Below are 57,671 nucleotides of genomic sequence, written 5' to 3' on the forward strand. Positions count from 1 at the left end.
CCGGGGATCGCCGCCTGCGCCTGGATCAGCCCCAGCGCCGCCAGCCACGGCACCAGCGCCACCACCGCGCTCCAGGCCGGCCCCAGCGCCAGCAGCACGAACGGCTCGCGCAGCGCGTACAGCCCGGCCATCAGCGGTGCCGTCAGCAGCGCCATCATGCCGCTGGCGCGCAAATACAAGCCGGCCAGCCGCTGTGGCTGATCCTGACAGCGGCTCATGGCCGGCACCAGCGCGCGCGCGGCGGCGGCGCTGATGTGCTGTAACGGAAACAGGATCACCTTGAACGCCATCGCGTACCAGCCCAGTAGCACCGGCCCCAGCAGCCGGCCGATCAGCACGCTGTCGGCATTGCGCTGCACATAGTTCAGCCCCTGGAACAGCAGGAAATGGCCGCTGAAATCCAGCACCTGGCGCAGCGCCCGCCAGCTGAAGCGGCGGCGCGGCCGCCAGCGCACCGCGCGCAGCAGTTGCAGTGCGCTCAGCGCGGTGGCGGCCAGCATTTGCAGCACCAGGCTCCACAGCCCGGCGCCCAGCGCCGCCGCCGTCAGCGCGATCGTCACCCCGCCCAGCGCGCTCAGCGCCTCGATCCGCGCCAGCAGCCGGAAGCGCGAGCGCCGCTCCAGCAGCGCCTGCTGCACCGCCGCCAGTCCGGACAGTGGAAACACCAGCGTCAGCGCCAGCAGCACCGGCGCCAGCAGCGGCGCCTGGTAGGCCGCCGCCAGCGGTCCGGCCAGCGCCGCCAGCAGCAACGCCAGCAGCCATGCCAGCGCCAGGTTCAGCCAGTACAGCGAACTGATCAAGAGTGCCGGCAGCCGCCGTCGCTGGATGATGGCCACCATGGTGCCGAGGTCGCGGAACAGAAAGGCCAGATTGGTGACCGTCATCGCCATCGCCATCAGGCCGTAGGCGGCGGCCGGCAGCAGGCGCGCCAGCACGACCAGGCTCAACATCTGGGACAGCAGCCGGACCGCCTGGGCCACGGCAATCCAGCTAACGCTGGCGGAAACATTCATGGCGCGCTCCGGTGATCGACGATGCGGCCATGGTAGACCGGCCGCCACGCGCGCCGTTTGATGCAGCGCAGAGCGGCGCGACGGAACTTTTTTCGATCGGAGAAAACGGTATAAACAGTTTGAATTGGTTCCGTGCGCCGCATTGGCGTGGCTCAAACGGTTGGCGTGCCGCTGACCTAACGTGAGCATATCACCCGACCGACAGGAGGCGCCATGGAACCCGACATCGTTGAATTGTTCCGCATGCCGCTGGCGCGCGTCGACGAGCGCGCCTGCATCGAGCGCGTGATGCAGGCGCTGGCGGCGCGCCGCGGCGGCTGGATCGTCACCGCCAACCTGGACATCCTGCGCCGTTACGTGTTCGACGCCGCGTTCCGCGCACTGGTGCGGCCGGCCAGCATGTTCGTGGCCGACGGCATGCCGCTGGTGTGGGCCAGCGCGCTGCAAGGCGTGCCGCTGCCACAGCGCGTCACCGGCGCCGACCTGATCCACAATCTGAGCGCGCGCGCCGCCCATCACGGCTATTCGGTGTTCCTGCTCGGCGGCGACGACGGCACCGCCGAGCAGGCGGCATCCCGGTTGCGCGCGCAGTGCCCGCAACTGAAGGTGGCCGGCACCTGGTATCCGCCACCCGGCTTCGAGCGCGACCCGGCCCACCTGACGGCGCTGCGCCAGGTACTGCAGGGTGCCCAGCCCGACATCGTCTACGTCGCGCTGGGCTGCCCGCGCCAGGACCGCCTGATCGCCGGCTTGCGCACCGACTTCCCGCGCACCTGGTGGATCGGCGTTGGCATCAGCTTCAGCCTGCTGGCCGGACGGTTGCGTCGGGCGCCACGCTGGGCCCAGCGCGCCGGGCTGGAGTGGGCCTGCCGGCTGTGGCAGGAACCGCGCCGGCTGGCCGTGCGCTACCTGGTGCACGGCCTGCCGTTCGCGCTGCTGCTATTGCTGGCCGCGATGCTGGCGCGGCTGTTGCCGCGCAAGCCTCAGGGCTTGCCGTAGTCCTTGGGCAGGAACTGCAGCTTATCCCACGGGAAGCCGTTCAGCAGCGCGTAGTTGGGCGTGCCGTTGAACAGCGCCGTGTACGGATCGGCCTGGCCCAGCGCGGTGTACGACTTGGGATTCTGCACCCGCAGCGAAATCGCCCCGGCCTTGTCCCACACCACGAAGCCATACTTCTGCGCCGCCCTGGCGATGATGCGCGCCACCGGATGCATCGCGATCGCCTCCACGTTCAGGTTCGGATCGAGGCGGAAGCGGCTGCCCTCCGGAATGCGGTTGGCGGCGTTGCCGGGGTTGTAGCCATCCGAACGGTTGGCCGGCCATGAATAAATCCCGGCCTTTTCCAGGTCCACCAGCGCGATCCCGATCACATGGCGGATTTCGCCGCGCTTCAGCTCCTCGGCCGTGATCTGACCGCCGATGAAGGGCAGACCGGTGGCGGTGGTGCCATAGCCGGGCGGCCAGATGCCGCTGCTGGCCGCGACATTCGTCATCCGTCCGCCCCAGCACGCCTGCCACTGGCCCGACACCTTGCGCGCCTGCCAGAACTCCCACAGCGTATTGCTGGACGGCTGATAGATTGTCATCTCGCCATCGCTGCCGTCGGACGGCGTGGCGGCGGACGGCACCGGCACGCTGGCCCACTGCTGCGCCAGACTGCTGTCCAGATAGCCCTTGTGCTGGCAATCCCACTGCGTGACCTTGACGCTGGCGATGCCGGCCGGCGGCTGGAACACCGGGCTGGCATAGGCCGTGGTGTTGATGGTGACGTTGCCATAATAAGTGCGGATCTGGCGCAGGAAGTCCGCCACATAGCCGGCCGAGTTGGCGTGCAGCGTCACGTTGGCGGGAATCGGCTGATACCAGAAGCTGCCGGGCGCGAAGATCGCATCGGTGGGCAGCGGATTGCTGCCGCCGCCGGCGTCGTTGTACACCTTGAGCTCATACAGCGAATAGCCCCACGGGGTGGCGCGCTGGTAGCCCAGCATGCGCACCCAGCGCGCGCTGGTGGCGCTGAAGCGCGCCTCCTCGGTGCCGCCGCCGCCGTTGCCGTTGCTGTACACGGTGCGCCAGTTGACGTTGTCGGTCGAGGTCTGCAGCGCATATGACTTGCCGTACGCTGTTTCCCATTGCAGCGTGACGTGATTGATGGCGGTGGCGGCGCCGAGGTCGACCGCGATCCACTGGCTGTCGCTGAACTGCGAACTCCAGCGCGTGCTGCCCTGACCGTCGACCGCGTAGCCGCCGCCGGTGGCGCTGCTTTCGGCCGACGAGACGCTGACCGGCTGGTACAAGGCCAGATTCGGCGTGGCCACCGCGCTGGCCAGCGTGGTGACGGGGGTGGTGGCGAGCTCCATGGCCTGGTTGTCCTGAGCGCTGATGGTGGAAGCCGCCAATTGATCCGTTGCTCCAGCCTGTGGCGACGACGAATTGCCGCCGCCACAAGCCGCCAACGCGGAACTCAGCAGCACTGCCTGGAATTGAAACCGTTTAAACATGAAAAGTTCCTTCCTGTTCGGGATGAATGGACAAGTTTTGACTTGGATCAATTGTGTTTGTTCCGGCTGGCAAGGAATTATTTATACGTAGGAAAGATGTCACTACCTGTGTCCGCTAGGCACCAGGAGTTCCCGCCGCGCGCTTGACGCAGCGCAGGCGCGTCGCCGGCGGCCGGACTAGCCTAGGGTTGGGCATCAACGGGAGGGGAAATGAGGCTCTGGATATTCAGCGGACTGGTGTTGGCCGGCTGTGCGGGCAGCCAGGGCTATATGGCGGAAGAAAATGCCGGGCTCGGCCCCGGCGTGCCGGCGGTCGCGGTACAGCCCATCGACCCGCCCTGGCTGCAGGCCGAGCAGCAACGCCGCGCCGCGCGCGGCCGCCAGGACGTCAGCGCCTTGCTGGTGGATCAGCCTGCGCCTTACCAGATCGGCCAGGGCGACATCCTCACCATCGTGGTGTGGGACCATCCGGAACTGGGCGCCGGCGCGCCGGCCGCGCAGGCACAATCGGCGCCGCCCTCGGCCGCCGGCGCTGGCGTGCCGTCCGCCGGCTTCGTGGTCGACCACGACGGCCTGGTGCAGTTTCCCTACGCCGGCACACTGCGGCTGGCCGGCCTGACCGAGGAACAGGCGCGTGCGCTGCTGGCCGAGCGGCTGGCGCGCTATCTCAGTCAGCCGGTGCTCACGCTGCGGGTGCAGGCCTACCGCAGCCAGCGCATCTACATCGACGGCGAAGTCAAGGAGCCCGGCCTGCAAGCCATCAACGACTTGCCGATGACGCTGGTGGAAGCGCTGAACCGCGCCGGCGGCGCGCTACCCTCGGCCGACCAGAGCCGGCTGCTGCTGGAGCGCGGCGCGCAGCGCTATCCACTCAATTTGCCGCTGTTGATGCAGCAGGGCGTCAACCCGGCCCGCATCCTGCTGCGCCATGGCGACGTGCTGCATGTGCCGTCGCGCGACGAGAGCAAGGTGTTCATCTCCGGCGAAGTGGTGGCGCCGCGCGCGCTGACCATGCACAACGGCCGCCTGACCCTGAACGAAGCGATGGGCGAGGCCGGCGGCCTGACGCCGCAGGGCGACGGCCGCCAGGTGTTCGTGGTGCGCCGCGTCGGTGGCGAACCGCGGGTGTTCCAGCTGGACGCGCGCGCCCCCGGTGCGCTGGCCATGGCCGAAGCGTTCGAGCTGGAGCCGCGCGACGTGGTGTACGTGGCCGCCACCCGGCTGGCCAACTGGCACCGCAACATCAGCCAGATCTTCCCCGGCGCATTGTCGTCGGCGGTCGGCGCGGCGCGCTGAGCGGAGGACGCCGCCATGCCGCTACCCGCCATGTTCCGCCCGCCGCGCGCCACACTGCGCATCGGCGGCACCGCCATCCCCGAACGCGGCGCGCGCGACGAAGCGCTCGATCTGCGTCACCATCTGGACGCGCTGCGCGCCCACCGCTGGCTGGCGCTGCTGGTGGCGCTGGCCTGCCTGCTGGGCGCCGGCGCCTACGCGCTGCTGGCGCGCCCGGTGTACGAGGCGAATATGCTGTTCCACGTCGAAGAAGGCAATCCGAACGCCGCCCGCAACATCCTCAACGACGTCTCCTCGCTGTTCGACACCAAGAAGGAGGCGGTGGCCGAGATGGAGCTGCTGCGCTCGCGCGCGGTGATCGAGCCGGCGGTGCTGCGGCTGCGGCTGGACCTGGACGCCGCGCCGCGCTACCTGCCGTTGCTGGACCGTTGGCTCGCCGACTGGCCCGGTCCGGCGCTGCTGCCGCCCGGCGTGTTCGGCTACGGCGGCTACGGCTGGGGCGGCGAACGGATCGACATCGCCGCCTTCCATCCGCCGCCGGCGTTGCTGGGCCATGGTTTCGTGCTGACCGCGCGCGCCGGCGACGGCTACCAGCTGGCCGCCGAGGAAGAGGGCATCGCCGCCACCGGCCGGGTCGGCGCGCCGCTGACGCTGGCCACCGCCTGGGGGCCGCTGACGCTGACCGTGCGCCGTTTGCAGGCGCTGCCCGGCACCCGCTTCCGGCTGATGCGCATCACGCCGCAGGCGGCGGTGGAACGGGTGCAGCAAGCCATGACGGTCAGCGAGCAGGGCCGCCAGTCCGGCGTGATTTCGGTGCGGCTGCGCTCCGCCCAGCCGGCGCTGGCGCGCGACACGCTGAGCGAAATCGGCCAGGAGTACCTGCGCCAGAACCGCGCCCGCAAGCTGGAGCAGGCCGAGCGCTCGCTGGCCTTCCTCAACGCCCAGCTGCCCGAGCTGAAGCGGCAACTGGAGCGCTCCGAGGACGACTATAGCCGCTTCCGCCAGCAGCACGGCACGGTCGACCTGGCGGAGGAAGCCCGCATCAGCCTGCAGCGTGTGGCCAGCGCGCGCCAGCGCCACGCCGAGCTGGAACAGAAGCGCATCGAACTGCTGGCGCGCTACACCCCCGAACATCCGATCATGCAGGGGGTGGCGGCGCAGATCCGTGGCGTCGAACGCGAAATCGGCGCGGCGCTGCAGCGCATCGAAGGCATGCCGGCGCTGGAACAGAGCGCCACCCGGCTGGCGCGCGACATCAAGGTCAACACCGAGCTGTACACCGCGCTGGCCAACACCGCCCAGCAATTGCGGCTGGTGTCGGCCGGGCAGGTCAGCAATGTGCGGCTGGTCGACGCGCCGGTGGCGCCGGACCGGCCGCTGCGGCCCAACCGCGCGCTGATCGTCGCCCTCGGCGCCCTCGGCGGTCTGCTGCTGGGCGGCCTGGCGGCGCTGGCACGTGACTACTGGCAGGGTGGCATCCGCGATCCGCAGCGGCTGGAACAACTGCTGGGCGCCGGCGTGGTGCACGCGGTGGTGCCGCACAGCAGCGCGCAGGCGCAGCTGAACCGCCAGCACCGCAAGCCGTCGGCGCCACGCTTGCCGCTGCTGACGCAGGATCAGCCGGAGGACGTGGCGGTGGAGGCGCTGCGGGTCTTCCGCACCGCCTTGCTGCACGCGCTGCCCGGCTATAAGAACAAGGCGGTGATGCTGGGCAGTCCGCTGCCGGGGCAGGGCAAGTCCTTCCTGAGCGCCAATCTGGCGGCGGTGATCGCGGCCGGCGGCCAGCGCGTGCTGCTGATCGACGCCGACTGGCGCAACGGCTGCCTGCACCGTTACTTCGGCTTGCCGCACGCGCCCGGCCTGAGCGAGGCGATGCTGGCGCCGGCGCCGCTGGATCAGATCGTGCACCGCAACGTGCTGCCGCGCTTGGACTTCATCGCCACCGGCAGCCTGCCGTCCAGCCGCGCCGAATTCCTGATGCAAGCCGGCTTTGGCGCGCTGCTGGCGCGCGCCGAGGCCGAGTACGACATCATCCTGCTCGATCCGCCGCCGGTGCTGGCGCTGGCCGACGCGCTGGTGATCGGCGCCCAGGCCGGCGCCGTGTTCCTGGTGGTGCGCGCCGGCGTCAATGGCCAGACCGACATTCTGGAAGCGGTGCGGCGCCTGAACCAGGCCGACGCCGCGCTGCAGGGCGTGATCTTCAATGACTTGCAACTGCGGCTCGGCAGCTATGGTTACCGCTATCGTGATAGCGATGTGCAACGTCTCGTAGGACCAGGCTGACAAACACCTATGTTCCCAGCCTACATAAGGCTGAACCGTGCTCCTATAATCCAGCGCACATAGCGCGGCTATAGTGTTATTCATCGAACATTGAAAAACACAGCGAGGTCCACCATGTACGCAGCTCAGCAAACTTCCGTTTCCGCCAACATCCCACGCGCCATGCAGAACAGCGCCGCGCCGGTCATCAGCCTGACCGGTGCCCAGCAAAACGAATTGCTGCGCGCCCTGTCGCGGGAAGAACTGGTCGACCTGTTCGTCCATCTCGATCTGGTGCCGCTGGAAGCCGGCAAACGCCTGTTCGACGCCGGCGCCACCATGGAATACGCCTGGTTCCCGACCAACGCCATCGTCTCGCTGCAGTATATGACCGAGGACGGCGGCGCGGCCGAAGTGGCGGTGGTCGGCCGCGAGGGCGTGGTCGGCGTCGCCATGTATGAAAACGAGCGCGCCAACTGCAGCGCCGTGGTGCAAAGCGCCGGCTACGGCTACCGCATCAAAACATCGGTGCTGCGCCAGGCATTCTTCAGCGGCGGCGCGCTGGCGCAGCAGCTGATGCGCCACACTTCGGCCTTGTTCGCGCAACTGGCGCAGACCGTGGCCGGCGTCCGTCACGGCAGCATCGAGCAGCGGCTGTGCCGCTGGCTGCTGGAACGGCTGGACCGTTCGCTGTCCAACGAATTGAAAGTCACCCAGGAGATGATCGCCAACATGCTGGGCGTGCGGCGCGAATCCATCACCTGCTGCGCCGGCAAGCTGCAGGAAGAGGGCTTGATCGAATACCGCCGCGGCACCGTCATCGTGCTTGACCGCCATGCGATGGAACGTCGCGCCGGCGGCTGCTACTCCCCCGCCTAATGCAAGTAGCGCGGCGCTTGCTGGAGCTGGTCCAGCTTGCGCTGCACCAGCTGATACCACGCCTGCGCCCAGCGCGCCGCCCTTTGCGACTCCTCCACAGTGGCCGCCGACATGGCGCGCCGCACCGCCACCATCTGCCGATGCATCGCGTAGGCGGCGGGCGGGTATTTGCGCGGTTTGATGATGTTGGTTTGCGTATCCATGGAAGCGATTGTGCGCGCCGCACGCCGCCACGGCTGTACGCTGCTTCACCTAGGAACCACGCAAATTCCGCATAAACTAGCGCGCTTTCATTCGTTTCCAGATGAGTTGACCCTGCCTATACTCGGCCATTGGATCATGGTCGGAGTAGCGCAGGATGCAAGCATGGATAGACGCCGCACAGCAGGCCGAGGTAACGGCCGAACGTCAGCGCCCGGCGTGGCGCGGTGAATGGCCGACCTGGCTGCTGATCGTGGTGATTCATGGCGGCTGGCTGGCCACGCTGGCCGGCTGGCGGCTGCTGGGCAGCGGTATTGCCACTTTGTTGATGATCTGGTGGTGCGCCTGGTACATGTCGCTGCAGCACGAGCTGATACACGGCCATCCGACCCGTTGGCCCTGGTTCAACCGGCTGTTCGGCTACCTGCCGCTGGCAGTGTGGTATCCATACGAGATCTACCGCGAAAGCCATCTGCGCCACCACAACGATTTCGATTTGACCATGCCGGCGCTGGACGCCGAAAGCACCTATGTGTCGCCGGCCGAATGGGCCGCCATGAAGGCGCCGCTGCGCGCACTGCACTGGCTGAATAAAACCTTCTGGGGCCGCATGCTGGTCGGCCCGGCGCTGGCGATCGCCGTCACCTGGAGCGGGGCGGCACGCCGTCTGGCGCGCGGCGACCTGTGCGACGCCGGCGTGTGGCTGCGCCATCTGGCGCTGTTGGCCGGGTTGCTGTGGTGGGTGCAGGCGGAATTTGGCGTGGCCGCATGGTGGTATGTGCTGGCGATCTCGTATCCGGCGCAGTCGCTGGCGATGGTGCGTTCCTACTATGAACACCGTCCGGCTGAGGATCACAAGCAGCGTATTGTGCTGAACGATGCCGGCCTGCTGTTCCGCGTACTATTCCTGAATAATAATCTGCACCTGGTGCACCACGACCTGCCATCGCTGCCGTGGTATCTGCTGCCGCGCGTGTATGCGGCGCGGCGCGAGGCTTATAATGCCCGCAGCGGCGGCTTTCAGATCGATGGTTATGGCGAACTGGCGCGCCGCTACGGCTTCCGGCCGATCGATGCCCCCGTCCACCCGCATATGCCTGAATGAACTGGAAAGTAGCCCTGCCGATGTACAACGTCTCGCCGCGCCTGCAGCGCGGGTACGAGACATTGCTGGAGCGCCTGCTGGCCGATGCCGGCGTGCGCGCCGAGCTGGTGGCGCCATCCGACTTGCCGGCGTTCTGGCGTCGCGACGACGTGCTGCTGACGCAGACCTGCGGCTATCCCTACGTGACCATGCTGGCCGACACGGTGCGGCTGGTCGCCACGCCCTGTTTCGATTTCCCCGGCTGCGATGGCAGCGATTATTCGAGCCTGATCCTGGCCCGCACCGCCAGCGGCGTGCGTGAACTGGAACAGGCGCGCGGCCGTGTGGTGGCGGTCAACGAAGCGCATTCAAACAGCGGCATGAACGTGCTGCGTCACGCGGTGGCGCCGCTGGCGCGCGACGGTCGATTTTTCGGTGAAGTGAAATGGTCCGGCAGCCATGTCGGCAGCATGCGCATGCTGCGTGCCGGCGAAGCCGACCTGGCCGCCATCGATTGCGTCACCTATGGCTATCTGCGTGCCGAAACGCCGGGCTTTCTGTGCGGGACCAAGGTGGTGGGGCGGTCGGCGTCCTCGCCGGGCTTGCCGTTGGTGGCATCGCGCGCCGTGCCTGATGAATTGGTGGCGGCCTTGCGCGCAGCCTTGTTATCGCCCAGCGAGGCGCTGCTCACGCTGATGCAGGAAGTGCGCATCAACGCCTTTGAATATCGCACGGATGCGGACTATGAGCGCATCCGGCGCCTGGAAGCCGAGGCGGTGGCCGCCGGCTATCCGCAGATCGCCTAGCGCAGGCGCCATAGCGGCACGGCGGTGGCATCCAGCTTGCGTGGCAGCAGACCCTCGCCGTAGAAGGCATCGGCAATGCGCTGCTGCTCGGACAGCGCATCCTTCACTACCAGCCGCACCTCGTAGCTGCGGCGGCTGTTGGCCAGTTCCACCGTTTTCGCATCCAGCCCCCAGGCCGGCGCCAGCAGCTCGGCCGCTTCGCGCGGCGACTGCTTGACCCATTTTCCGGCCTTGCGCAGCGATTCGAACACCACCGCCAGCACCTCCGGATGCACTTCCGCATATTTGGTCGAGGCCAGATAGTAGCGTTGATAGTCCGCGACATTGCGGCCGTCGGCCAGAATCCGTACCTGCGACTGATTCTGCACGCCGGCCAGATACGGGTCCCAGGTCACCCAGGCAGCCACCGCGCCACGCTCAAAGGCCGCGCGGCCATCGGCTGGGGTCAGGTAGGCCGGTTCGATGTCCTTGAAGCGCAGGCCCGCCTTGTCCAGCGACGCAATCAGCAGATAGTGTGAGCCGGCGGCCTTGGTCACCGCCACCTTCTTGCCCTTCAAATCGGCCACGCTGTTGATGCCCGAATCGGCGCGCACCACAATCGCCTGGGCCGAAGGCGAGGGCGCCTCCTGCGCAAAATAGGTCAGCTGCGCGCCGGCCGCCTGCGCGAACACTGGCACCGTGTCCGCCACGTCCGCGCTCAGATCGACGCCGCCGACGTTGAGCGCTTCCAGCAGCGGCAGGCCGCTGGAGAATTCGTGCCAGCTCACCTTCACGCCCAACGGCGCCAGATCCTGCTCCAATTGTCCGCGCACCTTCAGCACCGTCAGCAGCGTGGACGACTTCTGATAACCGATGCGCAAATTGGACGGCGTCTTCTGCGCCAGCGCGGCAAACGGCAACAGCGAAAGCAGGGACAGCAAAGTACGGCGGCGCATGATGGCACTCCTGAAGATAGTTATCTCCTCATGCTACGCCCGCCGCCACCCGTGTTGGAACGAATGCTTTCGTCTATTCTTATAACGGCTTTGAGAACACGTTGACCAGACTACCTTCCGGATCGCGCACCAGCAGCGACAGGTTCCCCCAAGGCATACGGGTAATCGGCTGCACCACTGCCACATCGGCTGGCAGACGTTCGAGAACCGCCGCCACATCCGCCACCTCAAACTCCAGAATGGCCGAGCGGTTGGCCGCAGCGACCGCCGCCCCGCCGTTAAAACGCGCCACCAACTGCTGCGACGAGATAGCCAGTGTCGCACCGTCCTGCCGCAACTCCGCAAAACCATCCGCCAGCCGAACCGGCGCGACCCCGGACAGGTTTTGATAAAACGCCAGCACAGCCTCAAACTGCTCGGTCACCAGACGAACGGACGAAAATTTCATACAGACTCCATCAAAAAAGAAGAAGCCCGAGTCTATCCGCGCCCACTGTCAGTTTTTGTCAGTAGTCTGGCTATGTAAAGACATTATTCTTATTTTTCATATTTGATTATGCTAAATAATTAGTTTATACATAATGTTGGCCCGACATAAGATCGTTTCAAATTCATCACTTGGAGCGATTTATGAGTGTCACACGCAGGAATTTCCTGATGCAGCTGGCCGCCACCAGCGGCTACACGGCGGCTGCCGCAGCCATGACCACGCTGGGCCTGGGCGCCCCCACCATCGCGGCGGCGGCAGGCGCGGCGCCGGCATTGAGCCTGGCGCCCGGCTCGGGCAAGGGCATCAAAGTGCTGGTGCTGGGTGCCGGCATCGCCGGCCTGGTGTCGGCCTACGAACTGCGCAAGGCCGGCTATCAGGTGCAACTGATCGAAGCGCGCGACCGCGTCGGTGGCCGCAACTGGACCATCCGCAACGGCACCCGCATAGAACTCAACGACGGCACCACCCAGGTCGCGGACTTCGAACCTGGTCACTACTTCAACGCCGGCCCGGCGCGCCTGCCGAGTCACCACCAGACCATCCTCGGCTACTGCCGCGAATTCGGCGTTGAGCTGGAGGCGGAAGTCAACACCAGCCGCAGCGCCTACTTCCTGCCCGACGCCGCCAAGGGCACCAAGCCGATCCAACTGCGCCGCGCCATCAACGACGCGCGCGGCCACGTGTCCGAGCTGCTGGCCAAGGCCACCAACAAGGGCGCGCTGGATCAGGAACTGAGCGCCGACGACCGCGCCAAGCTGGTCGACTTCCTCAAAGTCTACGGCGATCTGACGCCGCAGGCGGAATTCAAGGGCAGCGAGCGTTCCGGTTACAAGGTCTATCCCGGCTCCGCCGAGCAAGTGGGCGAGCGCAACGAACCCCTGCCGCTGGAAGCGCTGCTCGATCCCGATCTGTGGACCGCGCTGATCTTCGACGAACTGCTGATCTTCCAGCCCACCATGCTGCAACCGGTGGGCGGCATGGACCGCATTCCGTACGCGTTCTACCAGCGCCTGAAAGAAGTCGCGCGCCTGAACACCGAAGTCAAATCCATCCGCAACAAGGAGCAGGGCGTGGATGTGGTGGTGCGCGATCGCAGCAGCGGCAAGCAACAGACGCTGTCGGCGGACTACGCCATCGTCACCTTCCCGCTGCCGGTGCTGGCGCAGGTGGAAACCAATTTCGCGCCGGACGTGAAGGAGGCGATCAACAACATCCACTACGACACCGCCAGCAAAATCGCCTGGAACGCGCGCCGCTTCTGGGAGACGGATTACCAGATCTACGGCGGCATCTCGGTGGTGAAGGCCGATACGGCGCTGATCTGGTATCCAAGCGGCGGCTTCCACAAGAAGACCGGCGTGGTGGTCGGCTGCTACAACATCGGCCAGGCCGCGCGCGACTTCACCGCGCAGCCACTGAGCGCGCAATTCGCCTACTCGCGCAACGTGATCGATCGCGTGCATCCGGGCCATGGCGCGGAATTGCAGAAACCCGTCAGCGTGACCTGGCACAAAGTGCCATACAGCCTGGGCTCGTGGGTGCACTGGGCCACGCCGGCCGAGAAGGAATACACGCGACTCAACCAGCACGAAGGCCGGGTGCACTTCGCCGGCGAGTATTTGAGCCAGATCGGCGCCTGGCAGGAGGGCGCCGCCTTGTCCGGCCACCACGCCGTCGCCGCCATTGCCCGCCGCGTGGCCGAAGCCGTACCGAAACGCGCCGCCGCCTAAATCAACCTGAAAGGACTCACCATGAAAATCTCTCTCCTGCTGGCCGCCTTGATGCTGACCTGCACCGCCCACGCCCAACAGATCAAGCGCACGCCGATCCCGAACTCCAACTTCCCGATCTCGGTCGCGGTCAGCGTGCCGGCCGGCGCCGACACCGTCTACTTCAGCGGCGTGCTGCCGGAATCGGTCGACGGCGACACCCAGACCCAAACCCTGTCGGTGCTGAACCGCCTGAAAGCCGCGCTGGCCAACGAAGGTCTCAGCTTTGCCGACGTGGTCTCGCTGCGGGTATTCCTGGTTGGCGATCCCAAACTGGATAACAAGCTTGATTTCAAAGGATTGAACGCGTCCTTCGGCCAATTCTTCGGCACCGCCGAACAACCCAACAAACCCGCCCGCACCGCCGTGCAAGTCGCCGCACTGCCATTGCCTGGCGCCCTGGTCGAAATCGACCTGATCGCCGCCCGCGTCAAAAAATAAAACCGCCATCACACTGGAGTAAGTCCGCATGAAGCAATCGCAATCGAACACCCCGCGCCGCCTGCCGCTGGCGCTAACCATCTCCCTGCTGTACCTCGCCGCTCCCGCCTGGTCCGCCGACAACGTGGACGGCGCCGACGCCGCCAGCGCCAACACGCCCGCCGCCGCCGGCGCGATCCAGGACGTGGTGGTCACCGGCACCCGCTCGATCCAGCGCTCGGCCGGCGAAAGCCTGAGCCCTATTGACGTCATCAGCGCCAAAGACCTGCAACGCACCGGCCAGACCGACCTGCGCGACGCGCTGGTCAAGCTGCTGCCGTCGATCAGCCGGCTCGCGCAAACCGGCGACGCCGCCAACCTCACCAGCGCGCTGACGCTGCGTGGCCTCAGCCCTAACCACGTGCTGCTGCTGGTGAACGGCAAACGCCGCCACACCTCGGCCAACATCACCGTCGATGCCGGCTCGCAGCAGGGCGCGACCCCGGTCGACATCGACCTGATTCCGGTCAGCGCGGTCGACCACATTGAAGTGCTGCGCGACGGCGCCGCCGCCCAATACGGCTCCGATGCCATCGCCGGCGTAATCAACATCATCCTGAAAAACCAGAGCAACGGCGGCAATGTCACTGCCACCAGCGGCCAATACTACAAAGGCGACGGTTTCACGCTGGGTGGCGCCGCCGATACCGGCATCCAGCTGGGCGAGGATGGTTTCCTGCACCTCAGCACCGAATACCGCCGCCATGAGCATAGCCTGCGCAGCGGCATCGATAACCGCACCAACACCTACGCCAACCAGACGCTGGGCGACCCGTACATCCGCCGTGAATCGTTCGGCGCCAACGCCGGCATCAATATCAGCAAGGACGTCGAAGTCTACGCCTTCGCCACCGCCGCCCACCGCGCCGGCGCCAGCATCCAGAACTACCGCTTGCCATCCAAGCTGCCGCAGGTTTATCCGAACGGTTTCAGCCCGGTCGAAACCAGCAACGAGACCGACGCCAGCCTCACCGCCGGCATCAAGGGCAGCGACCTGGCCGGCTGGCGCTGGGACCTGAGCGGCACCTGGGGCACCGACAGCGTCAAGATCAATATGACCGACTCGGTCAACACCGACTTGTACGCTGCCACCGGTTCGACGCCGACCGAGTTCCATCTGTCGCAATTCAAGAACACGCAGCAGGCGGTCAACGGCGACATCGCCCGCGCCTTCAATACCGGCGCGCTGCCGGCGGACCTCAACGTCGCGCTGGGCACGGAATTCCGCCGCGAGACTTATGACATCGGCGCCGGCGACGCCGCCTCCTACTACGGCAGCGGCGCGCAAGCCTTGCCCGGCCTGTCGCCATCCAGCGCCGGCAAGCACTCGCGCAATATCGGCGCTGCCTATGCCGACTTCTCCACCAACTTCACCAAGCAGTGGGAAGGCGAACTGGCGGCCCGCTATGAGCACTACAGCGACGCCGGCAGCACCACCAACGCCAAGCTGTCCAGCCGCTACGAGTTCACGCCACGCGTGGCCTTGCGCGCCACCGCCAGCACCGGCTTCCGCGCGCCGTCGCTGGCGCAGGAATACTTCAGCACCCTGGCGGTATCCCCGACCAGCGCCGGCGGCCAACTGGCGGTCAATTCCGACGCCGCGCGCAAACTGGGCGCGCTGCCGCTGAAGCCGGAGAAATCGCGCAGCTACAATCTGGGCCTGGTGGTGGAGCCGCTCGACAACCTGCACGTGACGCTGGACGCCTACCGCATCGAAATCCGCGACCGCATCATCCAGGGCGGCACCTACACCGGCCAGGTCGCGATCGACGCCCTGAGCGCGGCCGGTATCACGCTGCCGAGCGGCCTGTCCTCGGTCAGCGCCAGCTACTTCGCCAACGGCGCCGACACTCGCACCCAGGGCCTGGACCTGGTGGCCAACTATCCGACCAACCTGGGGAGCGCAGGCCGCATCGACTGGGACGCCAGCGCCAACATCAACACCAGCAAAGTCACCCGCGTCGGCGTCGATGGCAACGGCAAGACGCTGCTGAACGCCCAGCAGGTCGGCTACCTGACCACCGCCACGCCGAAGAACAAGCTGATACTGGGCGGCGTGTGGACGCTGGATCCGTGGGGCGTGAGCCTGCACGCCACCCGCTACGGCAAAACCTCGACCGAAGCGACCTTCTATACCGGCCCGAATATCTATTCGACCTCGGTGTTCAACCACGTTGAAAACGCGCCGAAAACGCTGGTCGATCTGGAGGTGCGCTATGCTGTGTCGAAGCAGTGGCAAGTCGCCGCTGGCGCCAACAATCTGTTCAACGTCTATCCAAGCAAGCTGCCGGAAACCAACCGTTACCTCGGCGTCTACCAGTACGATACCTCGTCGGCGCAGATACCCTTCAACGGCGGGTATTACTACCTGCGCGCCAGCTACAAGTTCTGATGCTGTTAAGATGACGTCTGAATTCGTATGGCTTACTTTGAAAACGATATGAAAATAGATGACATCAGCGCCTTCGTGGCCGTGGTGCGCAGCCAATCGGTGAGCGCCGCGGCCGAGGCTCTGGGGCTGACACAATCGGCCATTACCCGGCGGGTGCAGAATCTTGAACAGGCGCTGGGCGTCGAGCTGCTGGACCGCACCGTCAAGCCGCCCAAGCCCAGCGCCATGGGACGCCAGGTATTCGAACAATGCGGCAAAGTGCTGCAGGAAGTCGAGCGCCTGCGCTCTCTGGTACAGGCCGACCACGCCCCCACCGGCGTATTCCGCATCGGCGTGATCCAGACTATCGGCGACGTGGTGCTGCTGGATACACTGCAAAAGCTGAACCGCACCTTCAAGGAGCTGCACACCGAGGTGTCGTCCGGCTGGGGCTCGCAGTTGGTGGAGCGGGTGGCCAAGGGCGAGATCGACGCGGCGGTGGCGCTATTCCCGGCCACCAAAGTGCTGCCGGAGGGTTTGTCCGGCCGTGCGCTGGGCCGCATCGAACTGGTGGTGGTGGCCAAGAAGGACGCTATGCCGAAGCGCAGTTACAAGCTGCGCGACATCTTCAGCACCGGCTGGGTGCTCAATCCGGACGGCTGCGGTTTCCGCGCCGGCCTGGCGCGCGCATTGGCGGAGCAGGGGCTGTCGTTCAAGATCAACCTGGAGACCTTCGGCACCGATCTGCAACTGGGGCTGGCGGCCAGCGGCATTGGCCTGGGGCTGATGCCGCGCCCCATACTGGAGCGCAGCCGGCATCGCTCGCAGCTGGATATCGTCAACGTCACCGACTTCAAGCCGGTGCTGGATATCTGGCTGGTGCAACCGGTGCAACCAGGCCCGGTGCAGCACGCGATCGACTTCTTCGCGCAGGCGGTGGAGCACGCGTTTGCCGAATCACCACTCAAAATTGTCGCAAGATAACGCGACAAAATTATTCCTGAAAATCATATATCATTAGTTGAAACGATTAGTTTTATCATAATCATTTGCTCCCTATACTAGCTTTTAACAGCTTGAATAGGGATGCAAACATGTCGGTTTCAACGCTTCATCTACAAGTCTTCCGCCGCGCCATCGGCCCTCTGGTGCTGTTGGCTCTGTGGGAGACCGCCTCCCGCACCGGCATCCTGCCGGAACGTATCCTGGCGGCGCCTTCGCAGATTTTCATCACCCTCGGCGAGTTGATCGCTTCCGGCGAAATCGGCAGCAATGTGCTGGTGTCGCTGCAGCGCGTGCTGACCGGCCTGGGAGTGTCGCTGGTGCTGGGCACCGCGCTGGCACTGGTGGCCGGCCTGTCGCGCCAGGGCGAAGTGGCGATCGACTCGTCGATGCAGATGGCGCGCACCGTGCCTTTCCTCGGCCTGGTGCCGCTGTTTATCCTGTGGTTCGGCATCGGTGAATTCACCAAGATCGCGCTGATCGCCTACGCCACCACCTTCCCGATGTATCTGACGCTGTACAGCGGCATACGTGGCATCGACGCCAAGCTGGTGGAAGCGGCGCGTTTGTTTGGCCTCAGCTATCCACAGCAGATCGTGCACGTGATCCTGCCCGGCGCCTTGCCCTCGTTCCTGATTGGCCTGCGCTACTCGCTGGGTGTCAGCTGGCTGTCGCTGGTGGTGGTGGAGCAGATCAACGCCACCGCCGGTCTGGGCTACCTGATCAACAACGCCCGCGACTTCATGCGCACCGACGTCATCGTGGTCTGCCTGATCGTCTACAGCCTGCTGGGACTCGCCACCGACCTGCTGGTGCGCGGCATCGAACACTATGCGCTGGCATGGCGCCCGACCTTCATCAAGGAATAAAGCATGACGACGTTCTCCCTTAACCTCGGCAGCGTCAAGGCACGCCACGAAGACGCGGTCGACGCGCCGGCACTGCCACGCAGCCCGGTACAGGCGCGCCAGCTGAGCAAGCGCTTCGGCGCCAACACCATCCTCGACAACCTGGACCTGGAAATCCGCGCCGGCGAATTCGTCGCGCTGCTGGGCCGCAGCGGCTCCGGCAAGACCACGTTGCTGCGCGCACTGGCTGGGCTGGACCGCATCAGCTCCGGCACGCTGGAAGTGCCACAGGCCCGCGCCGCCGTGTTCCAGGAGCCGCGCCTGATGCCGTGGAAGCGCGCCTGGCGCAACGTCACGCTCGGCCTGAAGATTGACCATCCGCGTCAGCGCGCACTGGCCGCGCTGGAAGAGGTGGGACTGGCGCACCGCGAAAACGCCTGGCCAGCCACGCTGTCCGGCGGCGAGGCACAACGCGTGGCGCTGGCCCGCGCCCTGGTGCGCGAGCCGCAACTGCTGCTGTTGGACGAACCATTTGCCGCGCTGGATGCGCTGACCCGCATCCGCATGCACCAGCTGATTTTGTCGCTGTGGCGCCAGCATCGTCCGTCGGTGCTGCTGGTGACGCACGACGTCGACGAAGCCGTGCTGCTGGCCGACCGCGTGCTGGTGCTGGAACAAGGCCGCATCGCCGCCGACATCGCCATTACCCAGCAGCGCCCGCGCAGCGCCGACGCGCCACGCTTCCAGCAAGTGCGCGCACAACTGCTGCAGCTGCTGGGCGTGGAGCTCGATACGCCGGCCTCCGCGCAACCGGAAACGCCCGCCGCACCCGCGCCGATCATCACGCCGTTCAACTTCAGTAACTTCTCGATCTGACCATGACTTCTGTCCTCCGACTGCCTACCGCAGAACACAGCCACCAGCTGGACAGCGCGGAATTCGCCGCCTTGCTGGAGCAACTGAGCGCCGAATTCGCCGCCACCGCCGAACAGTACGACCGCGACGGCAGCTTCCCGCACCGGAACTTCGAACGCCTGCATGAACTGGGCCTGCTCGGCCTGACCGTGCCGCGTGCGCTGGGCGGCCTGGGTGCCAATCTGGCGCAGACCACCCGCGTGATCGCCGCCGTCGCCCGTGGCGAGCCATCGACCGCGCTGGTGCTGGTGATGCAGTATCTGCACCACGCCTCGGGTCGCGGCAACAAATGGCCGCAGCATCTGCTGCAGCGCGTGAACGAAGAAACGCTGCGTGACGGTGCCCTGATTAACGCGCTGCGCGTCGAGCCGGAACTGGGCACGCCGGCACGCGGCGGCCTGCCGGGCACCATCGCCCGCCGCACGCCCGAGGGCTGGCGCATCAGCGGCACCAAGATTTACTCGACCGGCATCCCGCGCCTGACCTGGCTGGCGGTGTGGGCGCGCAGCGACGATGCCGAGCCGCTGGTCGGCAGCTGGCTGGTACACCGCGATACACCTGGCATCACCATCAACGAAAGCTGGGACCATCTCGGCATGCGCGCCACCGGCAGCCACGAAGTGGTGTTTGACGACGTGCTGGTGCCGCTGGATCACGCGGTGGACGTCAACCCGGCCGGCAGCTCACCCGAATTGGACGCCTCGCTGCTGCTGTGGATGTCCGTACTGTTATCCGCCATCTACGACGGCGTGGCGCGCAATGCGCGCGACTGGCTGGCGACCTGGCTTGAAGAACGCGTGCCGGCCAATCTGGGCGCACCCCTGGCCAGCCTGCCGCGCTTTCAGGAGGCGCTGGGCCAATTGGACGCCTGGTTGTTCTCCAACCGCGTGCTGCTGGACGCCGCCGCCAATGGCGCTGTGCCGCCGCAAGACGCGTTCCGCATCAAATACCTGGTCACCAACACCGCGATCCAGGTTGTGGAAAAGGCGATTGAACTGAGCGGCAATCCCGGCCTGTCGCGCGCCAATCCGCTGGAACGCTATTACCGCGACGTGCTGTGCAGCCGCATCCACACGCCGCAAAACGACACGATTTTGACCAACAGCGGATGCGCCGCCTTCGCCGCGCGTGCCGCAGCCCGTAAAGCTTCCACCTCCGGCGTCGCCGGCATTTCCAACATCACTGCAAAGGACGCATCATGAGTATCGAATTTATCGGCTTTAGCGCCACCCAGGAAACCAGCGAAACCGTTCTGCCGCAAGGACCGGTCGTCAACAAAGCCTTCCTCGGCGCGGTGGCCCGCGCCCACGAATACGCCGGCTTCGACCGCGTGCTGGTGGCGCACAGCAGCGCCTCGGTGGACGGCTTCCAGGTGGCATCCTACATCGCCTCGCAGACCGACAAGCTGGGCATCCTGCTGGCGCACCGTCCGGGCTTTGTGGCGCCAACGCTGGCGGCGCGCCAGTTCGCCACGCTGGACCACTTCAGCGACGGCCGCCTGGCGGTCCACATCATCAGCGGCGGCGACGACACCGAACAGCAGCGCGACGGCGACTTCCTCGATCACGATCAACGCTACCAGCGCACCGACGAATACCTGGACGTGGTGAAGAAGACCTGGACTTCGGAAGGTCCGTTCGACCACGATGGTCCGCTGTACCACTTCAAAGGCCAGAACGCCGGCGTGCGCCCGGTGCGCGACCAGCATATCCCGACTTACTTCGGCGGCTCGTCCGACGCCGCGATTGAAGTCGCCGGCAAGCACGCCGACGTCTACGCGCTGTGGGGCGAATCGCTGGCGCAGGTGGCCGACACCATCGCCCGCGTGCGCACCGCCGCCGCCAAGCATGGCCGCGCCGACAAGATTCGTTTCAGCCTGTCGCTGCGTCCCGTGCTGGCCGAGACCGAGGAAAAGGCATGGGCCAAGGCCGACGCCATCCTGGCCACCGCCACCGAGCGCGTGAAGCAGAACGTCCACTTCAGCAAGCGTCCGACCGAACCGCAAAACGTCGGCGCCAAGCGCCTGCTGGAAACCGCCGCCCAAGGCAAGGTGGTGGATGAACGGCTGTGGACCGGCATCGCCGCGCTGACCAAGGCGTCCGGCAATTCGACCGGCCTGGTAGGCACGCCGGAGCAGGTGCGCGATGCGCTGGTCAAGTACTGGGAAATCGGCGTGACCACCTTCCTGATTCGCGGCTTCGATCCGATTCAGGACGCGCTGCAGTACGGCCGCGAACTGATTCCGCTGGTGCGCGCGGCTATCGCCGAACGCGAAGCGCAGGACAAACGACTGGCGGCATAACGGAGCAGAGGCGATGAGCGCAGTGAAGAATGATTTGATCGTAGCCAGTCAGTTCGACCCCAAGGTCAATGCCTTGCTGGCACAGCGCACCGGCCTGGCGGTGCGCGACGTGGCGCCGGGGCCATTGACCGAACTGCCGGTTGGCGCGGACGTGCTGTTCGCGTTGCCGGCGCCGAAAGGGCAGACGCTGAAGGAAACGCCGGCGCCACGCGGCTGGAGCGATGTCCGTTGGGTGCAACTGGCTTCGGTCGGTATCGACTACTACCCGGACTGGCTGTTCGACGGCCCGGTGGTGACGTCGGCGCGCGGGACGGCATCGATCGCCATCGCCGAATACGTGCTGGCGGCGATCTTCACCGCCGCCAAGCGTGTCCCTGAGATCTGGCTGGGACAGGCCAGCGACTGGCGCCGCATCCAGCTTGGGCTGGTGGACGGCACCACGCTGGGCCTGTACGGCTTTGGCTCCATTGGCCAGGCGCTGGCGCAGCGCGCGCTGGCGCTGGGCATCAAGGTGGTGGCGCTGCGCCGCTCGGATGCGCCGTTCGAGGTGCCCGGAGTGGAGCGTGTGGATACGCTGGAGCAGTTGGTGGCGCGTTCGGACCATCTGGTACTGGCTGCGCCATCGACGCCGGATACGCGCCATGCGATCAACCGCGCCACGCTGGCCCACGCCAAGCCGAATCTGCACCTGATTAACATCGCGCGCGGCAACCTGATCGACCATCAGGCATTGCTGGACGCGGTGGACGAGGGCCGCATCGCGCTGGCCACGCTGGACGTGACCGATCCCGAGCCGCTGCCGGCGGGGCATGCGCTCTACGGCCATCCGCGTGTGCGCCTGTCACCGCATATTTCACCCAGCACCGACCAGATCGTGCCCGCGCTGATCGACAAGTTTGTGCTGAACCTGGACCGCTTCCGCAGCGGACAACCATTGACCGACGTGGTGGATACCGCGCGCGGCTACTGATAGAGGATTCCATATGAGCAGCTCTGCACCACTGTATTCCGCGCCGCTGTCGCGCCCCCATTTGCGCGCGGTCGGCAAGCAGTACCCGCGTCCCGCCATCTACAGCGCGCCGCGCGATGAGAATGGCAATATCATTTTCGCGCGTCCGCCGGAGCCGGAAGGCTTTGAAGCGCAGCGTCAGCACCGCAAGGAGCGGCTGGCGGTGTCGTTCCGGCTGTTCGCCCGCTACGGCTTCGACATGGGCGGCGCCGGCCATATCACCGCGCGCGATCCGGAATTCCCGGATCACTTCTGGGTCAATCCGGCCGGTGTCTACTTCGGCCATATCCGTGCCTCGGACCTGCTGCTGGTCAGCCATGAGGGCAAGATCGTTGAAGGCGACGGCCTGCTGAACCGCGCGGCGTTTGCGATTCACTCCGAGCTGCACAAGGCGCGTCCGGACGTGATCGCGGCGGCGCACTCGCATGGCTTGTACGGCAAAGCGTTTGCCGCGCAGGGCCGTTTGCTCGACCCGCTGACGCAGGATTCCTGCGCTTTCTATGAAGATCACGCGATCTTCCAGGATTTCAGCGGTGTGGTGCTGGATGCCAGCGAAGGTCAGCGCATCGCCGAGACGCTCGGCCATCGCAAGGCGGTGATCCTGCAGAACCACGGCCTGCTGACGGTGGGCGAGTCGGTGGAGTCGGCGGTGTGGCGTTACATCGCGTTCGAGAACGCGGCGCATGCGCAGCTGCTGTCCGAGGCGGCCGGCCCGACCAAGCCGATTCCGCATGACGTGGCGCTGCATACCTCCAAGCAGATGGGTTCCGAGGCCGGCGGCTGGTTCAGCTTCCAGCCGCTGTGGGATGTCATCACGCGCGAAGAGCCGGATTCTTTAGACTGACAGGGAGAGCGACCATGTCCACCGCCACCATCACCGCCTCCAGCCGCGCCGCCAGTGCCGGCGCCTCGACCGTCCCCGCCGGGCGCGATACCGGCGTCAATGCGCTGGCCGCCTACGGCGCTGGCTTCGCCACGTCCTACCTCGGCGCCGGCAGCGGTCCGCAATGGTGGCGTCGTCCTGGCGCCACCGGCACGCTGCTGATCCATGGCGCGGCATTGCTGGCGGTGTTGGGCTGGTCCACCGGCGTCGTCAAGCCGCCGCTGACGCCACCGGTGGTGGAACTGATCCGCATCCTGCCCGAACCCAAGCAGATCACGCCGCCGAAGCCGGAACCGGTGAAGGACAAGGTTACGCTGAGCGCCCCCAAACCCGTCGCCCAGCCGCTGCCGCAACCGAAAACCGTGGACGCGCCGGCCGCCAAGGCAGAAACCTATACGCCTCCGGCGCCACCAGTGCAAGCCGCGCCACCCGGCCCGGTCACGCCGGCAGCACCGGCCCCGGCACCGGCCGCACCGTCAGCGCCGCCGGCCGCCGTCGCACCCAAGCAAATCAGCACCGAAGGCATCCCCACCGACTACGTCAACCAGGTGTATGCCCGCATCAACCGCAACGCCGACTACCCGCGCGAAGCCAAGATGCGCCGCCAGCAGGGCAAGGTCGGCTACCGCCTGACCCTCAACCCCGATGGCTCGCTGGTCTCGTTCGATATCCAGTCCTCCGGCGTGGAAGCGCTGGACGAAGCGGCGCGCGACGCCATCCGCCGCGCCGCACCTTTCCCGCGCCTGCCCGATCTGGGCGGCAGCAGCTATCTGCTGGCCGGGAACATCGTCTTCAAAATTAACTGAAAAGGAAACGCCATGAGTGCCACCGCCCATCTGACGCCGCTGGAATTGTTTGAACAGGCCGACGTCATCGTCAAATCCATTCTGGTCCTGTTAACCATCGCCTCGCTGGTTAGCTGGGGCGTCATCATCGACAAACTGGTGCGCTTCGCCCGCCTGCGCCGCAACGCCGTGCACTGGACCGCCGCACTGGCGGGACAGCGCTCGCTGGCCAAACTGACGCAGCAGCTGAAACAGCATGCGCAAGATCCGTTTGCCCGCATCTACCACGCCATCGTCGACGAATGGCACGTCACGCACCGACTGCACCTGCACACCAGCGACTCAGGCCGCGACAGTCTCAAAGAACGCATCAACCGCGTTGGCCAGATCGCCAGCAATGTCGAAGTAGAGCAGTTGCAGCGCGGCCTGTCGATACTGGCCACGGTTGGTTCGGTGGCGCCGTTCGTCGGCCTGTTCGGCACCGTGTGGGGCATCATGAACGCCTTCCAGGGCATCGCGGCCAGTAACAACACCAGCCTGGCCGTGGTTGCGCCGGGCATCGCCGAAGCGTTGTTCGCCACCGCGCTTGGCCTGGTGGCCGCGATCCCCGCCGTAGTGGCCTACAACCGCGCCTCCGGTGATTTGAACAACTACGCCGGCCGCCTGTCTACGCTGGTCGGCCTGGTGGAAGTGCAGTTGTCGCGTCAACTGGAAGCAGGGGAGTCGCAACTGGAAGACGTGGTCACGACCAACGCAGCGCCGGCCCATGCCGAGCGCGCAGGCCACAACGTAACCTCGCTGTCGACACAGGGAGCCTGACATGGGCGTGCGCTTATCCTCCGGCCCTGTGAGCCGTCCAACCCCGGTCAGCGACATCAACGTCACGCCGCTGGTTGACGTCATGCTGGTGCTGCTGATCGTCTTCATGGTGGCGGCGCCGATGATGACCGCCGGCGTCAAGGTCGATCTGCCGACCTCCAACGCCAAGCCGCTGCAGGAGCCCAAGCCACCGATCGTGGTCAGCATCGACGCCGAAGGCACGGTCTACGTCAACCAGACCGCGTCCACGCCGGACACGCTGCTGGCGCTGATGGCGAAGGAAGCGGACGGTGACAAGGAGCGCCGCATCCACCTGCGCGGCGACCAGGCGCTGGCCTACGGCCGCATCGTCAAGACCATGGGCGCGCTGAACGATGCCGGCTACGCCCGCATCGCGCTGGTCTCGGAAGCCCCCACGAACTAAATCACTTTAAAACAGGCTGCAAAATGAATTCGATCACTTCGAAGGGCGGCGCTCGCCGCCAATTTCTGAAAACCGCCGCCGGCGCTGCCGCACTGGTGGCCGGCTGGAGCAACGCCACCCGCGCCCATGCGGCGCAACTGCGCGACACCACGCTGCGCGTCGGCACCTACAAGGGCGGCGACAGCTACTACTTCAACGAAGCCGGCGTGGCCGACATTCCGTACAAAACGGCGCTGGCCGAATTCGCCGGCGGGAACCTGATCGTGGAAGCCATGTCCTCCGGCACGCTGGATTTTGGTGGCATGAGCGAGATTCCGCCGATCTTCGCGGCGGCCGGTAACGCGCCGCTGAAGGTGATCGCGGTGCTGCGCGGCGACGTCAATAACCAGGTGGTGCTGGTGCCGAAGAATTCCACCATCACCAATCCGGCGCAGTTCAAGGGCAAGCGTATCGGCTACGTGCGCTCCACCACCTCGCACTACTTCCTGATCCAGCTGCTGAAGGAGAACGGCCTGACCTTCAAGGATATTGAACCGGTGGCGCTGCTGCCGCAGGATGGCCTGGCCGCGTTCAAGAGCGGCCAGCTGGATGCCTGGGTGATCTACGGCCTGGTGGTGGAATTCGCCAAGAGCCAGGGCGCGCGCGTGCTGCGCACCGCCAAGGGCTATTTGTCGGGTAACTACGTCATCAGCGCCTCGACTACCGCGATTGCCGATCCGGTCAAGCACCAGGCGGTGGGCGACTACCTGCAGCGGGTGGCCAAGGTCTATGACTGGATCAACCGCAATCCTGAAAAGTGGGCCACCCGCAGCGGCCAGATCGCAGGTGTGCCGCCGGAGTATTTCCTGAATCAAGTGAAGAACCGCAGCGAGCCATACAAGCTGATACCGGTGGACGACGCAGCGATTCAATCGCAACAAAAAGTGGCGGACGTATTTGCCGATGCGGGCCTGCTGGCGCGCCGCGTTGACGTACGTCCGCTGTGGGACAAGAGCTTTGCCAAATATTTAGCCTGAAAATCCAGGTAAATTCACACGAGGGAGAAGATCAATAATGCAGCATTATTCGAAAAAGATCGCATTGACGCCAATAAGTCTGGCACTGCTGGCCATTCCGGCATGGGCACAGACCAACGTGGGACAGGTGCAGGATGTGGTGGTAACGACCGCAGTGCGCGGCGAAGCGCGTACCGTAGCGGACAGCCCGGCACCGGTGGACGTCATCAGCGGCGAGCAGCTGATTCATACCGGCCGCGCTGAGCTGGCCGAGGCGCTGGCGCGCCTGCTGCCGTCGTTTAACTTCGGCACCAACCAGGCCGGCGTGAACTCGGTGGTGCGGCCGGTGAGCAATCGCGGTCTTGGCCCGGCCTACACGCTGGTGCTGGTGAACGGCAAGCGCCGCCACAACGCTGCGCTGCTGACCAACGGCGGCGGCGACACCAGTGGCGTCAATGCCATCGATCTGGACACGATTCCGCTCAGCGCCATCGACCACATCGAGGTGTTGAAGGATAGCGCCGCCGCGCAATACGGCTCGGACGCGGTGGCTGGCGTGGTCAACGTGATTCTCAAAACCGGCAACCATGGCGGTGAAATCTCTGCCGGTTACGGCAAGCTGAAAGAGGGCAGCGGCGATCTGTCGAACAAGAAGATCGAAGGCGATGTCGGCTTCACGCTGGGTGAAGATGGCTTCGTCCACGTCGGCCTGGCGGCTCGCAAGCGCGGCCAGGACTGGTACAACTTCCCATCGACCAATCTGGTGGCGTATTCGCCAGCCTCGAATCCGAAGAACGCGACCTGGAACCGCGATGGCGCGCATAACGGCGACCCAGGCATTGAAGCCTACGATGTCGCCTTCAACGCCGAGAAGCCCTACAACGCCGATATCACGCTGTACGCGTTCGGCACCGCCGGCACTCGCAACACGGTCGCCGGGAATAACTTCCGTCGTCCCAACGGCCTGGCGACCATCTCGCAGATTTTCCCGGACGGGTACTTCGCGATCAATAACATGAGCGCCTACGACTATCAACTGAACGTGGGCGCGCGCGGCAAAACCGCCGGTTGGAACTGGGATCTGAGCACAGGCTATGGCCGCAACCGCGCCCGCCAGTACAGCAACCTGACCATCAATCCGTCACTGGGGCCATCGTCGCCGACCAGTTTCGATAATCTCGCCACCTATCAGTTCGAGCAGTGGACCACCAACGAGGACTTCACCCGCGCGGTCGATATCGGCTGGAAGAAGCCGCTGCAATGGTCGTGGGGTCTGGAGCAGCGCGTCGAACGCTTCTCGACCTTTGCCGGCGATCCGCTGGGGTACATCAACGGTGGCTACATCTTCAAGGCCGGCGACCAGGCGGGCGATCCCAACGTCGGCAAACCGGCGGCGGTGGGCGCGCAGGCCGGCGTGGCGCTGTCGCCGTCCGATGCCACCAGCATCCGCCGCACGGTGCTGGCGGTGTACAACGATCTGGGCTTCTATCCAACCGAGGACTGGTTCGTGGATGGCGCGGTGCGCTTTGAGCATTACGATGACAGCGCTGGCAACACGGCCAGTGGCAAGATCAACAGCCGTTATGACTTCACGCCGAAAGTCGCCATTCGCGGCACGGTGGGCAGCGGGTTCCGCGCGCCGTCGCTGACGCAGATCGGTTATTCGCAGACCGACAACCGTACCAACATCAATCCGGTGACGGGCGAGGTTGGGCCTAGCCTGTCCAAGCTGCTGCGCAATAACTCGGCGCTGGCGCGCCAGTTCGGCGCCAAGGATCTGGAGCCTGAGAAGTCGGTCAACTTCGGTCTGGGCATTGTGCTGAAGCCGGCGGATAACGTGAACATCACACTGGACGGCTATCAGGTGGCGGTGAAGGACCGCATCGTCCGCACCGGCTATATGTTCGGCCCGGCGTTTGCGCCGGCGCTGATCGCGGCTGGTCTGACCGGCACCGAGTGGATTCAATACTTCGCCAACGCGGTCGATACCCGCACCCGTGGCGCCGACCTGGTAAGCGACATCACCAGCGACTACGGCCGCTTTGGCCTGGTGCGCTGGGGCGCGGCGCTGAACTACAACAAGACTACGATTACCCGCATCGCAGCCACGCCATCGCAGATTACGTCGCTGGGCACCAATACCGGCGGCAGTTCGGTGTGGTTCGGCTACACGGCCGGTGGCGGCATCGGCGATCTGACGGCGACGCCGAAGACCAAGCTGATATTGTCGGCGCGCTGGTTCTTCGGTGATCTGGAAGCGAATCTGCAGACCACGCGCTATGACAAGTACACCTGGCAGACCACCGCCAATCGCGCGCAGGATTATCACTTCGGCGCCAAGTGGCTGACCGATCTGGATCTCAGCTATGCGGTGACCAAGAAGGTCAAACTGGTGGTCGGCGCGGCCAACGTGTTCAATACGAAGCCGGACAAGAATGGCCCCGGCGACGCCAATACTGGCGTGAGCGCGTATTACTACGGTCCGGCGCCGTTTGCGCCTAGCGGTGCTTACTACTACGGCAAGGTGACGTATGTATTCTGATCCGGATCGCATCCGCCGCCGTCTGCTGGCGATGCTGCCGGCGGCCGCGCTGCTCGGCGCTTGCGGCAAGTCCGCAGCGCCGGGGGCCGGCAGCGCATCGGCCATCGCGAGCGCCGGCAACGGCGCCGGCCTGGCCGGCACACCCGACCTGTCGAAAGTCACACTGGTGCTGGGCGACCAGGTGCGCCTGCTGCAGACCAAGGCGGAAGCGGCCGGCGTGCTGAAAGACCTGCCATACAAAATCCAGTGGGCCAGCTTCCAGGGCGCGGCACCGCTGTTTGAAGCCGTGGTCTCCGGCGACGTCGACACCGCGATGGCGGCCGACACGCCGGCGCTGGCAGCGGCGGCAGGCGGCGCGCGCGTGAAAGTGGTGGCAGCCAGCGTCTCCTCGCCGGTCGGCGTGGCGATCCTGGTGCCGCCCAACTCGCCGATCAAGACCGTGGCCGATCTGCGCGGCCGCAACGTCATCGTCTCGTCCGCGCGCGGCAGCGTCTCGCACTTCCTGCTGTTTGGCGCCCTGCGCGAAGCCGGCCTGAAACCGGATGACGTCAACACCGGCTTCATGCTGCCCAGCGATGCCGCCGTCGCCTTCTCCAGCGGGAAGGTCGAAGCCTGGGCCACCTTCGGCACCTACCAGGCCGCCGCCGAACTGCGTGGCGCCCGCGTGCTGCGCGACGGCGTCGGCATCAACTCCGGCATCGGCGTGATTGCCGCCTCGGACGCCGCGCTAGCCGATGCCGGCAAGCGCGCCGCCCTGGCCGACGTGCTGCAACGGCTGGCGCAATCCAACGTCTGGGCCAACGCCCATCCCAAGGAATACACCGACGTATTCCAGCGCCTGACCGGCCTGCCGCCCGAAGTGGCGTCGCTGGTGGTCAGCCGCGACAAGCCGCAACTGCGCGCGGTCGACGGTGACATCGTCCGCCAATTGCAACTGGTGGCCGACACCTTCTACGAAGCCAAATTATTCCCGCGCCGGGTAGACGCGAGCAAGCTGGTGGACCCCAGCCTGTTCCGCCCAGCCTGACCTCATACCTAAAGGAGCATCATCATGAGCACTCGACAACTGAAACTCGGCTTCATCCTGCACGGCGTAGGCCCAGGCTGGGGCGACTGGCGCCATCCCGAGGCCGACCCCACCGCCAGCACCAATATCGACTTCTACCTGCGTCAGGCCAAACTGGCGGAGCAGGCCAAGTTCGACTTCCTGTTCGTCGCCGACAGTGTGCACATTACCGAGAAATCCAGCCCGCATTATCTGAACCGCTTCGAGCCGCTCACCATCCTTTCCGCCGTGGCCACGCACACCAAGAACATTGGCCTGGTCGGCACGCTGACCGTCAGCTACAGCGAACCATATACCGTGGCGCGCCAGTTCGCGTCGCTGGACCACATCAGCAAGGGCCGCGCCGGCTGGAACGTGGTGACTTCGTGGCTGTCCGGCAGCGCCGAGAACTACGGCAAGCCATCGCATCCGCCGCACGAAGTGCGCTACCGCATCGCCGCCGAGCACCTGGAAACCGTGCAGGGTTTGTGGGATTCGTGGGAAGACGACGCGCTGGTGCGCGACAAGCAAAGCGGCCAGTTCTTCGATCCGGCCAAGCTGCATACGCTGAACCACAAGGGCGAGTTCTTCTCGGTGCGAGGCCCGCTGAACATCAGCCGCTCGTCGCAGGGACAGCCGGTGATCTTCCAGGCCGGCGCATCGGAAGATGGCCGCAACTTCTCGGCGCGCTACGCCGACGCCTTCTTCACCGAGAACTCGTCGCTCGAAGCGTCGCAAACCTACTATGCCGACATCAAGCGCCGTGCCGCTGCCTTTGGCCGCGCGCCGGAACGCCTGAACGTGCTGCCGGCGCTGCGCGCCATCGTCGGCCGCGACGAGCAGGAAGTGGAGCGCCTGTTCCAGGAAGCGGTAGGCCTGATCCGCATTGAAGACGCGCTGGTGGCACTGGCCCGCTCCTTCAACGAGCATGACCTGACCCAGTATCCGCTGGACGGCCCGTTCCCGGACATCGCCCAATACGGCGCCGACAGCAACCGCAGCTCGTCCGAACGCATTGCCCGCACCGCGCGCGAAGAGAACCTGACGCTGCGCCAGACCGCGCTGCGCTACGCCAGTCCGCGCCGTGAATTCGTCGGCACCGGCGTGCAGGTCGCGGACGCGATTCAGCGCTGGTTCGAGAACGGCGCCGCCGATGGCTTCATCCTGTTTGAATCGCTGCCGCGCCAGCTGGACGCCTTCGTGGCCGAGGTGGTGCCGGTGCTGCAGCAGCGCGGCCTGTTCCGGACCGAGTATGAACACAGCACGCTGCGTGGTAATCTTGGTTTGGACGTACCTGAAAATCGTAACACCGCAGCACGCCGCCAGGCTGCGTAAGGAGGAGACACATGAGCGAGGTACAACAATCCGATCTGCCGCCGCGTCTGCGGCATTTCGTCAACCAGCTGGAAAGCGTGATTGGCGCCGACGAGGCGGCGGTGATCGAGCAGGGCGCAAGTTTCCTGCGCGAGCTGCTGTCGCACGACGACTGGCTGCCGGCGGAGGCGGCCGCGCCGCATCCGCAGTTTTATCGTCAGTATTTGCTGTACCGCGATCCGGCGGCACGCTTTTCGGTGGTGAGCTTTGTTTGGGGACCGGGCCAGTTCACGCCTATCCATGACCACACGGTCTGGGGTTTGGTCGGCTTGCTGCGCGGCGCCGAAATCTCGCACGATTTCCGCCGCAAGCCGGATGGCACGCTGGAACGTCACGGCGAACCGCAGCGGCTGGAGACCGGCACCGTGGTCGCGGTATCGCCCACGCTGGGCGACATCCACCAGGTCTACAACGCTTACAGCGACCGTGTCTCGATCGGCATCCACGTGTATGGCGCCGATATTGGCGCGGTGGACCGTCATGTGTTCACGCTGGATGGGCAGGTCAAGCCGTTCCGCTCAGGCTACGCGCCACAGATCCCGTACCGCAGCTACGAGCAGGTGAGGGCGGAACTGCTGGCCGGCCGCGAGATCGCGCTGCTGGACGTGCGCGAAGAAGATCCGCATGCGCAGGCGCATCCGCTGTTCGCCGCCAACTTCCCATATAACCGCATCGAGATCGATGCCTACACCAAGCTGCCGCGCCGCGATGTGCCGATCGTGGTGCTGGACGATGGCGAAGGCTTGGCGCTGCCGTCGGCGCTGCGCTTGCACCAACTGGGCTACACCGACGTCGCGCTGCTGGAAGGCGGCGTGTCCGGCTGGCGTGCTGCCGGTGGCGAATTGTTCCGCGATGTGAATGTGCCCAGCAAAGCGTTTGGCGAATTGGTGGAGCATGAACGCCATACGCCATCGCTGTCGGCGCCGGAAGTGAAGGCGCTGATCGACCAGGGCGAGAACATCGTCATCCTTGACGCGCGCCGTTACGACGAATACCAGACCATGAGCATCCCCGGCAGCATCAGCGTGCCGGGCGCGGAGCTGGCCCTGCGCGCGCGCGAGCTGGCGCCGGACCCCGCCACCCGCATCATCGTCAACTGTGCGGGACGCACGCGCAGCATCATCGGCACCCAGTCGCTGATTAACGCCGGCGTGCCGAATCCGGTATCGGCGCTGCGCAACGGCACCATTGGCTGGACGCTGGCCGAGCAGCAGCTGGAGCATGGCCAGTCGCGCAGCTATCCACCTGCTTCGGAAGCCAACCGCGCCACGGCGGCACGCGATGCGCGCGCGCTGGCCGACCGCGCCGGTGTACTGCGGTTGGATCGCGCGCAACTGGTGGCGTTGCGGGCGGACCGCACGCGTTCCAACTATCTGTTCGACATCCGCAGTCCCGGCGAGTATGGCGATGGCCATCTGCCGGGATTCCGCTCCGCGCCCGGCGGGCAGTTGGTGCAGGAGACCGAGCAGTTTGCGCCGGTACGCGGCGCCCGCATCGTGCTGGCCGACAGCGACGGCGTGCGCGCCAATCTCAGCGCACACTGGCTGCGGCAAATGAATCACGAGGTGTATGTGGTGGATGGCCTGCAAGCGTCTGACTTTAGCGAGACCGCGCCATGGAAGGACGAACTGGCGCCGGCGCCGGAAGCGGACGAGATCAGCGTCGACACGCTGGCCGAGTGGCTGGCTGACGCACCGCAGCAGGTGGCGCTGCTGGACTTCACCTCCGGTGTGAATTATCAGAAGCGGCATATTCCCGGCGCGTGGTTTGCGCTGCGTTCGCAGCTGGCGGCGGCGCTGGCGCAGTTGCCGGAAGGTGTGCAGCGTTATGTGCTTACCTGTGGCAGCAGTCTGCTGGCGCGCTATGTCGCGGCCGACCTGCGCACGCTGACCAAGCTGCCGATCCATGTGCTGACGGGCGGCACGGCGGCCTGGCTGGCCGCCAACAAGCCGGTGGAGACCGGGCCGACCCGATTGGCCTCGCCGCTGATCGACCGCTATCGCCGTCCCTACGAGGGCACCGACAATCGCGCCGAAGCGATGCAGGCGTATCTCGATTGGGAATTCGGTCTGGTGGCGCAGCTGGGCCGGGACGGCACCCACGGTTTCCGCGTGGCGTGATTGACAACGTTGCTTTTTAGTTGCATTGCAGCATATATTTGTTGCTGATTGCTCAAATGTAACAATGTTACGCATATACTGGAACGCCGTACTCTGAGAGTGCGGCGTTTTTTTTCGACCACTTCACTGAGAAAAGTAACAATGACGATTACAAAACGACTGATTCTGACCTTGTCGTTAGCTCTGCTGGCGCTGATTTTTGTCGGCGCCGTCGGCCTGGCCCAACTGTCGCGCGCGCAGCAGCGGCTGGACATGGTGCAGACCCGTTTGATCCCCAGCATCGCGGGCCTGAACCTGGCCAAGGGTTCTCTGGCCGATAGCCGGCTGGCCGCTTACCGGCTGTCGGTGTTTTCCAATCTGGCCGACAAGAGCGCGCTGGATAAAGCCTACAACGATGCCCAGGCCAAGTTCGACGAGGCCATCGCCAGCTACGAAAAAGAGCGCATCTTCGACGACACCGACCGTAAGCTGCTGGAGGCGGACAAGGCGGCCATGGCGACTTATCGTCAGGCGCTGGTGCCGTTCCTGGCCGGCGCGCATGCCGGCGACATGGACGCGGTGCGCGCGACGCTGCAGGCGGGTACGCCGCTGGCGATCGGCGCGGCCGCTGTCAAGAAGTCGATCGACGATCATATCGCCTACAACAACAAGCTGAGTGAGGATGTGCGTGCGGAGAGCGTGGCGGCTTACGATTTCGCCTTCCGCCTGTTGATGACGGTGATTGTGCTGGCGGTACTGGTGACCGGTGCGCTGGCGTGGCAGCTGTATGTGATTATCAAGGGTAGCCTGGCGTCGATTCGCGGCACGCTGGAGGATGTGAGCCAGTCGCTGGATTTGACGCATCAGATCAAGGTGGAGCGCATGGACGAAATCGGCCATACGGCGGTGGCGTTCAACAAGCTGCTGGAGCGGATTGCGGGCGTGATCGATACGGTAAGTGCCTCCACCAGTTCGGTCGGCGCGGCGTCGCAGCAGATTGCAGCGGGTACGGGCGATCTGTCGCAGCGCACGTCGTCGCAGGCGGCGGCGCTGGAGCAGACCTCGGCCAGCATGGAGCAGTTGACGTCGACCGTGGGCCAGAATGCGGACAATGCGCGCCAGGCCAATCAGCTGGCGCGTTCGGCGTCCACGGTGGCGACGCAGGGTGGTGCTGTTGTGGAGCAGGTGGTGGTGACCATGGGTTCGATCAATGAATCGTCGCGCAAGATCGTGGACATCATTTCGGTGATTGACGGGATCGCGTTCCAGACCAATATCCTGGCGCTGAACGCGGCGGTGGAAGCGGCGCGCGCGGGTGAGCAGGGACGTGGCTTTGCGGTGGTGGCGACCGAGGTGCGCAATCTGGCGCAGCGCTCGGCGGCTGCGGCCAAGGAGATCAAGGCGCTGATTGATGATTCGGTCGAGAAGGTGGAGTCGGGAACCCAGTTGGTGGAGCAGGCTGGCAGCACCATGCAGGACGTGGTCTCCAGCATCAAGCAGGTGACCGATATCGTTGCTGAGATCAGTGCCGCCACGCAGGAGCAGAATGACGGCATCGCGCAGGTGCATCGCGCGGTGACGCAGATGGACGAAACCACGCAGCAGAACGCGGCGCTGGTGGAGGAAACCGCCGCTGCGGCAGCCACGCTGCGCGATCAGGCGGACAAGCTGGAAGAAGTTGTAAGCGCGTTCAAGACCGGCGCCCGCGCCGCTTTCGCTGCGCCAGTGGCGCGTCCGGCGGCGGTGAGCAAGCTACCGAAACCGAAGCGGGTTATCGCCCAGCCGGCCGCCAAGCCAGTGCCGCAAAAACGCAAAGCCGCCGCAGCGGCCAGCGATGAGTGGGAAGAGTTTTAATCCGTCGCCGGGCAAAAAAATGGCCGCGACTATGCGCGGCCCAAAGAAATACTACTTCAGGGTTTACAACTATTTCAGGGTAGCATGATTGCAGATGAGAAAAATTACAGTTAGGTAATTCACGCTGGTAGTGGCTTGTTGAACCGTCGCTCGGCTTGGAATAGGTTAAGATATTTCCAGTTGAAACTGTAAGGAGTGAACATGATTGCAAGACGCTTACATCAGAACGCACTCGCGGGGATTTTGCTGGTTACCGCCTTGATCAGCACATCGGCGTTCGCTGCCGATGAAGATAATAAGAGCAGCGCCGCCAATAGTTCCAGCGGCGTGCATCCGGTTGATGACGCGAAGAAGGCTGCCAAGGCAGTTGGCCACGGTGTCAAGAAAACCACCACCGCCATCGGACACGGCTTCCGCGATGGCGCGCGCGCGATCGGCCATGGAACCAGGAAAGTGACTCGCGAAATCGGCCACGCATTCCGCGATGGTGCGCACAAGCTGGAAGGTAAAGAAGAATAGGCTTCAACCAGGAGGCAGGGGTGTCAGCCGGCGAGGCGGATGGCGTTTTGCGTCTTCGGGAAGCGGCTCAGCAGACGTGAGGTGCTGACAGTGTGGCCGCCGCGTGCCGCGCGCGTGGCAACGCGGGCGATCGACAGTGGCGCGTTGCTTAGACCGACGAACACCAGCAGCACAAAATATCCCGCCGCTTGCATCTCTTCGATCAGGTCTATCTTGGATTCGAACTGGCCGCCACCAAGATCACGCCAGTGCGAAAAGACGGTTTCCACGCCAAAGGATGCGTGCCGGACCAGAGCTTGCCCCACGAAGGATTGCACACCTTTTTGCGCGACGCGCATCCAGTCTTCGTCGGTGTCCCTCAATTTCTTAGCCCAATGAGGGATGCTGCCATCCAGGTCCGGCTCGGGTAGCGTCGACATCATCATTCGATCAGCGTTGATAAGCGGAATCTTGAATTGCGGCGAGATGTAAGTATTCCACATAGTTGATTTGCCCGAGCCATTGTGGCCAGCCATAATGACGGCCAGTGGCCCACCTGTAGTGCGCTGCGCGCCGCGCACCATACCCAGAGCTGTTTTCAGCGTCATCATTTTGCAGCGCGAAATTTGCCGTTGACTATGGTGCCGGACTCGATGACGCCGTTTAGTTTCCTGATGATGCGGCCGGGAATGTCGGGATCGGCGTGAAAGAATGGAATGTCTGGCGGCTGGGGCAGGTCTATGCCGGGTCGCAGCATGCGACGAAGCGCGCGTGCAAGTGACTTTTGCGCTTCGACGACGTTGCGCTGTACTTCCTCTGCGCTTGGCGCGGGGCCGGTAACCGTGACTGAGCCGAACTTAACGGTCTTCAGTTGCGGGCCATCTTCCTCGATGACGAGTCCGGCTGTAGATTTCTTACGCTTGGTGCCCATAATAGATCCTCCAACTGCGGAAATCGTAGCACAGCGGTCGTCAGCGCGAATTTCGTTACGGCGCTACAATCAAGATCCCCTGCGCGCGTGGTCGCGCACTACTCTGGAGGATTGCGATGAATTTCAAGCGTCTCGGAAAATCCGGCCTGCGTGTGCCGGAACTGAGTTTTGGCACAGCTACTTTTGGCGGCGGTAACGACTTCTTCAAAGCCTGGGGCAGCACCGATGCCGGCGGCGCCTCGCGCCTGATCGATGTCTGCCTCGAACACGGCGTCTCCATGTTCGACACCGCCGACGTCTATTCCGACGGTCTGGCCGAACAAATTCTCGGTGAGGCCATCAAGGGCAAGCGCAATCGCTTGCTGATCTCCACCAAGGTCACTTTCCCCACCGGCCAGGGACCGAACGATTACGGCTCCTCGCGCCAGCACATCATCGAAGCGGTGAACGCGTCGCTGAAGCGGCTGCAGGTGGAGCACATCGACCTGCTGCAACTGCACGGCCAGGACTACAACACGCCGGTGGAAGAGACCTTGTCCACGCTGGATCAACTGGTCCGCGAAGGCAAGGTGCGCTACGTCGGCGCTTCCAACTTCTCCGGCTGGCATCTGATGAAATCATTGGCGACCTCGGAGCGCTATGGTTATCCGCGCCATGTCGCGCATCAGATCTACTACTCGCTGCTGAACCGCGACTACGAATGGGAACTGGCGCCGCTGGCCGAAGATCAGGGCGTGGGCGCGGTGGTCTGGAGTCCGCTGGGTTGGGGCAAGCTAACCGGCAAAATCCGTCGCGACCAGCCGGCCAAGCCAGGCACGCGCGCGCACGACATCGCCGGCACCGGCCCGCATTTTGAAGAAGAGCGCCTGTTCCGCATCGTCGATGCGCTGGGCGTGGTGGCCGAGCAGACCGGCAAGTCGATCCCGCAGATTGCGCTCAACTGGCTGCTGGGGAAGAAGACCGTCTCCAACGTCATCATCGGCGCGCGCGATGAGAAGCAACTGATCGAAAACATCGGCGCCACCGGCTGGTCGCTGACGCCGGAGCAGAACGCGCTGCTGGAGCAGGCCAGTGATGTGCCGCCGGCGTACCCGGTGTGGCACCAGCGCGGCTTCGCTATCCTGAACGAGCGCGGCGCCTGATTTAACGGTGATGCATACGCGCGGCGATCGGATGGTCCGCGCGTAGTTGCAGCAAGTCCCATCGATTGCCGTACAAGTCCTCAAACACGGCCACCGTGCCGTAATCCTCTTCCTTCGGCTCACGCACGAAGGTGACGTTGTGGTCGCGCAGGCGTTGGTAGTCGCGCCAGAAGTCGTCCGTGTTCAGGAACAGGAACACGCGGCCGCCGGCCTGATTGCCGACGAACGGCTCCTGCTCTGGCTTGGATGCTTTCGCCAGCAACAGCGTGGTGCCGGCGCCTCCTGGCGGCGCCACCACCACCCAGCGTTTATCCTGCACCGGCTGATAGGTATCCTCAAGTAGATCGAAGCCCAGCTTGCGGACATAGAAATCGATCGCCTCGTCGTAGTCACGAACCACTAGCGCTATATGCACGATGGATTGCTGCATGAAGACTCCACATCAGATTGAATAAGTGGCGCAGCTTAGCACAGCGATGCCCATTCAAAAATGCGATTGCTTAAATGATAATTTGATGGCAGCATGCCCGGATGACCAACGGTTGATCTGGGGGAGACATGCTATTACATCAGAAGTGGTTGCGCGCTGCGGGCTTTGCAGTCGCCTTGTTATTCGCTGTGCCGGGCCAGGCGCAGGATGTGAAACGGCTGGAGGCGGTGGTGGATGCATTTGTCGCCTCCAATCAGTTCTCGGGCAGCGTGCTGGTTGCCAAGGGCGATCAGGTTTTGCTGGACAAGGGCTACGGCGCCGCGAACGTGGAGTGGAACATCGCCAACGCGCCGGACACCAAGTTCCGCCTCGGCTCCGTCACCAAGCAGTTCACCGCCGTCAGCGTGCTGCTGTTGCAGGAGCGCGGCAAACTGAAGGTGTCCGACCCTGTCAGCAAATACGTGCCTGACCTGCCGCCGGCATGGAGCGCGATCACCATCGCGCAACTGCTGCATCACACCTCTGGCATTCCCAACTTCACCGCGCAGAAGGAGTATCTCGGCATTGAGCCGTTCTCCAAAAAGCCGGCCGAGATTTTGGTGATGGTGCGCGATATGCCGCTTAGGTTCACGTCTGGCTCGCGCTTTGACTACAGCAATTCCGGCTACGTCCTGCTGGGCCAACTGATTGAACAGGTGAGTGGCGAAAGCTACGGTGAATTCGTTCGCAAGAATATCTTCGAGCCGCTGGCCATGCGCGATTCTGGCTACGACTGGAATGCCACCATCCTGCCGCATCGCGCGGCCGGCTATGAGCGCAACGCGAAGGGATTGGCGAACGCGGGCTTCATCAACATGAGTATTCCGCATGCGGCGGGCGCGCTGTATTCAACCACCGGCGATCTGCTGCGTTGGAATCGTGGCCTGTACGAGGGCAAGCTGCTCAAGCCGGAATCGCTGGCAGAGATGCTGACGCCGGGACTGCAGAACTATGGCTATGGTGTCAGCGTCCTTGAGACCAGCGCCGGCACGATGGTGCAGCATGCCGGCGCGGTTAGAGGCTTCTCCACCACGCTGAGTTATCGTCTCAAGGACAAAGTCAGCGTCATCGCGTTGAGTAATGTCGAGGGCACTCAGCTGGAGCCGCTGTCCCTTGGTCTGGCTGCGGTAGCCGGCGGTGCCAATGTGGTCCTGCCGCTTGAGCGCAAGGCGATTACGCTCACAGCCGCGCAGAAGACAGCGCTGATGGGCACTTACAGCATGCCGACAGGTCCGAAATTCTATCTGCGCGAGCAGGAGGGACAACTCAGAGGAAGGCTGGACGGCCAGCGTGCGGTGCCGCTGTATGCTGAATCGTCAGACCAGTTGTTCGCGCTGGTGGTCGACGTCCAGTTCGTCGCCGAGCGCGACGCAAAAGGTACGGTGCAGGCGCTGACGCTGGTGCAGAACGGCCAGCGCATCCGCATGGCCCGCGTGGCCGATATGAAGCTGGACTACGACGCGGCGGCCATCTTCCTGCGCGGTGATATGAACGAATGGAGCGTGCGCGATCGCATGCGGAAGGAAGGCGGCAACTACGTCGCCAAAGTCGCGCTGGCACCTGGCCGCTACGAATTAAAGCTTGGCTCGGAAGACTGGAAAACCATCGACCTGGGCGGGCTGGCGGACGATCAGGTGCTGAAACTCGGCGAGCCGCACCGCGTCGATAGTGTCGGCCCGAATCTGAGTGTCGACATTCCAGCCTCGGGGACTTATCTGTTTACGCTGAACGTCAGCGACAAGCAGTCCCCGAAGCTGAATGTTAGCAAAGCCCCTTAAAAGGTCTTGATCAGCGTCGCCCGCAGCGAGCGCGATTCGATGGGGTGGAAGTGGATGTCGTCCACCGGCGCCGCTTCCCCCTTCAGCTGCGAAGCATAGTAGTAGTCGATGGCCGAGTCACGGCGGTTGGTGATGTTGAAGGCTTCCAGCTCCAGCGACAGATCCTTGCGCATCTTCCAGCCGATACGGCCATTCAGCGTCATCGAAGCATTCGAGCGCACACTGTTATCCTCAATCAGCGGACGCGGGCCGAAATAGCGCAGCTTCAGCGAGCCTGACCACGGCCCGCCATCGTCCACCGTTACCGCCAGTTGGCCGGTGCCTTCGATGGCGCCGGGGATGTAGCTGCCTTCTTCCACATAACCACGCGAACGCGCCCGCGCATAGGCCAGATCCAGATCCACCGACAGCCATTTCAGCGGCTTGTAGTAGTTGGAGAACTCGACGCCATAGCGCCGGCTTGGCGGCCCGGCTTCGGTGGTGCCGGCGTCGCCGGCATAAGTCAGCTCCGAATCGAAGTCCAACCGATACAGCGACAGCGAAGTTTGCAGGCCAGGCAGCCACGCGGTGCGCGCGCCGAATTCGATGCCGCGCGAGCGCACCAACGGCTGTACCTTGTCCGCCGCCAGTCCGGTTTTCGGATCGATGGTCAGCGTGGTGCCGCGCGCGTCGTTGCTGTGGAAACCGGTGCCGAAGTTGGCGTACAGTTCCGCCGTCTGCCACGGTCCGTAAACCACGCTGGCGCTGGGGCTCACCAGATGATCGTTGACCGTGCCGGAATTGGCGGCCAGGTCGCTCTGCACGTTGAAGCGGTAAGCATCCACGCGTGCGCCCACCGTGGTGCGCCACGCCGCGTTCCAGCGCGTGCTGTTCTCGATATACAGGCCGGCACTGGATTCAACGATATGGTCCTGCCGCGTCACCGACAGCGTGCGTCGCGCCTCGGTGTTCAGCAGCGCGTTGTAGATATTGTCGTTCTGAAGCTGCACGCCGATGGTGGTGTTGCTGCTGCCGTTCTCGGTGTGCTGGTGCCAGCTATGGCTGGCGTTCACGCCGCTGGTGACGCGCTTGTCCGGCTGCGCGAACTGGTCGCCATGCACCGGATCATCCATGAAGTAGGTGAAGTTGGACCACAAGTCCAACTGGTTGGCGATGATGTAGGCATTGACTTTGGACGCGCTGTCGTCATCGGTGCGGCGCCAGCCACCGGAAAGACTGTAGCGATGCGACTTGCCGCCATCCGTGCTGTCGATGGCGTCGTTGCGGCCGATCTGGCCGCCCTGCACCGCGCGCAGTGGAATCTGGTCGGTCGAATTCCAGTCGGCCTTGTAGGCCATCAGGCTGACGTTAAAGCCGTTGTTGGCGTAACCCTGGCTGTAGCGCAGCACCGCGTTCAGCTTCTGATAATCGTCCGGATGAGTGAACGGGCCGTCGTTATGCATCGCTTCAATCGCGTACAGCAGGCTGCCGTTGGCGGCGTCCACCGAATCCGCCAGCAGCGCGCGGCCATAGCCGTGCTGGCCGCCGGAGACGCTGGCGATGCCCTGCAACAGGCGGTTCGCATACGCCACGGACGCGGTGCCGGCCGAGGCGAAATCGCCTTCCTCGGCGGAATACGGGCCTTTCTTGTAATCGAGCCGCACCGCCAGTTCCGGAATCAGGAAATTCAAATCGGTCCAACCCTGGCCATGGGCGTGGCTGCGCTGGTTGACCGGCATGTCGTCGACGGTGGTGCGCAGGTCCGTGCCGTGATCGAGGTTGAAGCCGCGCAGATAGAACTGATTGGCCTTGCCTTCGCCACTATGCTGGCTGACAACCAGTCCCGGCACGGCTTCCAGCATTTCGCCGGGACGGTAGACAGTGCGCTTGGCCAGTTCTTCCTGGGTGACGGTGCCGGCGCTGGCGGCATCGGCCACGCCCAACTGATTGGTGCGCGAGCCATCGACCAGGATGCGGGTCATGTACTGGTCGTCAGCATGAGCCGAGCCTAACGCCAGCAGCAGCGCGTATTTAAGGGGAGATTTGATCGATCGCGTCTTGATCGAAGACGAGGGTTTGAATCGTGCCATCGGTTTGTACATTTACAGTATTGCGTTGCGACGGCAGGAAGTCTATCAGCAAAGCGTTGTGGATACGGCTACCTTTGTGCAGGCGTGTGGCCGGTATCTCCTGGAAGATGACGACAGTGTCGGCATCAGCCTTGTAGCCCACCCATTGCAGCGGCAGGCGCTTGCCCTCCGCATCGGCGATGGTGAACTGTTTTTCCACGTAGCGGCGCAGCGGTGCTTCGCTGTCCGCGCGGCCCAGATCGAACTGGCGGCCGTAAAGATTGGTCAGCAGCGTGGCGAGATCGTGCCCGGTGTAGGTGTGCACGATCTCGGTGCTGCCGGTACGCTCGTTGTAGCTGATGTCCGCCATCCCCATGTGGAAGTTATGGGCGTGGACCGCCATGCCGGCCGAGGCCAGCATGGCTGCTACAACGAAGCGCAGTCGGCGCAATATCACTTCTTCTCGTCCTTCTTCAGCGGCGTATTAAAGTCGCGCATCAGATTGACCTTGTCACGTTCGGTTTTGAACAGCTCCAGGCGGGACTGCTCGACCTTGCGTGGCCACGAGTTGTTGGACGTGTCGATGTCGGCGGTTTCCCAGAACGGATCCTGAGTCAGGCCCACCATCGGCTCATCGGTGACAATCAGCTTGGTGATCTTCTTCGGCGAGTAGCGCCATACTTCGGCCGGAATGCGCTCGATGTACTTTTTGCCGCTCTTCAGTTCAATCTGCAGAATCAGCGGCATCACCATGCCACCCAGGTTGGAGAAGTCCACCAGGTACAGGTGCTTGCCCTGTTCCAGCAGCTTCTTCTCCCACGGTTCCAGCTTTTCCACCGCCTCGGCGTAGGTGTTGCGGTCCTTGTTGGTGACGGTGAACTCGTCATGCTCGTTGTAGAAGTCCTTCAGCTCCGGATGGGCGTCCAGGCGCTTCGGCAGTGCCTTGTTACGCTGTTCCGACACCGAGATCGGCTGCGCATCCTTCTGCGCCTTCTTCCATGCCTTTTCGGTTTCCGGATTCTTCGTGTTCACACCATACTCGGTGATACCATCGATGCTGATGTCGACCGGATCGGTGGTGTAGAACCAGCCGCGCCAGAACCAATCCAGGTCCGTGCCGGAAGCGTCTTCCATGGTGCGGAAGAAGTCCGCCGGGGTAGGGCGCTTGAACTTCCAGCGCGTGGCGTATTCGCGGAACGCGTAGTCGAACAGGTCGCGGCCCAGAATGGTCTCACGCAGGATGTTCAGGCCAGTGGCCGGTTTGGCGTAGGCGTTGTTACCCAACTGGAGAATCGATTCCGAGTTGGTCATGATCGGCATCTGGTTACGGCTCTTCATGTAGTCCACGATGTTGCGTGGCTCGCCGCGGCGCGATGGGTAGTTGTCTTCCCATTCCTGCTCGGCCAGATACTGCACGAAGGTGTTCAGGCCTTCATCCATCCAGGTCCATTGGCGTTCATCCGAGTTGATGATCATCGGGTAGTAGTTGTGGCCTACCTCGTGGATGATGACGCCGATCAGGCCATACTTGGTCTGCTGCGACCAGGTCAGCTGGCCGGTCTTCTTGTCCTTGGTCGGACGCGGACCGTTGAAGGAGATCATCGGGTACTCCATGCCGCCCACCGGACCGTTGACCGAAATCGCGGTCGGATACGGGTAGTCGAAGGCGTACTTGTTGTACTTGTCGATGGTGTGGATGATGGCCTGGGTGCTGTACTTGCCCCACAGTGGATTGCCTTCCTTCGGATAGTAGGACATCGCCAGCACGTTGGTGCTGTCCTTCTTGTAGCCCTGCGCATCCCAGATGAACTTGCGGCTGGAAGCCCAGGCGAAGTCGCGCACGTTGGCTGCCTTGAAGTGCCAGGTCTTGCTCGCGCTGCTGTGCGACTTCTCGGCCTGGGTGGCTTCTTCCTGGGTGACGATGACCACCGGTGCGGTGGCGGTGCGGGCTTTTTCCAGGCGCTCGCGCTGGGTGGCGCTCAGCACGTCGGCCGGATTTTGCAGTTCGCCGGTGGAGGCTACCACGTGGTCGGCCGGCACGGTCAGCTGCACGTCGTAGTCGCCGAATTCCAGCGTGAACTCGCCGGTGCCCAGGAACTGCTTGTGCTGCCAGCCGTAGACATCGTAGTAGGCCGCCATGCGCGGGAACCACTGGGCGATTTCGAACAGGTCGTTCTTGTCTTCTTCGAAGTGCTCATAGCCGGAACGGCCGCCCAGCACTTGCTGTTCATTGATGTTGTAGGACCAGTCGATGTTGAACACGAACTGCTCGCCCGGTTTCAGTGGCTTCGGCAGGTCGATGCGCATCATGGTGCGGTTGATGACGTGCTTCAGCGGCTGGCCGCCCGCGCTGACGGTCTTGATATTGAAACCGCCTTCGAAATCGCGGCCGGCCAGAATGCCGCGCATGCCTTCGAACTTGTAGCCATCATCCTGACCGGCCGGCTTGGACCACGACTCGCGCGAGGGCTGGGTCAACATCATGCGGGCGTCGGAATCCTTTTTGTAGATATTCTGATCCAGCTGCACCCACAGATAACTCAGCGTGTCCGGCGAGTTATTGTGATAGGTGATTTGCTCGCTGCCGGTGAGGGCACGCTTGGCTTCATCCAGCGACGCGCTGATGGTGTAATCAGCGCGCTGCTGCCAGTAGGCGTGTCCGGGGGCGCCGGACGCGGTACGGTAAGCGTTAGCAGTCGGCAGGATCTCGTCGAGTTGACGGAACTTGTCGTCGAATGGTTCCGCCGCGTAGGCGGATACAGACAGGCAGATGGCCAGTAAGCCAAGCTTCTTGTGCATAGGGCTGTTTCCTCATGTTAAGAGGATAAATTGTATAGCAGGTTTTCAATCGATTACGGGCCGATACAATAAAATACAAACCTGTTGCATTAACGTCTGCAACTACTTTCAGCGGCGCGGTTGGCTTTCCAGGAACTGCTGGCGGGCGTCGTCGGCCGCCGTTGCCGCTTTTGATGGCAGGTCCAGCACCATCAGGCGGGAACCCGCGCCGGCGCTGGCTTGCGGCCATTCCGGCAGGCCGGCGCCGTTTGGATTGCCGGTCTTGATGAAATTGGCGAAGTAGTCCTGCAACTGCGCGGACAGCTTGTAGTCATCCTCGGTCCACGCATAGACTTTATTTGTCCCGAGGTTACCCAGCGCGTACTCGATCTCCACCGAGTGGCCAGCGCCGTCCTTGCCGGGACGCGGATGCGCATAGTAATAGCGGTAGACCGGCTTGCCGCCGGTGCGGGCGTGCGCGTCGATCCACTTCCAGGTGCCGTGGCCGATGAACAGATCGCTGGACAGATCTGTGGCGGCCTGTTTGACGTCGCCGCTGTAGGCCGCGCGCGCGGCGTCGGCCCGGTCGCCGAATACGTTTTGCAGGCGCGCCATGAACGCGGTTTCGCTGGGCTCTTCATCCTGGAACATCTGCTTGTAGTGGCCTTCCTGCGAGTTCCAGCCGGCCAGCAGCGGTACCTTGGCCTGCTCACCGGCGGCGTACAGCTCCACCGGTGCGCGTGGAATCACGTCGCCGTCCTGGATGGCGAAGAAGCGGGCGTCGGGGCGTTTCAATGCTTCCAGCAGCTGCGGCGCCTTCAGTGCGCGCAGCTTGGCCAGCGTGGGCGCGTCGATCGCCTTGGCAAAGTCGGCGCCAAACTGCTCGGCTTTCGCCAACGGCGTCGGCGCGTTCAGGCCAAGCAGCGAACCGCTTTCGCCGATGGCGCCGGCGATCAGTCCCTTGGCGTGCGGGTTGATCATCTGCGCGCTGACCGAGAACGAGCCGGCCGATTCGCCGGCGATGGTCACGCGAGCCGGATCGCCGCCGAAGGCCGCGATATTCTGCTTCACCCATTGCAGTGCAGCCGCCTGGTCCATCAGGCCGTAATTGCCGGAAGCGTGTGCCGGCGACTCTTTGGTCAGCTCGGGATGGGCCAGGAAGCCGAAGATGTTGAGGCGGTAGTTGACGGTCAGCGTGACGATGCCCTTGGCCGCCAGGCTTTCGCCGTCGTAGCGGTATTCCGAGCCGTCGCCGGCCTGGAAGCCGCCGCCGTAGAAGTAGACCAGCACCGGCAGCTTGTCGCCTGCGGCTTTGGCCGGCGTCCAGACGTTAAGGAACAGACAATCCTCGCTCATGCCGTCGGCACGGAACTGCATATCGCTGAACAGCGGCAGCTGCATGCAGCGCGCGCCGAAATGATCGGCCTTGCGCAAACCTTTCCACTTGGCCGCAGGCTGCGGCGCTTTCCAGCGCAACTTGCCGACTGGTGCCGCCGCAAACGGCAGGCCTTTGTATGACGTCACGCCGGAGGCTTCCCGTACGCCTTCCACCACGCCGGAAGCGGTGGTGGCGCGCGGCGCGCTGTCGGCTGCATAAGTGGCGGAGGAGATAACGCTTGCGGCAATCAACAGCACGGGAAGTTTGGTCATGGTTTGTCTCGGTAGGTTTTTTTAGATACGTCCCTTGCCTGCGATCTTGGTGCTGGGCCGCAGGCGCGGGGCGGCGTCGGACTGGCGGCGCACCAGGGTGTGCTCCATCAGCGCGTGTTGTGGTGGTTCCGGCTCGCCGTTGCGCTGAGCGCGGATCTGGCGCACCAGGAACTGCACGGCGGCTTCCGCCATGTCGGTAATCGGCTGGCGCACGGTGGTCAGCTCGGGCCAGATGGTGGTGGCCAGCGCGGTATCGTCGAAACCGGCCACGGTCAGGTCACCCGGCACGTCGAGGCCGAGGCGGTGGGCGATCGCGACCACCGCAGCGGCCATGTCGTCGTTGCTGGCGAAGATGGCGGTGGGGCGGTGTTCAAGATTCAGCAGCACTTCCGCCGCGTCCAGGCCGGAGCGGTAGGTGAACAGACCTTGCACCATCAGCTCTGGCGCCAGCGGCATGTGCTTGTCCGTCAGCGCCGCCTTGAAGCCGGCCAGGCGGCGCGCGCTGGCGCTCTGGTTCGGATGGCCGATGACGAAGCCGATGCGCTGGTGACCCAGTGCGATCAGATGGCAGGTCATCGCATAGGCGGCCTGGTAGTCGTCGATGCTGACGCCACTGACGCGCGGGTCCGGCTGGCCGCAGGCTACCGCCATCGCTGGCGTGCCGGAAGCGGCGATCAGGTCGATCAGATTGCGCACGTCGCACAGCGGCGGCGGCAGGATGATGCCGTCGACGCCATTCGCGATCAGGCGGCGTGCCTGATCGACGCCATGTTCATCGGCCTCGCATTTTTCCACCACCAGCTGCACGTTGTTCGGGCTGGCCTGGTTCAGCAGGCCGACCAGGAACTCGCTCAGATAGCCGGCGGATGGATTCGAGTACAGGAAGCCGACCCGGATCGGGCGTGAGCCGGCCAGGCGGCGTGCCGCCTGATTGGGGACATAGTTAAGGGCAGCGACGGCCGCGTCGACGCGCAGGCGGGTCTTTTCGCGGACGGCGGTATCACCGTTCATCACGCGCGACACGGTCATCGGGGATACGCCTGCCAGTTCGGCCACATCGGCCATGGTAGGCGCCTGCGAGCGGCTCTGCGCGGCCGGTACAGGCGCCGGTTTCACCTTATTCTTTGTCATCTGTCCTCTGTTAATAATGAAGCTGTGTTCAGCCCCGGACTTTACCACAAGCGGGCACTATCCACGGCCCGGAGCATAGGGGTAGCTTAACGATTTATAGTAATCCAGCGGGTGCGCCGGCGGCTGCACGCCGGCTGGCAGCGGCAGTCCGGAGACCGACTGGAAGTAAGCCACGCAGGCATCGCGCCACAGCGTGGCGTTGGCGACCTGACGGTTCAGGCGCTGTTCTTCCTCGCTGTAGCGGCGCGGATCGATCAGCGGTTTCAGTGCCACCCAGCGCGCGCGCAGCGATTTGGCGTCGGCCAGACCCTGATCGTAATGGGCCAGCAGCTCGGCCCACAGCGTGCGGCCGGACGGCATCGCGTAGTTCCATGGCAGGTGGTGGAACCACAACAGGAACTGCGGCGGCGTGGTTTTGGGATCGCTGAACTGGCGGGCGATCTCCGGCGCGTACTGTTCCAGCGCGTTGCTGCCCTTGGCGGTGCGGTCGAAGCCAATGCCGTCGCGGCTGGCGCGATGATAGTAGACCGGGTTCCAGTCCGGGCGCTCCAGATTGTCCACCCACGGTGCCGGGCCGTGATGGTGGCCGGTGCCCATGATGTGGTGCAGGCCGAGAGGCGTCATGTAATTCACCACGGTCTCGCGCGACATCATCATCATGTCGACCACCGGCGTAACGGTGCGCGGGCCGAAGGTGAGGGCGGCCCATTCGACGGCGACGTCGCGCGCCTTGGCCTGCGGGTTCCAGGCCATGCGGCCGTAGGCGTACCAGTTGGCCTGATCGAAGTGCGAGCCGGCCCAGTTACGGTCACTGCCGATGTTGGCTACGCCGGCGATGCCGCTCAGCGTCTGCGCCACGGTGCGGCCTTGCGGCGCGGTTTTGGTGTCGGTTTCCAGCGTTTCTTCGAACAGCGTGCCCAGATACGCCATATCGGTCGAGAAGCCCAGATACTCCTTGGTGATCTGGAACTCCATCATCAGCGGCGTTTTCTGCATGGCGCCGAACAGCGGGTGGAACGGCTCGCGCGGCTGGAAGTCGATGGCGCCATTCTTCACCTGCACCAGCACATTGGCGGCGAACTGGCCGTCCAGCGGCTTGAATTCATCATAGGCTTGCTTGGCGCGGTCGTCGTTGAGATGCGTGCCTTTCGGCGCGTAGACGAACGCGCGCCACATCACAATGCCCTTGTGCGGCGCCAGTGCGGCGGCCAGCATATTGGCGCCATCGGCGTGGGTGCGGTGGTAGTCCTGCGGACCGGGCTGGCCTTCCGAATTGGCCTTGACCAGGAAGCCGCCAAAGTCGGGGATGGACTTGTAGATTTCATCGGCCTTGCGCTGCCACCAGGCGCGGACTTCCGGCGACAGCGGGTCGGCGGTGCTGGTTTCTTTCAGCTCCAATGGCGTCGAAAAGCGCGCCGACAGGTACACCTTGATGCCGTAAGGGCGCAGCACATCGGCCACTGCAGCGGCCTTGGCGATGAAGGGCGCGGTCAGCACTTCCGGTTTGGAGTTGACGTTGTTAAGCACCGTGCCGTTGATGCCCAGCGACGCGTTGGCGCGGGCGTAGTCGGTGTAGCGTTGGTCCTTAATGTCGGGCAGCGCCCACCAGTCCCAGATCGACTGGCCGGCGTAGCCGCGTTCCACGGTGCGGTCCAGATTATCCCAATGATTCAGCAAGCGCAGTTGCAGCGTGGGTGCGGACGACGCTTCCAGCTTGGCGCCGGTATTGGCGTCGCGCAGCCAGGCGTAGGCGCCGTACAGCAGGCCGATGTCGGTATTGGCGGCGATCAGCGTCACGTTGTGGTTCTGGATGCGGGTCTGGCGCAGCAGATAGCCGTCGTTGCCCAGCGCCGACAGCTCGGCGCGCAGCGGCGATGCGGCGGCACCCAGCTCCTGCAGGCGGGCCGGCGTGGCAAGCAGCAGCGCGCCATCGCTGATGCGAGCCGATGGCGCAGGCGCGCGGCCCAGCATACCGGTCAGCGCCTTGTGCAGCTCATCCAGCGCGGCTTGCGACGTAGGCGAGGGCGCGCCGGGCAGCACCACGCTGCGGGCTTGCGATTGCACACGGGCCTGGGCTGCCTGCTCCAATGGGCGGTAGCGCAGCCATAGGTCGTAGCCATCTTCGTCGGCGGCCGACGCGGTGGCCGCCAGCGTCAATAGCAGCGCGGCCAGCGCGGCGGAAAAGGAAAATCGCATCATGTCTCCGTTTTTATGGTAGCGTAATCATTTCATTATGCCACGATGTTAGCAAACATTTCCAACGAGGAGTGAGACAAAAATGAAGATATCCCGCCGCGCCATGTTGGCGTTGATAGCGGCTGGCGGCGCACTGCCGCTGCATGCCGTCGAGATGCCGGAACCATTGAAGGTACTGGGCAAACGCAAAGGTCTGAATGTCGGCAATGCCATCGGCGGACGATGGTTCCGCGATCCGGCCTACAAAGCGTTGATGGCCCGCGAATGCAATATGCTGGTGGCCGAGAATGAAGGCAAGTGGCAGGCGCTGGAGCCGCGTCCGGGCGAGTACCAGTTTGAAGCGGCGGACGCCATGTACGCGTGGGCGCGGCAGCAGGGCATGCTGGTGCGCGGCCATAATCTGATCTGGCAGGACGCAAAATGGCTACCCAAGTGGGTCAACGAATACGACTTCGGCGCGCAACCGGCGCAGGCGGCGGAAGCACTGCTGCGCAAGCACATCGTGACGGTATGCGACCATTTTGGCGGCATCATCCACAGTTACGACGTGGTGAACGAAGCGGTGGACCCGGCCAGCGGCGCACTGCGTGCCAACGTCTTCACCCAGCATCTGGGCGCGGTGGAGCAGATCGATCTCGCGTTCCGCGTGGCGCGCGAGCACGCGCCGGGCGCGCAACTGGTCTACAACGACTACATGCGGGCCGACGAAGGCAGCACCAAACATCGCGAAGGCGTCTTGAAACTGCTGCACGCGCTGAAATCGCGCGGCACGCCGGTGCACGCGCTGGGTCTACAGAGCCACATCGGCTCCTGGGATGAAGTGAGCAGCGGCTCACAGCACCAGCGCGTGTGGCGCCAATTCCTCGACGAAGTCACCGGCATGGGCCTGGACCTGCTGGTAACAGAGTTCGACGTCAACGACCGCAAACTACCGGCCGACGTGACAGCGCGCGACGCAGGCGTCGCCGCCTTGGCGAAGGACTACCTGGACGTCACCTTCAGCTACCCGCAATGCCGCGACTTCCTGATGTGGGGCATGGCCGACCACGCCAGCTGGCTGCAAGAATGGAAAGAAGCCCCACGCACCGACGGCCTGCCGATGCGTCCCACCCCATTCGACGACCACCTCCGCGCCAAACCCTTGCGCGACGCTATCGCCGCCGCCATCAACGCCAAGCCCTAACACTCCGGGGTCAGGTCCATCATTTCTACACGGCCTCAACCGTACCGCAAGGTACGGTTGAGGCCGTGTAGAAATGATGGACCTGACCCCGGGTTTATTTATTGGCGGGGGCTTTCGGGTGGGCCTAGGTAGCTGGGGCGCTGGCCGCCGGTGTTAATGACCAGTTTTTGTAGTACCAGGCCGGGGTCGACGATCCAGTATTTCAGGGTGTGCTTGCCGGGTTTGTCGATCTGGTGGCGCGAGATTAGTACGGTGGCGCCGTCGCTGACGCTGCGTTCCCAGGCTTTTTCGCTGCTGTCGGCGTGGATGTTGATGATTTGCGGCGCTTCGTCGTCAATCGATATCGCGTAGCGCAGGCCGGCGCCGGGTTGGAATTTCTGTGTCGGTGCCAGTGTTGTTTGGACTTCGACTTTGCCGGCGCTGAATAGCTGGATGTCGTATTCGAGATGCATGCGCGGGTGTTCGTCCGCAGCTGCGTCTACCGGCAGGGCGGTCATGCCGGACAGGGTGCGGCCGTGGTCGGGGATGCGCAACCAAGTGCGCTTGCCATCGGCCACCGCGCGGCTGTAATGTTCGGCCTCCATGGAGACTACGCCACCGGTTTCGATGTAGCCTTTCAGCGATGCGGCGCTGGCTGGTTTGTTCAGCGGCACTCGCACGGTGGTCTTGCCGCCCGCGCCGGCGATGGTCAGCGTTGCGGTGCGCACGCCTTCGGGTACTTCGGCCCAGCGGACGTTGATGTTTATGCGCTGTTCGCGCGCTACTTTGCCCTTGGGTTTGTCCAGCACGATCCACGGTTCGTTGGCGCTGACGGTGTAGTCGAACGGCTGTTGGCCGCGGTTGAAGATGTCGATGAAGCGCGCGCGCTGTTCGAATACGTCCAGCGTCGGCAAGGCGAGTGCGTCGCCGCCGGGGCCGGGCCAGACTTGTGCGCTGCCTTCCACCGCGACGCCCATGTCGGCCGCTTTAGGGATCTGCATCTCGGTCACTGGCGGCATGACGTTGCGTGGCGGCTGGTTCCAGTAGGTGTAGCCCAGGTGCGTCTGCGACATCATGTGGTTCCATTTGCCGCCGCTGATGTCTTCGTGATACCGGCGCACCAGCTCCGCATCTTCGGCAAACAGCGCGCGTGCCCGCGTCGCCAGGTCGTTGGTGGAGGCGCGGCCCTGCAGGCCGTACAAGCGATTCAGGCCGGCCGTGACGTACAGCTCATTCACCACCGCGCCGGCTTTCACCGGGTATAACACCAGCTGGAAGAAGGCATCTCGCTTGGCCGCAGGCAGCGCGGCGGAGATGCGCTCGGCGCGTGCCGCTATCGCTTTGTATTCGTCAACGATGCGGGCAGCTTCGTTGTAGTTCACCAGGCTGTAGGTGTCCGGTTCCAGCATCTCTGGCTTGCGGCGGCTGTTGTACTTGGTGTACTCAGCGACGATGTCGGCGATGTCGTCCGCATGCTCAGGCCCGAACTCGCGCGTGGCCCACAATTTCAGGTAATCCGGCAGGCGCTCGGCCGGCCAGGCCGCTGGATTCCAGGCGTAGGTGAGGAAGAATTCAATCGGCACTTCCATCGGTTTCAGGTCGCCGACGTTGACGATCCACATGCGATTGGCCTGGTACTGCCACGCCAGATGCATCTGCTCCCACACCTTGGGCAGCGGGGTGACGTTGATCCATTTGTACGAACGAGGCCCACCGACGTAATCGAAGTGGTAGTAGATGCCGGCGCCGCCGCTGCGCTTGCGCTCTTCGGCGGTCGGCAGGCGGCGGATATTGCCCCAGTTGTCGTCGCACCACAGCAGCATGACGTCGTCCGGCACGCGCATGCCTTTTTCGTAGTATTCCTGCACCTCCTTGTACAAAGCCCACAGTTGCGGGACTTTGGTCACATCCGGATTGATTTCTTTGGCGATGATGCTGCGCTGGTCGCTGACGATGCGCTCCAGCAGCGATACATTGGCGCCTTCGGACATCGGCTCGTCGCCATCGCCGCGCATGCCCAGCGTGATCACTTTGTCCTGGCCTTGCGAGGCGCGCAGTCCCTGCGTCCAGAATTCGCGCAACGTTGGAGCGCTGCGGTTGTAGTCCCATGGCTGGCCGCCGCCGTAACGGCGCCACTCGTCGTGCGCGCGCATCATCGGTTCGTGGTGCGAGGTGCCGATGACGATGCCGTAGTCGTCGGCGGTTTTGCCGTTCAATTTGTCGTCGTCGTAGAAGGCTTCGCCCCACATGGCGGGCCACAGGTAGTTGCCGCGCAGGCGCAGGATCAGTTCAAACACCTTGGCGTAGAACTGGCGATTGAAGTCGCCGTAGTGCTGCTTGACCCAGCCGGTCAGCGCCGGGGCTTCGTCGTTCAGGAAGATGCCGCGATACTGCACCACCGGCGCGTCGCTGACCGCAGCTGTGGCGGAGGCATAGACATTGGCGTGCTTCGCGGCCGGCACGTCAGCCCACCAGTTCCATGGCGAGACGCCGATTTGTTCGGACATCTCGTAGATGCCGTAGATGGTGCCGCGCTTGTCGCTGCCTGCGATGACCAGCGCACGCTCGATGCCGGGCAACGGCTTGCGTAGTGTCTGCACTTGCCAGCCTTCCCATTTGCCCTGGATGGCCGAGACGTCCAGCGCGCCGGCCTTCACCAACTGGTCGATCAATGCGCTCTTGCCGATGGTGCCGATGATGACCACGTCGGCACCGGCCGGCTTGGCGCCGTCATGGGTCAATACCGGTTTGGCGGCGCTGACGCGGCCGATATCGGCCTGCAGATCGGCGGCGGCGCGCAGCACGCCGGGATAATCGGCTGGATCGACGTACAGTTTCGCGGCCTGGCCATTGCGCGCCAGTGCGACAGCATCGGTGGGCGGCTGGTCAAACCAGGCCAGTTTTTTCTGGCCCAGCGCCTGCGCGGGCAGGGCGTGGCAGAGCAGGGCCAGCGCCATGGCGCCGGCGGCAAGAAGGTGTTGTCTCATATAGTTGTATTTATTTGGTTTTAAATTCAGTTGCAGCGCTTGCGCAGTGCCGTCAGCGGCACGGTATCCGCCAAAGCACGGTAGCCGCCCAGTGATGGATGCAGATGGTCGCCCGAATCGTAGACTGGCTTGATGCGATCCGGATGCGCGGGATCGCGCAGCGTGGCGTCAAAATCGGCCACCGCATCGAACGCACCGGAAGTGCGTATCCACTGGTTCAGCGCCTGGCGGTCCGCCTCGTTTTCGGCTTCGGGGTGATAGTAATCGCTGCCGACATACGGCGTGACGGTGGCGCCGATCACGCAAATGCCCTTGGCGTGCGCGCGCGCGATCAACTGGCGGTGCGCCAGCTTCAGGTCGGCCAGCAACTGTTGACGGTCGGCTGGCGCATCCGGGCCATTGCGGTGCTGGACGCCCAGATCGTTCACGCCGATCAGCACCAGCGCATGGGTGACGCCGGCGCGTCCCAGTACATCGCGCTCGAAGCGCGAGGCCAGATTGGGGCCGAGGCCATCGCGCAGCATGCGGCCACCGCCTATGCCGGTGTTCACCACGCCCATCGCCTGTTTGTCGTTGCGCAGGCGCGCGGCCAGTACGTCCGGCCAGCGGGTGTTGGTATCGTTAGGCACGCCGTAGCCATCGGTGATGGAGTCGCCTACCGCGACCAGCGCACCGACGCCGCGTGGCGCCAGCACGTCTACGGCGCTGAGCGCGAACCAGCGCGGAATGGTGCCGGCATCGCTCCATGCCGCGTCCATCACGCGGTTGCCCTTGGCGAGGTAGCTGTTGGCGCGCGCGCCGGAATGGCTGGTCTGGCGCGCCGGTTCTTCCTTGAAGTAGAGTGACACCGCCAGGTCGGCCGCCGCCGGCACTTCCATGGCGACGGCATCGCTATCGTATTCGGCGCCGGCCGGAATCAGCACCGAGGCGCGGCCGTCGAAGGTCAGCGGGCGCAGGGTAGGGGCTTTGACATCGGCCACGCCGGCCGCCTGCGCCAGCGCCACGCTGGCGCCATCGACCACCAATGGTGCAGTGCCATATACATTGCTGATGCGGACTCGGAACTGCTTGCCGCCCACTGACAAATGCACGATCTGGCGCAGGCTGGCATCGCGCCAGTGTTCGGCCGCCAGCTGGTTCTGCGGGTCGGGAATTTGCTGCGCCGCACCCCAACTCGCCACCCAGTGGGTGGCCGGTTCGGCCGCCGCGCCACCTATCAGACAGGCCGCCAGAACGACCCCAAAACAGCTGCGTATTGCGTGTTGACTTGATCGCATAATTCCTTCACACTCACAAAATGTTAGCGCTATTCATTTTAGGTTAAGCCAATGGTACGCGCAACAAAAATGCCGGATGCAAGCTCGGCGCATATAGAGACAAGGATAAATCGTGAAGAACACTCTGAAGCACGCGCCGGCTCTGGCGCATCTCCCCGCTGACCTTTCCGATGCCCTGCTGGTGGGCCGCGTGTGGCGCAAGGACGTCAATGGTCCGAGCGTGGTGGTGGTGCGCAACGGCGAAGTATTCGATATTACCGCGCAGGCGCCAACCATGGCCGACCTGCTGGAGCGCGACGACGTGGTGCCGTTCGCCCACGCCGCGCAAGGCGAATCGCTGGGTCGCGTGGAAGCGCTGATCGAGGCAGCACTGAGCGGCGCTGACGACGTGCCGGTGCGCCTGCTGTCGCCCAACGACGTGCAAGCCATCAAAGCCTGCGGCGTGACGTTTGCCGTCAGCCTGCTGGAACGTGTGATCGAAGAGCAGGCCGGCGGCAATCCGGCCAAGGCCGATGAGCTGCGCACGTCGCTGCTGCAGGATATCGGCGCCGATCTGTCGGCCATCAAGCCAGGTTCGCCGGAGGCGGAAAAGCTGAAGCAGCAGTTCATTGCGCGCGGCGCCTGGTCGCAGTATATGGAAGTGGGCATCGGCCCTTACGCCGAAGTGTTCTCCAAGTCGCAGCCCATGTCGGCGGTGGGCCTGGGCGCGGACGTCGGCCTGCATCCTGAATCGAAGTGGAACAACCCGGAACCGGAAGTGGTGCTGGCGGTGAACAGCCGCGCGCAAGTCGTGGGCGCCACGCTGGGCAACGACGTCAATTTGCGCGATATCGAAGGCCGCAGCGCGCTGTTGCTGGGTAAAGCCAAGGACAACAACGCTTCCTGCTCGATCGGTCCCTTCATCCGCCTGTTCGACGAGCGCTTCACCATCGACAGCGTGCGCAATGCCGAACTGCGGCTGGTGATCGAGGGCGCGGACGATGACTTCCGCCTGGACGGCGAAAGCCGCATGCGCGAAATCAGCCGTGATCCGCTGGATCTGGTAGCGCAAACCTGCGGCAAGCATCACCAATATCCGGACGGCTTCATGCTCTTCCTCGGCACCATGTTCTCGCCGATTAAAGACCGTGGCGCGCCGGGCGCCGGTTTCACCCACAAGCTGGGTGACCGCGTCAGCATCAGCACCGCGCAGCTGGGCATGCTGGTCAACCATGTGTATCTGAGTGACGCCGTCACTCCATGGACTTTCGGCGTACGCGCCTTGTACAGCAATCTGGCCCAACGCGGCCTGCTTAACTAAAAACTATAATCCCAGGAGGAGAATAAGATGGCGCAACCCATGGTCCACGCGACCTATCCGGACCTCGCCGGCAAGCGAGTACTGATCACCGGTGGAGGCACCGGCATTGGTGCTGGCATCGTCGATGCTTTCGTCAAGCAGGGCGCGCAGGTGTTCTACATCGATATCGCGGCCGACGCGTCGAAAGAACTGGCCGAGAGCCTGAAAGGCGCGCAGCATCCGCCGGTGTACTTCCACTGCGACCTGACCGATCTCGATGCGCTGTCCAAAGTGATTTCGCAGATCGAGCAGGATCACGGCGCGATTGAAATCCTGATTAACAACGCGGCAAACGACAACCGTCACCAGGTGCAGGAAGTCACCGCCAAGTACTGGGACGACAGCCTGGCGGTCAATCTGCGTCACCAGTTCTTCTGCGCCAAAGCGGTAGCGCCGGGCATGAAGGCGGCCGGCGGTGGCGTGATCCTGAACTTCGGTTCGATCTCCTGGCACCTGGCGCTGCCTGACCTGACGCTGTACATGACCGCCAAGGCGGCCATTGAAGGCCTGACTCGCGGCCTGGCGCGCGATCTGGGCAAGGATGGCATCCGCGTCAACTGCATCATCCCCGGCTCGGTGCAGACGCCGCGCCAGATGGCGCTGTGGCACACGCCGGAAGGCGAGCAGGATATCCTCAACGCGCAATGTCTGCACGAGCGCGTACTGCCGGAGGACATCGCCGCGATGGCGCTGTTCCTGTCCTCGGACAATGCGCGCCGCTGCTCCGGCCGCGATTACTTCGTCGACGCCGGATGGTATGGAGCATGAACCTGTATCAGCCTGAGTGCATCTGGCCGCTGGGGGCAACCCTGGCCGAAGGGCCGGTCTGGCACCCGGAGGACAAGGCGCTGTACTTTGTCGACATCAAACAGCGCGCCATCCACCGCTGCGCCGAAGATGGCGGCCGCCGTCAGAGCTGGACGGTGCCGGACGAAGTGGGCTTCGCACTGCCCATGCACGGAGGCGATTTCGTGGTCGGCCTGCCTGGCCGCCTCGAACGCTTCTCGTTCGAGACCGGCGCGCTGACGCCGCTGCACACGCTGGAAGCGCAACTGCCCGGCAATCGCCTCAACGACGGCTACATCGACCGCCATGGCGCGCTGTGGTTTGGCTCCATGGACAACGCCGAAGTGTCACCCAGCGGCGCTCTGTATCGTCAGACCGGTGAAGAGGCGCCGCTGCACAAGGACGGCGGCTACATCATCACCAACGGCCCGTGCGTCAGCCCTGACGGCCGCACCTTCTATCACACCGACACACTGGAAAAGACCATCTACGCCTTCGATCTCGATGAGCAGGGCGGCC

At 64.3% G+C, this 57,671-nt stretch carries 48 protein-coding genes (1 of these 48 running past the window's edge); 32 read left to right on the forward strand and 16 right to left on the reverse strand.

Annotated features, from left to right (window positions below):
* The coding region (locus GJ699_RS10700) for an oligosaccharide flippase family protein (RefSeq protein ID WP_195763517.1) at nt 1–1,013 on the reverse strand (1,013 nt) is incomplete at its 3' end.
* Nucleotides 1,014–1,226: 213 nt separating this feature from the next.
* Here GJ699_RS10700 and GJ699_RS10705 point away from each other — a divergent pair.
* Nucleotides 1,227–2,012 (forward strand): WecB/TagA/CpsF family glycosyltransferase, encoded by a 786-nt coding sequence (locus GJ699_RS10705; RefSeq protein ID WP_229262058.1) that lies wholly within the window; start codon nt 1,227–1,229, stop codon nt 2,010–2,012.
* On the opposite strand, the gene GJ699_RS10710 is transcribed toward GJ699_RS10705, so the two are convergent.
* Nucleotides 1,997–3,511, reverse strand: coding sequence for a discoidin domain-containing protein (locus GJ699_RS10710; protein WP_154375952.1), 1,515 nt, complete (start codon nt 3,509–3,511; stop codon nt 1,997–1,999). The genes GJ699_RS10705 and GJ699_RS10710 overlap by 16 nt on opposite strands.
* A 210-nt stretch (nt 3,512–3,721) precedes the next feature.
* Between GJ699_RS10710 and GJ699_RS10715 the strand changes: the two genes are divergently transcribed.
* The 3 genes from GJ699_RS10715 (at nt 3,722) to GJ699_RS10725 (ending at nt 7,948) form a co-directional block, all read left to right on the forward strand.
* The gene (locus GJ699_RS10715; protein WP_154375953.1) at nt 3,722–4,807 is read left to right on the forward strand and encodes a polysaccharide biosynthesis/export family protein; all 1,086 of its coding nucleotides are present in this window, start codon (nt 3,722–3,724) and stop codon (nt 4,805–4,807) included.
* A 15-nt stretch (nt 4,808–4,822) separates the two neighbouring features.
* Nucleotides 4,823–7,090 (forward strand): polysaccharide biosynthesis tyrosine autokinase, encoded by a 2,268-nt coding sequence (locus GJ699_RS10720; RefSeq protein ID WP_154375955.1) that lies wholly within the window; start codon nt 4,823–4,825, stop codon nt 7,088–7,090.
* A gap of 114 nt (nt 7,091–7,204) precedes the next feature.
* Entirely contained in the window at nt 7,205–7,948 is a 744-nt protein-coding gene (locus GJ699_RS10725) for a Crp/Fnr family transcriptional regulator (RefSeq protein ID WP_154375957.1), read from the forward strand.
* On the opposite strand, the gene GJ699_RS10730 is transcribed toward GJ699_RS10725, so the two are convergent.
* Nucleotides 7,945–8,151: a hypothetical protein gene (locus GJ699_RS10730; protein ID WP_154375959.1), complete on the reverse strand. Its 207-nt coding sequence runs from the start codon at nt 8,149–8,151 to the stop codon at nt 7,945–7,947. The two genes, GJ699_RS10725 and GJ699_RS10730, sit on opposite strands and share 4 nt — an antisense overlap.
* A 155-nt stretch (nt 8,152–8,306) precedes the next feature.
* Here GJ699_RS10730 and GJ699_RS10735 point away from each other — a divergent pair, with 155 nt between their 5' ends.
* Nucleotides 8,307–9,254 carry a fatty acid desaturase gene (locus tag GJ699_RS10735; protein ID WP_154375961.1) on the forward strand — a complete coding sequence of 316 codons (948 nt, stop codon included), beginning with the start codon at nt 8,307–8,309 and terminating at the stop codon, nt 9,252–9,254.
* On the forward strand, nt 9,251–10,039 hold the full coding sequence (locus GJ699_RS10740) for a phosphate/phosphite/phosphonate ABC transporter substrate-binding protein (protein WP_154375963.1): 789 nt from the start codon (nt 9,251–9,253) through the stop codon (nt 10,037–10,039). The genes GJ699_RS10735 and GJ699_RS10740 overlap by 4 nt, the downstream gene beginning before the upstream one ends.
* On the opposite strand, the gene GJ699_RS10745 is transcribed toward GJ699_RS10740, so the two are convergent.
* Entirely contained in the window at nt 10,036–10,974 is a 939-nt protein-coding gene (locus GJ699_RS10745) for an aliphatic sulfonate ABC transporter substrate-binding protein (protein ID WP_154375965.1), read from the reverse strand. The genes GJ699_RS10740 and GJ699_RS10745 overlap by 4 nt on opposite strands.
* Nucleotides 10,975–11,053: 79 nt before the next feature.
* Nucleotides 11,054–11,422: a VOC family protein gene (locus tag GJ699_RS10750; protein WP_154375967.1), complete on the reverse strand. Its 369-nt coding sequence runs from the start codon at nt 11,420–11,422 to the stop codon at nt 11,054–11,056.
* Between the two features lie 182 nt (nt 11,423–11,604).
* Between GJ699_RS10750 and GJ699_RS10755 the strand changes: the two genes are divergently transcribed.
* From GJ699_RS10755 to GJ699_RS10850, 20 genes are all read left to right on the forward strand, one after another.
* Entirely contained in the window at nt 11,605–13,194 is a 1,590-nt protein-coding gene (locus GJ699_RS10755; protein WP_154375969.1) for a flavin monoamine oxidase family protein, read from the forward strand.
* A gap of 21 nt (nt 13,195–13,215) precedes the next feature.
* The gene (locus GJ699_RS10760; protein WP_154375971.1) at nt 13,216–13,674 is read left to right on the forward strand and encodes a RidA family protein; all 459 of its coding nucleotides are present in this window, start codon (nt 13,216–13,218) and stop codon (nt 13,672–13,674) included.
* A 28-nt stretch (nt 13,675–13,702) separates the two neighbouring features.
* Nucleotides 13,703–16,105, forward strand: a complete 2,403-nt coding sequence (locus GJ699_RS10765; protein ID WP_154375973.1) for a TonB-dependent receptor plug domain-containing protein — start codon at nt 13,703–13,705, stop codon at nt 16,103–16,105.
* A gap of 48 nt (nt 16,106–16,153) precedes the next feature.
* Nucleotides 16,154–17,068: a LysR family transcriptional regulator gene (locus GJ699_RS10770; RefSeq protein WP_154375975.1), complete on the forward strand. Its 915-nt coding sequence runs from the start codon at nt 16,154–16,156 to the stop codon at nt 17,066–17,068.
* Nucleotides 17,069–17,178: 110 nt separating this feature from the next.
* Nucleotides 17,179–17,955: an ABC transporter permease gene (locus GJ699_RS10775; RefSeq protein WP_154375977.1), complete on the forward strand. Its 777-nt coding sequence runs from the start codon at nt 17,179–17,181 to the stop codon at nt 17,953–17,955.
* A 3-nt stretch (nt 17,956–17,958) separates the two neighbouring features.
* On the forward strand, nt 17,959–18,810 hold the full coding sequence (locus GJ699_RS10780; RefSeq protein ID WP_154375979.1) for an ABC transporter ATP-binding protein: 852 nt from the start codon (nt 17,959–17,961) through the stop codon (nt 18,808–18,810).
* Between the two features lie 2 nt (nt 18,811–18,812).
* Nucleotides 18,813–20,051, forward strand: a complete 1,239-nt coding sequence (locus GJ699_RS10785; RefSeq protein ID WP_154375981.1) for an acyl-CoA dehydrogenase family protein — start codon at nt 18,813–18,815, stop codon at nt 20,049–20,051.
* Complete coding sequence (locus GJ699_RS10790; protein ID WP_154375983.1) at nt 20,048–21,151, forward strand: LLM class flavin-dependent oxidoreductase; 1,104 nt, start codon at nt 20,048–20,050, stop codon at nt 21,149–21,151. The genes GJ699_RS10785 and GJ699_RS10790 overlap by 4 nt, the downstream gene beginning before the upstream one ends.
* Before the next feature lie 13 nt (nt 21,152–21,164).
* Complete coding sequence (locus GJ699_RS10795) at nt 21,165–22,121, forward strand: D-isomer specific 2-hydroxyacid dehydrogenase family protein (RefSeq protein WP_154375985.1); 957 nt, start codon at nt 21,165–21,167, stop codon at nt 22,119–22,121.
* A 13-nt stretch (nt 22,122–22,134) separates the two neighbouring features.
* Complete coding sequence (locus GJ699_RS10800) at nt 22,135–23,004, forward strand: class II aldolase/adducin family protein (RefSeq protein WP_154375987.1); 870 nt, start codon at nt 22,135–22,137, stop codon at nt 23,002–23,004.
* A 14-nt stretch (nt 23,005–23,018) separates the two neighbouring features.
* Nucleotides 23,019–23,849 (forward strand): TonB family protein, encoded by an 831-nt coding sequence (locus GJ699_RS10805; RefSeq protein ID WP_154375989.1) that lies wholly within the window; start codon nt 23,019–23,021, stop codon nt 23,847–23,849.
* A 12-nt stretch (nt 23,850–23,861) separates the two neighbouring features.
* Nucleotides 23,862–24,647, forward strand: a complete 786-nt coding sequence (locus GJ699_RS10810) for a MotA/TolQ/ExbB proton channel family protein (protein ID WP_154375991.1) — start codon at nt 23,862–23,864, stop codon at nt 24,645–24,647.
* A gap of 1 nt (nt 24,648) precedes the next feature.
* Nucleotides 24,649–25,071, forward strand: a complete 423-nt coding sequence (gene tolR, locus GJ699_RS10815) for a protein TolR (RefSeq protein ID WP_154375993.1) — start codon at nt 24,649–24,651, stop codon at nt 25,069–25,071.
* A gap of 23 nt (nt 25,072–25,094) precedes the next feature.
* Nucleotides 25,095–26,087 carry an ABC transporter substrate-binding protein gene (locus GJ699_RS10820; protein WP_154375995.1) on the forward strand — a complete coding sequence of 331 codons (993 nt, stop codon included), beginning with the start codon at nt 25,095–25,097 and terminating at the stop codon, nt 26,085–26,087.
* A 64-nt stretch (nt 26,088–26,151) separates the two neighbouring features.
* Nucleotides 26,152–28,608, forward strand: coding sequence for a TonB-dependent receptor plug domain-containing protein (locus GJ699_RS10825; RefSeq protein ID WP_229262059.1), 2,457 nt, complete (start codon nt 26,152–26,154; stop codon nt 28,606–28,608).
* Nucleotides 28,598–29,635, forward strand: coding sequence for an ABC transporter substrate-binding protein (locus tag GJ699_RS10830; RefSeq protein WP_154375998.1), 1,038 nt, complete (start codon nt 28,598–28,600; stop codon nt 29,633–29,635). Before GJ699_RS10825 ends, GJ699_RS10830 begins: the two co-directional genes overlap by 11 nt.
* Before the next feature lie 24 nt (nt 29,636–29,659).
* Nucleotides 29,660–30,988 carry an LLM class flavin-dependent oxidoreductase gene (locus GJ699_RS10835; RefSeq protein WP_154376000.1) on the forward strand — a complete coding sequence of 443 codons (1,329 nt, stop codon included), beginning with the start codon at nt 29,660–29,662 and terminating at the stop codon, nt 30,986–30,988.
* 575 nt (nt 30,989–31,563) lie between these two features.
* Complete coding sequence (locus GJ699_RS10840) at nt 31,564–33,147, forward strand: rhodanese-related sulfurtransferase (RefSeq protein WP_371867545.1); 1,584 nt, start codon at nt 31,564–31,566, stop codon at nt 33,145–33,147.
* A 141-nt stretch (nt 33,148–33,288) separates the two neighbouring features.
* A complete protein-coding gene (locus GJ699_RS10845; protein ID WP_154376004.1) occupies nt 33,289–34,980 on the forward strand; it encodes a methyl-accepting chemotaxis protein in 1,692 nt (563 codons plus the stop codon).
* Between the two features lie 201 nt (nt 34,981–35,181).
* Nucleotides 35,182–35,499, forward strand: coding sequence for a hypothetical protein (locus GJ699_RS10850; protein WP_154376006.1), 318 nt, complete (start codon nt 35,182–35,184; stop codon nt 35,497–35,499).
* Nucleotides 35,500–35,522: 23 nt separating this feature from the next.
* On the opposite strand, the gene GJ699_RS10855 is transcribed toward GJ699_RS10850, so the two are convergent.
* Nucleotides 35,523–36,089, reverse strand: a complete 567-nt coding sequence (locus GJ699_RS10855) for a zeta toxin family protein (RefSeq protein ID WP_229262060.1) — start codon at nt 36,087–36,089, stop codon at nt 35,523–35,525.
* A complete protein-coding gene (locus GJ699_RS10860) occupies nt 36,086–36,409 on the reverse strand; it encodes a hypothetical protein (RefSeq protein ID WP_154376008.1) in 324 nt (107 codons plus the stop codon). Before GJ699_RS10860 ends, GJ699_RS10855 begins: the two co-directional genes overlap by 4 nt.
* A 116-nt stretch (nt 36,410–36,525) precedes the next feature.
* On the opposite strand from GJ699_RS10860, the gene GJ699_RS10865 reads away from it, so the two are divergent.
* Nucleotides 36,526–37,551, forward strand: a complete 1,026-nt coding sequence (locus tag GJ699_RS10865; RefSeq protein ID WP_154376010.1) for an aldo/keto reductase — start codon at nt 36,526–36,528, stop codon at nt 37,549–37,551.
* 1 nt (nt 37,552) lies between these two features.
* Here the strand turns inward: GJ699_RS10865 and GJ699_RS10870 are convergent, their stop codons facing one another.
* Complete coding sequence (locus tag GJ699_RS10870; RefSeq protein ID WP_154376012.1) at nt 37,553–37,981, reverse strand: VOC family protein; 429 nt, start codon at nt 37,979–37,981, stop codon at nt 37,553–37,555.
* 128 nt (nt 37,982–38,109) lie between these two features.
* Here GJ699_RS10870 and GJ699_RS10875 point away from each other — a divergent pair, with 128 nt between their 5' ends.
* Nucleotides 38,110–39,798, forward strand: coding sequence for a serine hydrolase (locus GJ699_RS10875; protein WP_154376014.1), 1,689 nt, complete (start codon nt 38,110–38,112; stop codon nt 39,796–39,798).
* Here the strand turns inward: GJ699_RS10875 and GJ699_RS10880 are convergent.
* From GJ699_RS10880 to GJ699_RS10905, 6 genes are all read right to left on the reverse strand, one after another.
* Nucleotides 39,795–41,759: a TonB-dependent receptor gene (locus tag GJ699_RS10880; RefSeq protein ID WP_229262061.1), complete on the reverse strand. Its 1,965-nt coding sequence runs from the start codon at nt 41,757–41,759 to the stop codon at nt 39,795–39,797. The two genes, GJ699_RS10875 and GJ699_RS10880, sit on opposite strands and share 4 nt — an antisense overlap.
* A 49-nt stretch (nt 41,760–41,808) precedes the next feature.
* Entirely contained in the window at nt 41,809–42,303 is a 495-nt protein-coding gene (locus GJ699_RS10885) for a DUF6702 family protein (RefSeq protein WP_371867528.1), read from the reverse strand.
* Nucleotides 42,300–44,645: a M1 family metallopeptidase gene (locus GJ699_RS10890; RefSeq protein ID WP_154376018.1), complete on the reverse strand. Its 2,346-nt coding sequence runs from the start codon at nt 44,643–44,645 to the stop codon at nt 42,300–42,302. The genes GJ699_RS10885 and GJ699_RS10890 overlap by 4 nt, the downstream gene beginning before the upstream one ends.
* A 108-nt stretch (nt 44,646–44,753) precedes the next feature.
* Nucleotides 44,754–46,274 (reverse strand): carboxylesterase/lipase family protein, encoded by a 1,521-nt coding sequence (locus GJ699_RS10895; protein ID WP_154376020.1) that lies wholly within the window; start codon nt 46,272–46,274, stop codon nt 44,754–44,756.
* 21 nt (nt 46,275–46,295) lie between these two features.
* On the reverse strand, nt 46,296–47,405 hold the full coding sequence (locus tag GJ699_RS10900; RefSeq protein ID WP_154376022.1) for a LacI family DNA-binding transcriptional regulator: 1,110 nt from the start codon (nt 47,403–47,405) through the stop codon (nt 46,296–46,298).
* 57 nt (nt 47,406–47,462) lie between these two features.
* Nucleotides 47,463–49,604 carry an alpha-glucuronidase family glycosyl hydrolase gene (locus GJ699_RS10905; protein ID WP_154376024.1) on the reverse strand — a complete coding sequence of 714 codons (2,142 nt, stop codon included), beginning with the start codon at nt 49,602–49,604 and terminating at the stop codon, nt 47,463–47,465.
* A gap of 79 nt (nt 49,605–49,683) precedes the next feature.
* On the opposite strand from GJ699_RS10905, the gene GJ699_RS10910 reads away from it, so the two are divergent.
* Nucleotides 49,684–50,784, forward strand: a complete 1,101-nt coding sequence (locus GJ699_RS10910) for an endo-1,4-beta-xylanase (RefSeq protein ID WP_154376026.1) — start codon at nt 49,684–49,686, stop codon at nt 50,782–50,784.
* 98 nt (nt 50,785–50,882) lie between these two features.
* Here the strand turns inward: GJ699_RS10910 and GJ699_RS10915 are convergent, their stop codons facing one another.
* Both GJ699_RS10915 and GJ699_RS10920 read right to left on the reverse strand, forming a co-directional pair.
* A complete protein-coding gene (locus tag GJ699_RS10915; RefSeq protein WP_154376029.1) occupies nt 50,883–53,750 on the reverse strand; it encodes a glycosyl hydrolase 115 family protein in 2,868 nt (955 codons plus the stop codon).
* Between the two features lie 26 nt (nt 53,751–53,776).
* Nucleotides 53,777–55,027, reverse strand: coding sequence for an SGNH/GDSL hydrolase family protein (locus GJ699_RS10920; RefSeq protein WP_154376031.1), 1,251 nt, complete (start codon nt 55,025–55,027; stop codon nt 53,777–53,779).
* Nucleotides 55,028–55,139: 112 nt separating this feature from the next.
* Here GJ699_RS10920 and GJ699_RS10925 point away from each other — a divergent pair, with 112 nt between their 5' ends.
* The 3 genes in view from GJ699_RS10925 to GJ699_RS10935 are tightly spaced (at most 39 nt apart) and all read left to right on the forward strand, a layout consistent with a single transcriptional unit that may run on beyond the window.
* Nucleotides 55,140–56,327 carry a fumarylacetoacetate hydrolase family protein gene (locus GJ699_RS10925; RefSeq protein ID WP_371867529.1) on the forward strand — a complete coding sequence of 396 codons (1,188 nt, stop codon included), beginning with the start codon at nt 55,140–55,142 and terminating at the stop codon, nt 56,325–56,327.
* A gap of 39 nt (nt 56,328–56,366) precedes the next feature.
* Entirely contained in the window at nt 56,367–57,134 is a 768-nt protein-coding gene (gene xylB / locus GJ699_RS10930; RefSeq protein ID WP_154376654.1) for a D-xylose 1-dehydrogenase, read from the forward strand.
* Nucleotides 57,131–57,671, forward strand: partial view of an SMP-30/gluconolactonase/LRE family protein gene (locus tag GJ699_RS10935; protein WP_154376033.1) — the 5' portion only. It continues 335 nt past the right edge of the window; only the first 541 of its 876 coding nucleotides appear in the window; it begins with the start codon at nt 57,131–57,133; its stop codon lies beyond the right edge, outside the window. Before xylB ends, GJ699_RS10935 begins: the two co-directional genes overlap by 4 nt.

Origin of the sequence: Duganella guangzhouensis (assembly GCF_009674535.1) — a bacterium.
GTDB lineage: Bacteria > Pseudomonadota > Gammaproteobacteria > Burkholderiales > Burkholderiaceae_D > Rugamonas > Rugamonas guangzhouensis.

Excerpts from the sequence above, each read along its gene's own strand:
- GJ699_RS10895 (WP_154376020.1), bottom strand. The coding sequence starts at position 46,274 with ATGACCAAACTTCCCGTGCTGTTGATTGCCGCAAGCGTTATCTCCTCC.
- GJ699_RS10745 (WP_154375965.1), bottom strand. The coding sequence starts at position 10,974 with ATGCGCCGCCGTACTTTGCTGTCCCTGCTTTCGCTGTTGCCGTTTGCC.
- GJ699_RS10900 (WP_154376022.1), bottom strand. The coding sequence starts at position 47,405 with ATGACAAAGAATAAGGTGAAACCGGCGCCTGTACCGGCCGCGCAGAGC.
- GJ699_RS10855 (WP_229262060.1), bottom strand. The coding sequence starts at position 36,089 with ATGATGACGCTGAAAACAGCTCTGGGTATGGTGCGCGGCGCGCAGCGC.
- GJ699_RS10720 (WP_154375955.1), top strand. The coding sequence starts at position 4,823 with ATGCCGCTACCCGCCATGTTCCGCCCGCCGCGCGCCACACTGCGCATC.
- GJ699_RS10795 (WP_154375985.1), top strand. The coding sequence starts at position 21,165 with ATGAGCGCAGTGAAGAATGATTTGATCGTAGCCAGTCAGTTCGACCCC.
- GJ699_RS10830 (WP_154375998.1), top strand. The coding sequence starts at position 28,598 with ATGTATTCTGATCCGGATCGCATCCGCCGCCGTCTGCTGGCGATGCTG.
- GJ699_RS10915 (WP_154376029.1), bottom strand. The coding sequence starts at position 53,750 with ATGAGACAACACCTTCTTGCCGCCGGCGCCATGGCGCTGGCCCTGCTC.
- GJ699_RS10870 (WP_154376012.1), bottom strand. The coding sequence starts at position 37,981 with ATGCAGCAATCCATCGTGCATATAGCGCTAGTGGTTCGTGACTACGAC.
- GJ699_RS10760 (WP_154375971.1), top strand. The coding sequence starts at position 13,216 with ATGAAAATCTCTCTCCTGCTGGCCGCCTTGATGCTGACCTGCACCGCC.
- xylB (WP_154376654.1), top strand. The coding sequence starts at position 56,367 with ATGGTCCACGCGACCTATCCGGACCTCGCCGGCAAGCGAGTACTGATC.
- GJ699_RS10810 (WP_154375991.1), top strand. The coding sequence starts at position 23,862 with ATGAGTGCCACCGCCCATCTGACGCCGCTGGAATTGTTTGAACAGGCC.
- GJ699_RS10770 (WP_154375975.1), top strand. The coding sequence starts at position 16,154 with ATGAAAATAGATGACATCAGCGCCTTCGTGGCCGTGGTGCGCAGCCAA.
- GJ699_RS10880 (WP_229262061.1), bottom strand. The coding sequence starts at position 41,759 with ATGACCCGCATCCTGGTCGATGGCTCGCGCACCAATCAGTTGGGCGTG.
- GJ699_RS10835 (WP_154376000.1), top strand. The coding sequence starts at position 29,660 with ATGAGCACTCGACAACTGAAACTCGGCTTCATCCTGCACGGCGTAGGC.
- GJ699_RS10705 (WP_229262058.1), top strand. The coding sequence starts at position 1,227 with ATGGAACCCGACATCGTTGAATTGTTCCGCATGCCGCTGGCGCGCGTC.
- GJ699_RS10730 (WP_154375959.1), bottom strand. The coding sequence starts at position 8,151 with ATGGATACGCAAACCAACATCATCAAACCGCGCAAATACCCGCCCGCC.
- GJ699_RS10905 (WP_154376024.1), bottom strand. The coding sequence starts at position 49,604 with ATGATGCGATTTTCCTTTTCCGCCGCGCTGGCCGCGCTGCTATTGACG.
- GJ699_RS10845 (WP_154376004.1), top strand. The coding sequence starts at position 33,289 with ATGACGATTACAAAACGACTGATTCTGACCTTGTCGTTAGCTCTGCTG.
- GJ699_RS10910 (WP_154376026.1), top strand. The coding sequence starts at position 49,684 with ATGAAGATATCCCGCCGCGCCATGTTGGCGTTGATAGCGGCTGGCGGC.
- GJ699_RS10710 (WP_154375952.1), bottom strand. The coding sequence starts at position 3,511 with ATGTTTAAACGGTTTCAATTCCAGGCAGTGCTGCTGAGTTCCGCGTTG.
- GJ699_RS10775 (WP_154375977.1), top strand. The coding sequence starts at position 17,179 with ATGTCGGTTTCAACGCTTCATCTACAAGTCTTCCGCCGCGCCATCGGC.
- GJ699_RS10785 (WP_154375981.1), top strand. The coding sequence starts at position 18,813 with ATGACTTCTGTCCTCCGACTGCCTACCGCAGAACACAGCCACCAGCTG.
- GJ699_RS10750 (WP_154375967.1), bottom strand. The coding sequence starts at position 11,422 with ATGAAATTTTCGTCCGTTCGTCTGGTGACCGAGCAGTTTGAGGCTGTG.
- GJ699_RS10805 (WP_154375989.1), top strand. The coding sequence starts at position 23,019 with ATGTCCACCGCCACCATCACCGCCTCCAGCCGCGCCGCCAGTGCCGGC.
- GJ699_RS10865 (WP_154376010.1), top strand. The coding sequence starts at position 36,526 with ATGAATTTCAAGCGTCTCGGAAAATCCGGCCTGCGTGTGCCGGAACTG.
- GJ699_RS10790 (WP_154375983.1), top strand. The coding sequence starts at position 20,048 with ATGAGTATCGAATTTATCGGCTTTAGCGCCACCCAGGAAACCAGCGAA.
- GJ699_RS10735 (WP_154375961.1), top strand. The coding sequence starts at position 8,307 with ATGCAAGCATGGATAGACGCCGCACAGCAGGCCGAGGTAACGGCCGAA.
- GJ699_RS10920 (WP_154376031.1), bottom strand. The coding sequence starts at position 55,027 with ATGCGATCAAGTCAACACGCAATACGCAGCTGTTTTGGGGTCGTTCTG.
- GJ699_RS10740 (WP_154375963.1), top strand. The coding sequence starts at position 9,251 with ATGAACTGGAAAGTAGCCCTGCCGATGTACAACGTCTCGCCGCGCCTG.
- tolR (WP_154375993.1), top strand. The coding sequence starts at position 24,649 with ATGGGCGTGCGCTTATCCTCCGGCCCTGTGAGCCGTCCAACCCCGGTC.
- GJ699_RS10780 (WP_154375979.1), top strand. The coding sequence starts at position 17,959 with ATGACGACGTTCTCCCTTAACCTCGGCAGCGTCAAGGCACGCCACGAA.
- GJ699_RS10725 (WP_154375957.1), top strand. The coding sequence starts at position 7,205 with ATGTACGCAGCTCAGCAAACTTCCGTTTCCGCCAACATCCCACGCGCC.
- GJ699_RS10875 (WP_154376014.1), top strand. The coding sequence starts at position 38,110 with ATGCTATTACATCAGAAGTGGTTGCGCGCTGCGGGCTTTGCAGTCGCC.
- GJ699_RS10890 (WP_154376018.1), bottom strand. The coding sequence starts at position 44,645 with ATGCACAAGAAGCTTGGCTTACTGGCCATCTGCCTGTCTGTATCCGCC.
- GJ699_RS10715 (WP_154375953.1), top strand. The coding sequence starts at position 3,722 with ATGAGGCTCTGGATATTCAGCGGACTGGTGTTGGCCGGCTGTGCGGGC.
- GJ699_RS10800 (WP_154375987.1), top strand. The coding sequence starts at position 22,135 with ATGAGCAGCTCTGCACCACTGTATTCCGCGCCGCTGTCGCGCCCCCAT.
- GJ699_RS10850 (WP_154376006.1), top strand. The coding sequence starts at position 35,182 with ATGATTGCAAGACGCTTACATCAGAACGCACTCGCGGGGATTTTGCTG.
- GJ699_RS10860 (WP_154376008.1), bottom strand. The coding sequence starts at position 36,409 with ATGGGCACCAAGCGTAAGAAATCTACAGCCGGACTCGTCATCGAGGAA.
- GJ699_RS10755 (WP_154375969.1), top strand. The coding sequence starts at position 11,605 with ATGAGTGTCACACGCAGGAATTTCCTGATGCAGCTGGCCGCCACCAGC.
- GJ699_RS10765 (WP_154375973.1), top strand. The coding sequence starts at position 13,703 with ATGAAGCAATCGCAATCGAACACCCCGCGCCGCCTGCCGCTGGCGCTA.
- GJ699_RS10820 (WP_154375995.1), top strand. The coding sequence starts at position 25,095 with ATGAATTCGATCACTTCGAAGGGCGGCGCTCGCCGCCAATTTCTGAAA.